63 protein-coding genes (1 of these 63 only partly in view) are annotated in these 56661 nt (G+C 33.1%); 30 read left to right on the plus strand and 33 right to left on the minus strand.

Annotated elements, in window-relative coordinates; genetic code table 11:
• Positions 1-11 precede the first annotated feature (11 nt).
• The 5 genes from ACJJV4_RS04060 to secDF all read left to right on the plus strand — a co-directional run bounded on the left by ACJJV4_RS04060 (position 12) and on the right by secDF (position 8777).
• Positions 12-926, plus strand: a complete 915-nt coding sequence (locus tag ACJJV4_RS04060) for a FecR family protein (RefSeq protein WP_405292189.1) — start codon at positions 12-14, stop codon at positions 924-926.
• Entirely contained in the window at positions 913-3459 is a 2547-nt protein-coding gene (locus ACJJV4_RS04065; RefSeq protein ID WP_405292190.1) for a TonB-dependent receptor domain-containing protein, read from the plus strand. The genes ACJJV4_RS04060 and ACJJV4_RS04065 overlap by 14 nt, the downstream gene beginning before the upstream one ends.
• Before the next feature lie 541 nt (positions 3460-4000).
• The gene (locus tag ACJJV4_RS04070; RefSeq protein WP_405292191.1) at positions 4001-4927 is read left to right on the plus strand and encodes a malate dehydrogenase; all 927 of its coding nucleotides are present in this window, start codon (positions 4001-4003) and stop codon (positions 4925-4927) included.
• Between the two features lie 72 nt (positions 4928-4999).
• On the plus strand, positions 5000-5608 hold the full coding sequence (locus tag ACJJV4_RS04075; RefSeq protein WP_405292192.1) for a hypothetical protein: 609 nt from the start codon (positions 5000-5002) through the stop codon (positions 5606-5608).
• 172 nt (positions 5609-5780) lie between these two features.
• On the plus strand, positions 5781-8777 hold the full coding sequence (gene secDF, locus ACJJV4_RS04080) for a protein translocase subunit SecDF (protein ID WP_405292193.1): 2997 nt from the start codon (positions 5781-5783) through the stop codon (positions 8775-8777).
• Positions 8778-9001: 224 nt separating this feature from the next.
• On the opposite strand, the gene ACJJV4_RS04085 is transcribed toward secDF, so the two are convergent.
• Genes ACJJV4_RS04085 through ACJJV4_RS04110 form a run of 6 tightly spaced genes read right to left on the minus strand, consistent with a single transcriptional unit; the run spans position 9002 to position 12150 of the window.
• Entirely contained in the window at positions 9002-9709 is a 708-nt protein-coding gene (locus ACJJV4_RS04085) for an aromatic aminobenezylarsenical efflux permease ArsG family transporter (protein ID WP_405292194.1), read from the minus strand.
• On the minus strand, positions 9710-10147 hold the full coding sequence (locus ACJJV4_RS04090; protein WP_405292195.1) for a nitrophenyl compound nitroreductase subunit ArsF family protein: 438 nt from the start codon (positions 10145-10147) through the stop codon (positions 9710-9712).
• 19 nt (positions 10148-10166) lie between these two features.
• Positions 10167-11144 (minus strand): permease, encoded by a 978-nt coding sequence (locus ACJJV4_RS04095; RefSeq protein ID WP_405292196.1) that lies wholly within the window; start codon positions 11142-11144, stop codon positions 10167-10169.
• Positions 11137-11544, minus strand: coding sequence for an OsmC family protein (locus ACJJV4_RS04100; protein WP_405292197.1), 408 nt, complete (start codon positions 11542-11544; stop codon positions 11137-11139). The genes ACJJV4_RS04095 and ACJJV4_RS04100 overlap by 8 nt, the downstream gene beginning before the upstream one ends.
• Before the next feature lie 12 nt (positions 11545-11556).
• Positions 11557-11793, minus strand: coding sequence for a thioredoxin family protein (locus ACJJV4_RS04105; protein ID WP_405292198.1), 237 nt, complete (start codon positions 11791-11793; stop codon positions 11557-11559).
• Between the two features lie 51 nt (positions 11794-11844).
• A complete protein-coding gene (locus tag ACJJV4_RS04110; protein ID WP_405292199.1) occupies positions 11845-12150 on the minus strand; it encodes an ArsR/SmtB family transcription factor in 306 nt (101 codons plus the stop codon).
• A 212-nt stretch (positions 12151-12362) separates the two neighbouring features.
• On the opposite strand from ACJJV4_RS04110, the gene ACJJV4_RS04115 reads away from it, so the two are divergent.
• Both ACJJV4_RS04115 and ACJJV4_RS04120 read left to right on the plus strand, forming a co-directional pair.
• Positions 12363-13667, plus strand: a complete 1305-nt coding sequence (locus tag ACJJV4_RS04115) for a voltage-gated chloride channel family protein (protein WP_405292200.1) — start codon at positions 12363-12365, stop codon at positions 13665-13667.
• Positions 13664-14005, plus strand: coding sequence for a DUF190 domain-containing protein (locus ACJJV4_RS04120; protein ID WP_405292201.1), 342 nt, complete (start codon positions 13664-13666; stop codon positions 14003-14005). The genes ACJJV4_RS04115 and ACJJV4_RS04120 overlap by 4 nt, the downstream gene beginning before the upstream one ends.
• A 41-nt stretch (positions 14006-14046) precedes the next feature.
• Here ACJJV4_RS04120 and ACJJV4_RS04125 read toward each other — a convergent pair whose 3' ends face one another.
• The 7 genes from ACJJV4_RS04125 to ACJJV4_RS04155 form a co-directional block, all read right to left on the minus strand.
• Positions 14047-15006 (minus strand): tRNA dihydrouridine synthase, encoded by a 960-nt coding sequence (locus tag ACJJV4_RS04125; RefSeq protein WP_405292202.1) that lies wholly within the window; start codon positions 15004-15006, stop codon positions 14047-14049.
• Positions 15007-15184: 178 nt separating this feature from the next.
• Positions 15185-15850 carry a DsbA family oxidoreductase gene (locus ACJJV4_RS04130; RefSeq protein WP_405292203.1) on the minus strand — a complete coding sequence of 222 codons (666 nt, stop codon included), beginning with the start codon at positions 15848-15850 and terminating at the stop codon, positions 15185-15187.
• Positions 15851-15906: 56 nt separating this feature from the next.
• Positions 15907-16596 carry a haloacid dehalogenase type II gene (locus tag ACJJV4_RS04135; RefSeq protein WP_405292204.1) on the minus strand — a complete coding sequence of 230 codons (690 nt, stop codon included), beginning with the start codon at positions 16594-16596 and terminating at the stop codon, positions 15907-15909.
• 49 nt (positions 16597-16645) lie between these two features.
• Entirely contained in the window at positions 16646-17311 is a 666-nt protein-coding gene (locus tag ACJJV4_RS04140) for a peroxiredoxin-like family protein (RefSeq protein WP_405292205.1), read from the minus strand.
• 50 nt (positions 17312-17361) lie between these two features.
• Entirely contained in the window at positions 17362-17670 is a 309-nt protein-coding gene (locus ACJJV4_RS04145) for an EthD family reductase (RefSeq protein ID WP_405292206.1), read from the minus strand.
• An 82-nt stretch (positions 17671-17752) separates the two neighbouring features.
• The gene (locus ACJJV4_RS04150) at positions 17753-18301 is read right to left on the minus strand and encodes a carboxymuconolactone decarboxylase family protein (protein WP_405292207.1); all 549 of its coding nucleotides are present in this window, start codon (positions 18299-18301) and stop codon (positions 17753-17755) included.
• A gap of 69 nt (positions 18302-18370) precedes the next feature.
• Positions 18371-18934, minus strand: a complete 564-nt coding sequence (locus ACJJV4_RS04155) for a TetR/AcrR family transcriptional regulator (RefSeq protein ID WP_405292208.1) — start codon at positions 18932-18934, stop codon at positions 18371-18373.
• 236 nt (positions 18935-19170) lie between these two features.
• Between ACJJV4_RS04155 and ACJJV4_RS04160 the strand changes: the two genes are divergently transcribed.
• Positions 19171-19536, plus strand: a complete 366-nt coding sequence (locus ACJJV4_RS04160) for a hypothetical protein (protein ID WP_405292209.1) — start codon at positions 19171-19173, stop codon at positions 19534-19536.
• Positions 19537-19642: 106 nt separating this feature from the next.
• On the plus strand, positions 19643-21538 hold the full coding sequence (locus ACJJV4_RS04165) for a SulP family inorganic anion transporter (RefSeq protein WP_405292211.1): 1896 nt from the start codon (positions 19643-19645) through the stop codon (positions 21536-21538).
• A 111-nt stretch (positions 21539-21649) separates the two neighbouring features.
• Here the strand turns inward: ACJJV4_RS04165 and ACJJV4_RS04170 are convergent, their stop codons facing one another.
• The 3 genes from ACJJV4_RS04170 to ACJJV4_RS04180 all read right to left on the minus strand — a co-directional run bounded on the left by ACJJV4_RS04170 (position 21650) and on the right by ACJJV4_RS04180 (position 24755).
• Positions 21650-23176 (minus strand): phospholipase D family protein, encoded by a 1527-nt coding sequence (locus ACJJV4_RS04170; protein ID WP_405292212.1) that lies wholly within the window; start codon positions 23174-23176, stop codon positions 21650-21652.
• 23 nt (positions 23177-23199) lie between these two features.
• Entirely contained in the window at positions 23200-23655 is a 456-nt protein-coding gene (gene coaD / locus ACJJV4_RS04175) for a pantetheine-phosphate adenylyltransferase (protein ID WP_405292213.1), read from the minus strand.
• A gap of 125 nt (positions 23656-23780) precedes the next feature.
• Entirely contained in the window at positions 23781-24755 is a 975-nt protein-coding gene (locus ACJJV4_RS04180) for a D-alanine--D-alanine ligase (protein WP_405292214.1), read from the minus strand.
• A gap of 170 nt (positions 24756-24925) precedes the next feature.
• Here ACJJV4_RS04180 and ACJJV4_RS04185 point away from each other — a divergent pair, with 170 nt between their 5' ends.
• On the plus strand, positions 24926-25480 hold the full coding sequence (locus ACJJV4_RS04185) for a PASTA domain-containing protein (protein WP_405292215.1): 555 nt from the start codon (positions 24926-24928) through the stop codon (positions 25478-25480).
• Positions 25481-25482: 2 nt separating this feature from the next.
• The gene (locus ACJJV4_RS04190; protein ID WP_405292216.1) at positions 25483-26517 is read left to right on the plus strand and encodes an RluA family pseudouridine synthase; all 1035 of its coding nucleotides are present in this window, start codon (positions 25483-25485) and stop codon (positions 26515-26517) included.
• Positions 26518-26707: 190 nt separating this feature from the next.
• Here the strand turns inward: ACJJV4_RS04190 and ACJJV4_RS04195 are convergent, their stop codons facing one another.
• The 9 genes from ACJJV4_RS04195 to ACJJV4_RS04235 all read right to left on the minus strand — a co-directional run bounded on the left by ACJJV4_RS04195 (position 26708) and on the right by ACJJV4_RS04235 (position 33386).
• Positions 26708-27550, minus strand: coding sequence for a zinc metalloprotease (locus ACJJV4_RS04195; RefSeq protein ID WP_405292217.1), 843 nt, complete (start codon positions 27548-27550; stop codon positions 26708-26710).
• A gap of 126 nt (positions 27551-27676) precedes the next feature.
• Complete coding sequence (locus ACJJV4_RS04200; RefSeq protein WP_405292218.1) at positions 27677-27955, minus strand: putative quinol monooxygenase; 279 nt, start codon at positions 27953-27955, stop codon at positions 27677-27679.
• 77 nt (positions 27956-28032) lie between these two features.
• The gene (locus ACJJV4_RS04205; RefSeq protein WP_405292290.1) at positions 28033-28752 is read right to left on the minus strand and encodes a 3-ketoacyl-ACP reductase; all 720 of its coding nucleotides are present in this window, start codon (positions 28750-28752) and stop codon (positions 28033-28035) included.
• Between the two features lie 160 nt (positions 28753-28912).
• Positions 28913-29962, minus strand: a complete 1050-nt coding sequence (arsB, locus tag ACJJV4_RS04210) for an ACR3 family arsenite efflux transporter (RefSeq protein WP_405292219.1) — start codon at positions 29960-29962, stop codon at positions 28913-28915.
• 3 nt (positions 29963-29965) lie between these two features.
• Entirely contained in the window at positions 29966-30583 is a 618-nt protein-coding gene (locus tag ACJJV4_RS04215; RefSeq protein ID WP_405292220.1) for a low molecular weight phosphatase family protein, read from the minus strand.
• A 21-nt stretch (positions 30584-30604) separates the two neighbouring features.
• The gene (locus tag ACJJV4_RS04220) at positions 30605-31072 is read right to left on the minus strand and encodes a DUF6428 family protein (protein ID WP_405292221.1); all 468 of its coding nucleotides are present in this window, start codon (positions 31070-31072) and stop codon (positions 30605-30607) included.
• A gap of 36 nt (positions 31073-31108) precedes the next feature.
• Positions 31109-31438: an ArsR/SmtB family transcription factor gene (locus tag ACJJV4_RS04225; protein WP_405292291.1), complete on the minus strand. Its 330-nt coding sequence runs from the start codon at positions 31436-31438 to the stop codon at positions 31109-31111.
• Between the two features lie 120 nt (positions 31439-31558).
• A complete protein-coding gene (locus ACJJV4_RS04230; RefSeq protein ID WP_405292222.1) occupies positions 31559-32173 on the minus strand; it encodes a hypothetical protein in 615 nt (204 codons plus the stop codon).
• Between the two features lie 79 nt (positions 32174-32252).
• The gene (locus ACJJV4_RS04235; RefSeq protein ID WP_405292223.1) at positions 32253-33386 is read right to left on the minus strand and encodes a histidine decarboxylase; all 1134 of its coding nucleotides are present in this window, start codon (positions 33384-33386) and stop codon (positions 32253-32255) included.
• A 176-nt stretch (positions 33387-33562) separates the two neighbouring features.
• On the opposite strand from ACJJV4_RS04235, the gene ACJJV4_RS04240 reads away from it, so the two are divergent.
• The 4 genes from ACJJV4_RS04240 (at position 33563) to ACJJV4_RS04255 (ending at position 36425) form a co-directional block, all read left to right on the plus strand.
• Positions 33563-34015: an Lrp/AsnC family transcriptional regulator gene (locus tag ACJJV4_RS04240; RefSeq protein ID WP_405292224.1), complete on the plus strand. Its 453-nt coding sequence runs from the start codon at positions 33563-33565 to the stop codon at positions 34013-34015.
• Positions 34016-34129: 114 nt separating this feature from the next.
• Positions 34130-34780 carry a VOC family protein gene (locus ACJJV4_RS04245; protein ID WP_405292225.1) on the plus strand — a complete coding sequence of 217 codons (651 nt, stop codon included), beginning with the start codon at positions 34130-34132 and terminating at the stop codon, positions 34778-34780.
• A gap of 81 nt (positions 34781-34861) precedes the next feature.
• Positions 34862-35620, plus strand: a complete 759-nt coding sequence (yaaA, locus tag ACJJV4_RS04250) for a peroxide stress protein YaaA (RefSeq protein ID WP_405292226.1) — start codon at positions 34862-34864, stop codon at positions 35618-35620.
• A 202-nt stretch (positions 35621-35822) separates the two neighbouring features.
• Positions 35823-36425 carry a hypothetical protein gene (locus ACJJV4_RS04255; RefSeq protein ID WP_405292227.1) on the plus strand — a complete coding sequence of 201 codons (603 nt, stop codon included), beginning with the start codon at positions 35823-35825 and terminating at the stop codon, positions 36423-36425.
• Between the two features lie 3 nt (positions 36426-36428).
• Here the strand turns inward: ACJJV4_RS04255 and ACJJV4_RS04260 are convergent, their stop codons facing one another.
• Positions 36429-36563 (minus strand): 30S ribosomal protein THX, encoded by a 135-nt coding sequence (locus tag ACJJV4_RS04260; RefSeq protein WP_405292228.1) that lies wholly within the window; start codon positions 36561-36563, stop codon positions 36429-36431.
• 65 nt (positions 36564-36628) lie between these two features.
• Here ACJJV4_RS04260 and ACJJV4_RS04265 point away from each other — a divergent pair, with 65 nt between their 5' ends.
• Both ACJJV4_RS04265 and ACJJV4_RS04270 read left to right on the plus strand, forming a co-directional pair.
• Complete coding sequence (locus ACJJV4_RS04265) at positions 36629-37291, plus strand: uracil-DNA glycosylase family protein (protein WP_405292229.1); 663 nt, start codon at positions 36629-36631, stop codon at positions 37289-37291.
• 22 nt (positions 37292-37313) lie between these two features.
• Positions 37314-37907, plus strand: a complete 594-nt coding sequence (locus ACJJV4_RS04270; protein ID WP_405292230.1) for a pseudouridine synthase — start codon at positions 37314-37316, stop codon at positions 37905-37907.
• Positions 37908-38001: 94 nt separating this feature from the next.
• Here ACJJV4_RS04270 and ACJJV4_RS04275 read toward each other — a convergent pair whose 3' ends face one another.
• The 4 genes from ACJJV4_RS04275 to htpG all read right to left on the minus strand — a co-directional run bounded on the left by ACJJV4_RS04275 (position 38002) and on the right by htpG (position 41902).
• On the minus strand, positions 38002-38637 hold the full coding sequence (locus ACJJV4_RS04275; RefSeq protein ID WP_405292231.1) for a hypothetical protein: 636 nt from the start codon (positions 38635-38637) through the stop codon (positions 38002-38004).
• A 4-nt stretch (positions 38638-38641) separates the two neighbouring features.
• Positions 38642-39136 (minus strand): RNA polymerase sigma factor, encoded by a 495-nt coding sequence (locus tag ACJJV4_RS04280; RefSeq protein WP_405292232.1) that lies wholly within the window; start codon positions 39134-39136, stop codon positions 38642-38644.
• Between the two features lie 216 nt (positions 39137-39352).
• Positions 39353-39820 carry an FKBP-type peptidyl-prolyl cis-trans isomerase gene (locus tag ACJJV4_RS04285; RefSeq protein ID WP_405292233.1) on the minus strand — a complete coding sequence of 156 codons (468 nt, stop codon included), beginning with the start codon at positions 39818-39820 and terminating at the stop codon, positions 39353-39355.
• Between the two features lie 165 nt (positions 39821-39985).
• Entirely contained in the window at positions 39986-41902 is a 1917-nt protein-coding gene (gene htpG, locus ACJJV4_RS04290; protein ID WP_405292234.1) for a molecular chaperone HtpG, read from the minus strand.
• Between the two features lie 221 nt (positions 41903-42123).
• On the opposite strand from htpG, the gene ACJJV4_RS04295 reads away from it, so the two are divergent.
• Together ACJJV4_RS04295 and ACJJV4_RS04300 are read left to right on the plus strand one after the other, a co-directional pair.
• Positions 42124-43128 carry a 3-oxoacyl-ACP synthase III family protein gene (locus ACJJV4_RS04295; protein WP_405292235.1) on the plus strand — a complete coding sequence of 335 codons (1005 nt, stop codon included), beginning with the start codon at positions 42124-42126 and terminating at the stop codon, positions 43126-43128.
• Positions 43129-43784: 656 nt separating this feature from the next.
• Positions 43785-44147, plus strand: a complete 363-nt coding sequence (locus ACJJV4_RS04300) for a CoA-binding protein (protein ID WP_405292236.1) — start codon at positions 43785-43787, stop codon at positions 44145-44147.
• Here ACJJV4_RS04300 and ACJJV4_RS04305 read toward each other — a convergent pair.
• Positions 44144-45610, minus strand: coding sequence for a sodium:solute symporter (locus ACJJV4_RS04305; protein WP_405292237.1), 1467 nt, complete (start codon positions 45608-45610; stop codon positions 44144-44146). The two genes, ACJJV4_RS04300 and ACJJV4_RS04305, sit on opposite strands and share 4 nt — an antisense overlap.
• Before the next feature lie 124 nt (positions 45611-45734).
• Here ACJJV4_RS04305 and recR point away from each other — a divergent pair, with 124 nt between their 5' ends.
• The 3 genes from recR to ACJJV4_RS04320 all read left to right on the plus strand — a co-directional run bounded on the left by recR (position 45735) and on the right by ACJJV4_RS04320 (position 48861).
• On the plus strand, positions 45735-46352 hold the full coding sequence (gene recR / locus ACJJV4_RS04310; protein WP_405292238.1) for a recombination mediator RecR: 618 nt from the start codon (positions 45735-45737) through the stop codon (positions 46350-46352).
• 10 nt (positions 46353-46362) lie between these two features.
• On the plus strand, positions 46363-47454 hold the full coding sequence (locus ACJJV4_RS04315; RefSeq protein ID WP_405292239.1) for a glycosyltransferase family 2 protein: 1092 nt from the start codon (positions 46363-46365) through the stop codon (positions 47452-47454).
• A gap of 87 nt (positions 47455-47541) precedes the next feature.
• Complete coding sequence (locus tag ACJJV4_RS04320) at positions 47542-48861, plus strand: dihydrolipoamide acetyltransferase family protein (RefSeq protein WP_405292240.1); 1320 nt, start codon at positions 47542-47544, stop codon at positions 48859-48861.
• 4 nt (positions 48862-48865) lie between these two features.
• On the opposite strand, the gene ACJJV4_RS04325 is transcribed toward ACJJV4_RS04320, so the two are convergent.
• Positions 48866-49516, minus strand: coding sequence for a glutaredoxin family protein (locus tag ACJJV4_RS04325; RefSeq protein ID WP_405292241.1), 651 nt, complete (start codon positions 49514-49516; stop codon positions 48866-48868).
• A 57-nt stretch (positions 49517-49573) separates the two neighbouring features.
• Here ACJJV4_RS04325 and ACJJV4_RS04330 point away from each other — a divergent pair, with 57 nt between their 5' ends.
• The 8 genes from ACJJV4_RS04330 to ftsY all read left to right on the plus strand — a co-directional run bounded on the left by ACJJV4_RS04330 (position 49574) and on the right by ftsY (position 54774).
• Positions 49574-50347 carry an exonuclease domain-containing protein gene (locus ACJJV4_RS04330; protein WP_405292242.1) on the plus strand — a complete coding sequence of 258 codons (774 nt, stop codon included), beginning with the start codon at positions 49574-49576 and terminating at the stop codon, positions 50345-50347.
• A 256-nt stretch (positions 50348-50603) separates the two neighbouring features.
• Positions 50604-51215, plus strand: coding sequence for a fumarylacetoacetate hydrolase family protein (locus ACJJV4_RS04335; protein WP_405292243.1), 612 nt, complete (start codon positions 50604-50606; stop codon positions 51213-51215).
• Complete coding sequence (locus ACJJV4_RS04340; RefSeq protein ID WP_405292244.1) at positions 51216-51557, plus strand: Hpt domain-containing protein; 342 nt, start codon at positions 51216-51218, stop codon at positions 51555-51557.
• A 4-nt stretch (positions 51558-51561) separates the two neighbouring features.
• Entirely contained in the window at positions 51562-52815 is a 1254-nt protein-coding gene (locus ACJJV4_RS04345) for a CinA family nicotinamide mononucleotide deamidase-related protein (protein WP_405292245.1), read from the plus strand.
• 76 nt (positions 52816-52891) lie between these two features.
• Positions 52892-53131 (plus strand): 50S ribosomal protein L28, encoded by a 240-nt coding sequence (gene rpmB, locus ACJJV4_RS04350; protein WP_042500017.1) that lies wholly within the window; start codon positions 52892-52894, stop codon positions 53129-53131.
• A 25-nt stretch (positions 53132-53156) separates the two neighbouring features.
• Positions 53157-53339: a 50S ribosomal protein L33 gene (gene rpmG, locus ACJJV4_RS04355; RefSeq protein WP_042500020.1), complete on the plus strand. Its 183-nt coding sequence runs from the start codon at positions 53157-53159 to the stop codon at positions 53337-53339.
• 49 nt (positions 53340-53388) lie between these two features.
• Complete coding sequence (locus ACJJV4_RS04360; protein WP_158844456.1) at positions 53389-53541, plus strand: DUF4295 domain-containing protein; 153 nt, start codon at positions 53389-53391, stop codon at positions 53539-53541.
• Between the two features lie 258 nt (positions 53542-53799).
• The gene (gene ftsY / locus ACJJV4_RS04365; protein ID WP_405292246.1) at positions 53800-54774 is read left to right on the plus strand and encodes a signal recognition particle-docking protein FtsY; all 975 of its coding nucleotides are present in this window, start codon (positions 53800-53802) and stop codon (positions 54772-54774) included.
• A gap of 3 nt (positions 54775-54777) precedes the next feature.
• On the opposite strand, the gene ACJJV4_RS04370 is transcribed toward ftsY, so the two are convergent.
• Positions 54778-56661: the 3' portion of a T9SS type B sorting domain-containing protein gene (locus ACJJV4_RS04370; protein ID WP_405292247.1), read on the minus strand. It continues 303 nt past the right edge of the window; only the last 1884 of its 2187 coding nucleotides appear in the window; its start codon lies off the right edge, out of view; the stop codon is at positions 54778-54780.

Raw genomic sequence — 56661 nt, forward strand, 5'->3', positions numbered from 1 at the left:
TAGCGTAAAAGATGAATAAAGAAAACGACATATTAAAATGGTTTGAAGGTGAAATGTCTTTGGAAGATATTAAGAACAAATATCCTTCGGAAGATTTTTCGACTCTAGAAAAAATGGGCTTCTATTCTAAGCAGATTGAAGTGCCAAAAATAGATGCAGAACAAGCTCTGGCAGATTTTAAGAAAAGATCATTTAAAAAAGAAGAGACCAAGGTTTTTCCTTTAAACTTTAAAACGTTTATGAAGGTTGCTGCTGTATTGGTTGTGCTATTAACATCCTCTTACTTTTTGTTTTTTAATAATACCGCATCTTATTCAACTGAAATTGCTCAAACCGAAACCCTGCAATTACCCGATAATTCTGAAGTGATACTGAATGCGCAATCGGAGTTAGCCTTCAATAAAAAAGAATGGAAACAAAATAGAAGTTTAACCTTAAAAGGTGAGGCTTTTTTTAAAGTAACAAAAGGAGAAAAATTTACTGTAAATACCTATGCTGGAAGTATTCAGGTTTTAGGAACGCAATTTAATGTTAAGGAACGCGATAATTATTTTGAAGTACAATGCTACGAAGGTTCTGTAAGTGTTACACATAAAAATAATAAAACAATTTTAACTCCAGGAAAATCTGTGAGGATTGTTAATGGAAAACTTATAGAGGTTAAGCCTTTTAATACTGAAAATCCATCATGGTTGGCTAAAGAATCTAGTTTTAGTGAGGTGCCGTTGTGGCAAGTAATAAACGAGCTAGAAGTTCAGTATGATATTGTTATCGATGCGGGTAAAATTGATACAGAACAAATGTTTTCTGGAACTTTTACTCATAACGATAAAAACATAGCGCTGCAATCTGTAACTATTCCACTTAAATTAAGCTATAACATAACGGGGAAAAACGTTGAGTTTTATAACTATGAATCTAACTAAAGTTTGTGTCGTTTTAATTTTATTCAGTGGTTTCTTTTCATTCGGGTTTCAATCTGAAGATAAGAAGCCGTTAATAGATGTTATTACTGAAATTGAAACCAAATTTGATGTTAAGTTTTCGTATTCGGTAACAGATGTGGATCAGGTTTTTGTTGAAGCTGTTAAGGATTCAGAATCTCTTCAATTTATAATAGACAGGTTAAATGCAAACACAAATTTAAATTTCAAATTACTTAGTGAGCGGTATATTACCATTTCTACCATCGAGAAAACTATTGCGATTTGTGGTATTTTAATAGATAACGTAGAGCAGTTGCCTTTGCTTGGAGCTTCCGTGGTAATTAATAATAGATCCAGAGGTGTTATTACGGATATAGAAGGTCGATTTCAGTTAAATAATATTCCCATTAAAGAAACTATAGAAATTCGTTTTTTAGGGTTTAAATCTCTAACATTTAAAGCTAGTGAGTTGAGATCTATAGATGGTTTTTGTAAAACCATAATTATGGAAGAAGAAAATCAAGCGCTTAATAAAATATTAATATCTAAGTTTTTAACAACAGGCTTGCAGAAACGTATTGATGGAAGTACGGTTTTAAATACGGCTAAATTTGGAGTTTTACCAGGATTAACAGATCCCGATGTGTTGCAATCTATACAGGCTTTACCCGGTGTAGAAAGCGTAAATGAAAGTATCGCTAATATTAATGTGCGTGGTGGTACAAACGACCAGAACTTAATACTTTGGGATGGTATTAAAATGTATCATTCAGGACACTTTTTTGGTTTAATATCTGCTTACAACCCGTATTTAACAAACCAAGTCGTGGTTACTAAAAATGGAACGCCAAGTGAGTTTAGTGATGGCGTTTCTAGTACTATTAATATGTCTACTAAAAATGAAATAAACAATACGTTTTCTGGAGGTTTTGGTGCTAATTTAATGCATGCCGATGTATTTTTAGAAATACCTATTAGTGAAAAGTTGGCTTTTCATGTTTCTGGTAGACGCTCGTTTACTGATGTTTTTAATTCACCAACTTATGATAATTATTTTGAACGTAGTTTTCAGGATAGTGAATTAACAACTAATAGTGATAACATAAGTGAAGGTAACCGAAGTTCAGATTTTTTCTTTTACGATTATACGGCAAAATTATTGTTCGATTTAAATGAAAATCATCAGTTTCGTGTAAACGTAATTGGTATTAATAATAATTTAGATTATACAGAGGTATATACAGATAATGACGATAATGTAAATTCTAAAACCAGTAATTTACAGCAAGATAATATTGGTTTTGGTGGAAGTTGGAATGCTACGTGGAATGATAGGTTCTCAACAGAAACTTCTGCTTTTTATTCAAACTACAATGTAGATGCTACTGATAATAGAATTGAAACCAACCAGCAACTAACCCAAGCAAACGAAGTATTAGAAACCGGTTTTAAACTGAATACAAAGTATAGGGTTAGTGAATATTTGAATTTTTTAAACGGTTATCAATTTAGTGAAATTGGTATTTTGAATGAAACCACGGTAAGTGCGCCATCTTACGAGAAAACGAAAAAAGATGTTCTTCTAAATCATGCCTTGTTCAGTGAAATTGAATTTTATAAAAATAAGACGTATTTACGAGTAGGTGCAAGAGGAAATTATTTTCAGAAATTTAATAAACTCATTATTGAGCCGCGATTAAATTTTAGGCAAAAACTATCACAACAAATAGCATTTAAACTACAAGGCGAATTTAAAAATCAATCGGCAAATCAAATTATTGATTTTCAGGACGATTTTTTAGGTGTTGAAAATAGAAGATGGATTCTGGCAAACGAAAATGATATCCCAATATCGAAAAGTAAACAAGTGTCTTTAGGTTTCGAGTTTAATAAAAATAACTGGTTAATGGATGTTGAAGGCTTCTATAAACAGGTTGATGGTATTACGGCTTCAAACCAAGGGTTTTATAATAATTTTCAGTTTGTTAATGCCACCGGAAACTATACGGCAAAAGGTGCTGAGTTTTTAATTAATAAAACAGCTAATAAGTATAGTGCGTGGCTTAGCTATACTTACAGTCAAAATAATTATAAATTTCAAAGTTTCAGTCCATCTGTTTTTCCTAACAATGTAGATATACGGCATTCGGTATCACTAGCTGTAAATTATAATGTTTTAGAGCGGTTAGAACTATCTGTTGGAGGGGTTTGGCGTTCAGGTCAACCTTATACTAAGCCTATTGAGAATAATGAGACAACACGGGATGGAAATGATGTTTTGGTGAATTATAGTGATCCAAACAGTTCTAATCTAGATGATTTTATGCGATTAGATGCTTCTGTAAATTATGCATTCCGAGTTACAGAAACCGTGCATGGCGCTTTAAGAGTAGGTGTGTTTAATATTATAGGCACGCAGAATGTTATAAATAGGTATTATGAAGTTAACCCAGAAGACTCTAATAGTGCTATTCAAATTGACAATAAATCCCTTGATTTAACTCCTAATTTAAGTCTTAGATTCAGTTTTTAATCTGATAAAAAGCATTAAATATTCGATTAAATACATTTTTTACCGCTAAAATGTTGTGTAATGTAAAAATAAGTGTATCTTTGCTTTGGCTAAGACAGTGATTATAAAAACTTTAGCGTCAAAATGTGTTATTCTTGCAAAAAGGAATAAAATTTTGAGTTTAAATGAATTTTAGTAGTCATAATTTAAAGAATATTTATCCTTTCATTTTTAGCCTCAAAAAGTAAATTTCAATTAAGCCGTTTTTTGGTTTAATTTTAAAAATAATATTACTCATTTACAGATCCTTTTAAAAGGTTTTAAATTGAGTTTTTTGAAAAAAAAAGTTTAGTTAAAAGTTTAGTTTTATTTAGTTTAGTTTAGTTAGTTGTTAAAAAAGTGCAGAAATCATTCTGCACTTTTTTTATTTCAAAAAGTAGGGTATTTATATGCGTTCTTGTTAAAGAAATAGAAGATAAATTCGTAAATTTGCTTGACACCAATTCTGTTTTTTAAGGGTTTTGTCGACTAAATATTAAATAATTTTATTAAAATTAAACTTATGAAAGTAACTGTAGTAGGAGCAGGAGCAGTAGGCGCAAGTTGCGCAGAATATATTGCAATTAAAAATTTCGCATCAGAAGTTGTTTTGTTGGACATTAAAGAAGGTTATGCTGAAGGTAAAGCCATGGATTTAATGCAAACCGCATCATTAAACGGTTTTGATACAAAAATCACTGGTGTAACTAACGATTATAGCCAAACAGCAGGTAGTGATATTTGTGTAATTACTTCTGGAATTCCTCGTAAACCAGGAATGACTCGTGAAGAATTAATTGGTATAAACGCTGGGATTGTAAAAGCCGTATCAACAAGTTTATTGGAGCATTCTCCAAATATGATTCTTATCGTTGTAAGTAACCCTATGGATACTATGACGTATTTAGCACATAAATCTCTGGATATACCAAGAAACAGAATTATTGGTATGGGAGGCGCTTTAGATTCAGCTCGTTTTAAATATAGATTAGCAGAAGCTTTAGAATCACCTATTAGCGATGTTGATGGTATGGTTATAGGCGGACATAGTGATACCGGTATGGTGCCATTAACGTCTCATGCAACAAGAAACTCTATTAAAGTTTCAGAATTTTTAAGCGAAGAGCGTTTAGAGCAAGTTGCTGCAGATACTAAAGTAGGTGGAGCAACATTAACTAAATTATTAGGAACTTCTGCTTGGTACGCACCAGGAGCTGCAGTAAGCGGTTTAGTTCAAGCTATTGCTTGTGATCAAAAGAAAATGTTCCCTTGTTCAACTTATTTAGAAGGTGAATACGGGTTAAAAGATATTTGTATTGGTGTACCTGTAATTTTAGGTAAAAACGGTATCGAGCAAATTGTTGATATTCCTTTAAGTGATGCTGAAAAAGCACATATGAAAGCCAGTGCAGAAGGTGTAGCAAAAACTAATGGTTTATTAGAATTATAATCTTAAACCATTAAATAACATAAATATATAGAGGCTGTAGCAATACAGCCTTTATTTTTTTATATTTGCCGCATGCAATTAAAAAAGTACATAGGTGCTATAATTTTTATTTTGAGTTTCTTGGCTGTTATTTCTCAGCAGGAATTCAATATGCCTAATCAGGAAATTGTATTAGAATTTAACCATGTTGAGGTTACTTCAAGCGAAGCTAAAACAGCGGTAGCACACGTAAAGAAGCAATTACAAGCTCTTGGTGCTAATCAAATAAAAGTACAACAAACGGCTCAGGGAAAATTAAAAATCACCTACTACAGTGATGCCGATGTTGCTAGTATTAAAAAAACTTTTGCTAAAGATTTAGATGATAAAACCTTTAGTGAAAGCAGAAAAAAAAGAGAATTACCTACCGAAATACCAACCATTGCTTATAATCTCGATGTTTTCGAAATTCAGAATGCAAATACATCTGGTTGGGATTTAGACGGTAAGTGTGTTTTAACTACCGATACCAAAAGTGATCGTTTTTCAGATCCTAATGTTTTCTTCTTTATTGAAGTTATAAATGTTTCCATTGAAAATAATACGATTAAAACGGCTTATAAAGTGCGTAGAAATATCTCAATTTCTACAGAAAATAATCTTCATAAAATACCCGAAGGCAGGGCAGGACCAACTTGCTAGAATAATGATGTTGTTAAGCTTAAAATTCTTTAGAAAAGACATATGGCTTTAACTTAACTTTCATTAAATAATTTTAAACACAATCAATTTCAAACTAAAAATTGTCAAATATCGGCGGTAAATAATATATTTGCGCGTCGAAAAAATTTTGACACACACTAAAATAACAACAATGCAAAATAAAGGATTAGTAAAATTATTTGCGCTTTTGTTTGGTTTGGTAAGTATCTACCAATTATCATTCACATTTAAAGCGAAACAAATTGAAAACGCAGCAGAAGAGATTGCGATTAACAAAATTGCCGATACGGAAGAGGGGTACCGTGCAAAGCGCAGCGCTGAAGAGACTGCTTATTTAGAGTCTATCGCTACAGATACCGTATTTAATATGGGTATTGCAAAATTCACTTACAATGAAGTGAAACAAAAAGCCATGAATTTAGGTTTAGATTTAAAAGGTGGTATTAGTGCTACACTTCAAATATCTATTAGAGATATCTTGAAAGGATTAGCTAACCATACTAAAGATCCTATTTTTAATAAAGCTTTAGATGATGCTGCTGAAATTCAAAAAAACAGTCAGAACACATACTTAGAAGATTTCTTTATCGCTTTCGATAAAATTAAAGGCGATACTAAATTAGCTTCACCAGATATTTTTTACACTAAAGCATTAGATGGTGAAATTAGTGGTAACATGACGGATGATGAGGTTAAAACAATTATCTCAACTAAAATTGACGAATCTGTAGTTTCAGCATTCGAGGTTTTACGTAAGCGTATCGATGAGTTTGGTGTAACACAACCAACTATACAACGTATTGGAACTTCTGGGCGTATTTTAGTAGAGTTACCTGGTGTAAAAGATAAAGAGCGTGCCATTAAATTATTACAAAGTACAGCACAACTAGAATTTTGGGATGCTTATAAAGGTGAGCAGTTTTTCCCGTTTTTAGCGCAAGCTAACGAAGTATTAAAAGATGTTGTTTCTCCAAAAACTGAAACAGCAGAGCAAGAGCCACAAGATACTGAAGATGCACAAGACTCTGCAATTGATGACCTTTTAGGTGAAGCTGAAACAGATTCTACAGCAGTAGCTTCAACGGTTAACCCAATATTCGATTTAATTAGAGGCCAAGGTTACCAAGGCGGACCGATTATAGCTCAATTTGAAGCAAAAGATAAAGAAACTATCGAGAACTACTTAAGTATGGCTCAAGTACGTGCTTTACTTCCTGCAGAGCAACGTTACGCAAAATTTGTATTCGGAAAACCTAAAAAAGGAAGTGAGTTATTAGACTTATATGCTTTAAAAGGAAACAGAGAAAACGAACCAGAATTAAGTGGAGCTGTAGTTACAGATGCTAGAAACCAATTTGGAGCAACAGGTAAATCTGAGGTTTCAATGCAAATGAATGCTAAAGGTGCTAAAATCTGGGAAGAAATGACTGGTAACGCATACACGCAAGGGAGTCAAATTGCAATTGTTTTAGATAACGTTGTGTATTCTGCTCCAGGTGTAACAACCGGACCAATTGCAGGTGGTAGCTCTTCAATCTCTGGAGATTTTAGCTTAAATGAAGCAATCGATTTAGCAAACGTATTACGTGCTGGTAAATTACCTGCTTCTGCAGATATTATTCAAAGTGAAGTTGTTGGACCATCTTTAGGTCAAGAAGCTATTGATAGCGGTAAAATGTCGTTCATGATTGCTTTAGCATTAGTATTAATCTGGATGGTGTTTTACTATGGTAAAGCTGGTGCATTTGCAGATGTTGCAATGGCATTAAACATCCTTTTAATCTTCGGTATCCTTTCAGGATTGGGCGCGGTATTAACATTACCTGGTATTGCCGGTATTGTTTTAACAATTGGTATGTCGGTGGATGCAAACGTACTGGTCTTTGAGCGTATTCGAGAAGAACTTGCCAAAGGTAAAGGTCAAAAAGAAGCGATTCAAGATGGATTTAGCAATGCTTTATCTTCAATCTTAGATGCCAATATTACTACAGGTTTAACAGCATTAATCCTATTCATATTTGGTACAGGGCCAATTAAAGGTTTCGCAACTACTTTAATTATTGGTATTGGTACATCATTATTTACTGCAATTTTCATCACACGTTTACTAATAGACTGGTATTCTAACCGTGGCGGAAACTTAGCGTTCTCAACGGGAATGACTAAAAATTTATTCCGTGATATCCGTATCGATTTCTTATCTAAACGCAAAATTGCATATATAATTTCTGGTGTTTTTATTGTAGTAAGTTTAGGATCTTTATTTACAAACAGTTTAGATCAAGGTGTTGATTTTGTTGGAGGTAGAACGTACCAAGTGCGTTTTAACCACGATGTTAGTGCTTCAGAAATTACAGGTGTACTTTCTAGCCCAGATGTATTTGGTAGTGCAAACGCTAAAATATTTGGAGATGCTAACCAGGTTAAGATTACTACAAAATACTTAGTAGAAGAAACAGGATCTGAAGTAGATGAGCAAATTCGTAAAACCCTTTATACAGCTTTACAACCATATTTCGAAGGTCTTACTTACGAGGAGTTTATTAGCGATGCCGATACGAAAACGGTAGGTTTATTAAAAACAGATAAAGTAAGTCCAACTATTGCCGATGATATCAAACAAGAATCATTCTGGGCAGTTTTAGGATCATTAATTGTAGTATTCCTTTATATCTTAATCAGATTTAAAAAATGGCAATATTCTCTTGGTGCAGTAGCAGCCGTATTCCACGATGTCTTAATCGTATTAGGTGTATTCTCTTTAACGTACAAATTCATGCCATTCTCAATGGAAATCGATCAAGCGTTTATAGCAGCCATATTAACCGTAATTGGATATTCATTAAATGATACCGTGGTTGTATTCGATAGAGTTCGTGAGTTTTTCAACGAGCATACGGGATGGAAATTCGATCGCGTTGTAAATGCATCATTAAGCAGTACATTAAGTCGTACATTAAATACCTCTTTAACAACATTAGTAGTGTTATTAGCAATCTTTATCTTCGGTGGAGATTCTATTAGAGGTTTTATGTTTGCATTAATTGTTGGTGTATTAGTAGGTACATACTCATCGTTATTTATAGCGACACCAGTAATGTATGATACTATAAACAGATTAGAAGGAAAAAAGAAAGAAGAAGACTAACTCAACCTTTTTTTAAGAAAAGCCCGTCAGCGCAAGTTGGCGGGCTTTTTATATTTATATATTGTTGGCGTTACCCGAAAAGGGTCGGGCTTTCACTACTCGCTTTTTTGTGTTGCATAGGTGCAACCACACAAAAAGAGCTCAAACATACCGTTCAATCCCTAACGCGCTAGTTTGCTAAAGGTTTTAATAGGTCTAAAGTTTTGGGTTTATCTGGTTTCTTACTAAATCAAACCTGTAAAAATCGCTATATAATACAAACCGGTTAATATAAAAACACCACCAGCAACCGTGCGCATTACCTTTTCTATTTTAGAAATACTATTATAAAATAAGCCAACTTTTCCGGCCGTAAAGGCTAATAAATAGGTAAATAAAACTACTGGTAAACCGGTTCCTAAAGCGAATATTATGGGTAAATAAAGTCCATCTGCTGATGCAATAGTCATTGGTATTAGCATTCCAAAAAATAAGGCACCGCTATATGGGCAAAAGGCTAAAGCAAAAACAGCACCAATTAAAAAAGGACCAAGTAAACCTTTGTCTTTAAATTTTTCAGATAGTTTTTCTTCAAAATTAGACTTTCCTAAAAAATTAAGTTTAATAATATTCAGCATTATTAAGCCTATTATAACGAGTAAAGGACCTAAATATTTCTCACCATTCTGGTTAAAAAATTTTGCAATATGGAATTTACTTGCTCCAAAATAAAGTATCAATCCAATAGCGGTATAACTAAAACCTCTTCCTAAAGAATAAAGTAAACCACTTAGAAACACTTTCTGTTTACTCGAAATATTTTTAGAAATAAAAGCAGTAGCTGTTATATTGGTTGCTAGAGGGCACGGACTTATAGCCGTCATTAAGCCCAAAATAAAAGCGGATAGAATTGGGATATTATAATTTTCTAAAAGTGATTTTAAAAAATCCATTTAAAGCGTTTCTAGTTCCGTATCTAATTTTGCTTTCAATGCTTTAGAAAATTCAGCTTGGTCATTGCCATTCATAAAAGCAAATTCGGTTAAATCTATTTTACTTTCTTTTCCATCTTTAATAACATTTAAAATTAAAGCTGTTCCAGAGGCTTCAAATTTTTCAGCAATTATCTCGTTCTCTTTTTCATCGACGTTAATCACCTGAAACGTAATTTTATCTGTATTTAATTCCTCTGGAAAATAATTATCCAAAGTATATTTTGTATTGGCTTCAATAGCATTACATGTCATGCATCTATGGGTAGAATGAAAATCGTAAACCTCAATTCTAGAAACCTGTTGATTTACAGTTTGTGCTTTGCTTTTCGTTTGCCCGTTGCAAGCCATTAGTATTAAAACAATGGTTGTAGTGGCTAAAAATTTTATTGTTTTCATTGGTAAAAGATTTAAGTGTTTATAATATTATATTAAATACGTATCCTGATATAATGATACATAGCGTTACCACTCCAAAAAATATTCCTATAAGTTTTAAAGACATAACTTTTTTTAATAGCATAGCTTCTGGTAGTGATAAACCCACAACGCCCATCATGAAAGCGATTGCTGTTCCTAAGGGAATTCCTTTAGCAACTAAAACCTGAGCAACAGGTAATATACCTGATGCGTTAGAATACATGGGCACGGCCAAAATTGTAGCTATAGGTACAGCAAATAGATTATCTTTTGCCATATATTTTTCAAAGAAACCTTCGGGAATATAACCGTGCATTAAACCTCCAATGGCAATCCCTATAATTACGTACGGAATAATACCTTTTAAAATATTTAGTACCTCTGCCCAAATAACAGGAAGTCTTTGTTTTAGTGTTTGTTTTTCTGCAATAAAAGTATCTTGTTCTTTTTGTGCGTTGGCCAAGATATCTTTAACCCATGGTGTTAAATATGATTCTAATTTTAATTTTTGTAAAATAACTCCAGAAATTGTACCAAGTAAAATTCCGCTCACTATATAAATTATCGTAGTTTTAAGTCCAAATAACCCCACAAAAAGCCCAATAGCAACCTCGTTAACTAAAGGTGATGTAATTAAAAATGCAAAAGTGACACCTAAAGGAATTCCGCCTCTAACAAAACCTATAAATAAAGGTACAGAAGAGCATGAACAAAACGGTGTGACTACGCCAAAAAGGCTTGCCATTAAATATTCTAGCCCATATAGTTTATTTCTAGATAAATAGTTTTTAACCTTATCTATAGGAAAATAACTATTTACTACGCCCATAAAAAAAATAATTACAAAAAGGAGTAATAATATTTTTATAGTATCGTAAATGAAGAAGTTTAGCGCTTCTGCCAAATGCTGTTCTTTGTTTAAGTTTACAACATCATAAACAAACCAATCTGCTATACTTTGTATCCAATCAAACATGGTCAATAGTTTTAATGGTACCACTTATATTACAAGATAATTTTACCGTATTGTAAATGGTGCCAAATTTTTCAATGTTCTTTTTTAGTAAGGCAGTATTAAGCTTTTTGTCTTTACTATAAATATTTAAATTGTAAGTGATGTTCTCCATTCTCGGAGGGTTTTCGAGACGTGTAGCGTTAACTTCTAATGTGGTTTTTGAATACGTAAACTTCATCATTTCTGAGAATCGCTCTACGTTTTTAAGCATACAAGCCGCAAAGGAGCCCAAGAATAATTCTGCTGGATTCGGCAAGGTTTTGGCCGTTTTTGCTGTTGTGCCAAAATCTATATTCGAGTTTTTTATATGAATAACAGCATCTTCATTTGAAAGTGAAGATGCTTGAACTTGATAATTCATAATATGAAGAGTTTAATTTAAAAGCGACAATACTTCATCTTTTGAAGGTATTCTACCTTTTACTGTTATAACATCGTCTATTACTAATGCAGGCGTACTCATTACGCTATATTTCATAATTTCTTCGATGTCTTCAATTTTCTCAATGGTTGCATCAATATTGTTTTCTGATACAACATCTTTAACAACGCCTGTCATGGTTTGACATTTTGGGCAACCTGTTCCTAAAATTTTGATTACTTTACTCATAATATTTATATTTGTTTATCGCAAATAAGCGATAGGTTTGTTAAAAAAATATCAATCAAAAAATTGAAGAAATAAAGTTTTTGCCTCCTTCCATTTTTTTTGATTAATACAGTATTTTATTTTTGGTGGTTTTAACTCTCCTTGAATTAATCCCGCAGTTTTTAATTCTTTAAGATGCTGAGATATTGTAGATTGAGCCAAAGGAAAAACCTCTACCAAATCGCCAGTAAAACAACAAGATTGATTTTCAAGATGTTTTAAAATGGCTATGCGCGTTGGATGAGCCAAAGCTTTAGCAAATTTAGCTAGTGCTTCGGTATCCTCTTTATATTCAATATGTTCTAAATTTCTCTTCATATTTATTATCGTAAATTTACGATTGATTATTTTATATAAAACTGATATTTATCATGTTATATTTTTTTACTAGTAATATATGAGCTTTATAGGAGGTGAAAAGGCATGAGCCTTTTTTATTTATATTTGCATTCTGAATTCGATTATGAGATTAACTTATAACATCTCTTTTTTTAGAACTTATATCTTGGCAGAATTATTTATTTAACCACATGGAAAAAAGAAAAATTAAAGATTTTTTATTCTCATTCGAACAAATCCCTTCTTTATTATACCTTTTTAAATGGATTATAATCTGTTTAGTATTAGGTGTTTTGGTAGGTGGCGTTTCAGCTTTTTTTCTATTAAGTTTGGAGTGGGCTACAAATTGGCGGGAATCTCATTTATGGGTTATATGGCTGTTACCTGTTGGTGGTTTTATAATTGGTTTATCATACCATTTATATGGAAACAGTGTTGTAAAGGGAAACAATTTATTACTGGAAGAATTTCATTCTCCTAAAAAAATAATTCCATTCAGGATGGTTCCACTTGTTCTGTTTGGTACTATTTTAACACATTTTTTTGGAGGTTCCGCTGGACGTGAAGGCACGGCAGTTCAAATAGGTGGCGCTATTGCTGATAGGTTTACCAAAGTTTTTAAATTAAAAAAGCGAGATCGAAAAATATTATTAATTGCGGGTATTAGTGCAGGTTTTGCTTCTGTTTTTGGGACGCCATTAGCAGGAGGTATTTTTGCATTGGAAGTTCTGGTATTAGGCCGATTGCGTTTAGATGCTATTATACCTAGTTTTATGGCTGCAGTTTTTGCCAATTATTTTTGTGAAATTTGGAATGTATCACACACCCATTATCATATTAATACGGTGGCAGAAATGACGCCTGTAAATTTATTATGGTGCTTATTAGCAGGTATTATTTTTGGACTTGTAGCCATGCTGTTTTCTAAATCGACTCATTTTTGGAGTGATCTATTTGGTAAACACATAAAATATCCTCCGCTCAGACCAGTAATAGGTGGTATTGTATTAGCCATAACTGTTTATTTAATGGGAACAACAAAGTATATAGGTCTTGGTATTCCTACCATTGTGGAGGCTTTTGATGTTAACCTAAATTCTTACGATTTTCTATTAAAGCTTTTATTTACCTCTTTTACACTTGGAGCTGGTTTTAAAGGTGGCGAGGTCACCCCTTTGTTTTTCATAGGAGCAGCCTTAGGAAATGTGCTAATCTGGTTTATTCCGTTACCTATGGCTTTACTTGCTGGTATGGGATTTGTTGCTGTTTTTGCAGGAGCAACCAACACACCAATTGCCTGTACTATTATGGGAATTGAACTTTTTGGAATAGAATCTGGTGTTTTTATTGGCTTGGCTTGTTCTACCGCATATTTGTTCTCGGGGCATTCAGGAGTGTATGCTTCTCAAATTATTGGTAGCCCGAAACACAAATTGTTCAAAGGTGAAAAAGGACTTTCTTTATCTGAAATAAATAAAAAACGAACTAAGAAATGACAGATGTAATTACGGTACGTATCTATTTTGAGTATGGGCAGAAAATAAACAATCAGTCGTTTTGGAAAAAAATATATACCTCCGATTTTTCAACAGAACTTATAAAACGAGCCAAAGCTTTCGATTTAGAACAAGTATTACACCTTAATGTAAGCAAGGGCTATTTAAATAACCAAAAAGTAAATTGGGGAATAAGTGAAATTCGCCATAGTAAACATCCGCACCTTATTGAAATAGTAGATTCTGAAATTAAAATAAATCAATTTCTAGATGAGCAAAAAGCATTTCTTCAAGATGCTAAAGTTGTTATGGTTAAGAATGAAGTGTTAATTAAATAATTCCCTTCATAGTAAAACTTCAAAGTAAACGTTGATATTATTTAAATTTTTAACTTACGTTCATTAGCTAAAATCATACTAACAGCTTGTTTGTATTTAAAAGGATTGGTAGCTTTCTTTATAGCTTTATATGTTTTCTGAGGGTTTGAGCAAGATTGCGAAAAGAATTCCCAAAAGCCTAACATTTTCATTTTAATAGGTGTTGGTCCAGAAAGATATTCATCGTACTGACTATAAATGGTATTGTGGAATTCTTCAAAAATATCCCAACGATCTTTAGGATATTCAGTTGTATCACTTTTTATCATTTGTGGTAAAAACGGATCGGCAATTAAGCCACGACCAATCATAAAATGATCTAAACTAGGGAAACGGGTTTGTATACTTTTAAAAGCTTCAACACTAGTAATATCACCATTGTAATAGAGTTTATGTTTGGTGCTTGTAATACAGCGTTCAAAGGCATCTAAATCTACAGGACCTTTATAGAGTTGCTTTCCAATACGTGCATGAATAGCTATGTTTTTAAGGGGGTATTGATCTAAAATAGGAAATACATCTAGTATTTCTTCAGCATTGTCGTAACCCATACGCATTTTCATAGATACTAAAATATCGGTTTCTTTGTGTGCGCGTTCTAAAATATTATCAATTTTCTCAGGATTGCAAATTAAACCAGAACCCATACCAGATTTAGCAACCATAGGGTATGGGCAACCTAAATTCCAATTCAATTCTTTGTAACCTAAGCTTTGTACATATTTGGCAACAAATAAAAACTCTTCGGCATCGTTGCTTATAATTTGCGGAATTACTTCTAAGGTGTCATTGTTCTCTAGAAGCAAATCGTTTTGATAAGAGCTTTTAATTTTAAACTTACCATTTAACCTAATGTATGGTGAATAAAACGTATCGATACCTCCAAAATAATGATGGAAAGCATTACGAAATCTAAAGTCTGTAAACCCCTGTAATGGAGAGGAAAGTAAAGTAAAAGCCATTTGTGTTTTATGAAGCGCAAATATAGTTATATCTTTTATGGCTTGGTAGAAAGATTTTTAATGATTTTGATTCAAATATCACAAATAAAAAACGCGTTCGTAAACCATGATTTATGTAAAACCATAGGGTACAAACGCGTTAGGATTTAATGTTTTATTTTGATAATTAAAAAAGAACCTATTCGGAAATAGGTGCGTTTTGAGCTTGTAATAATTCGGTTAATACTTGTTTAAAAGTATCTACAGGTTGTGCACCAGTTACGGCACTTTTTCTGTTGAAAACAACAGTAGGAACAGAGCTTACGCCCAATTGTTGCCAATAACCTTCTTTAGTTTTAACTTCAGAACGAATATCTTTATTATCTAATTTTGATAAACCTTCTTCAGCATCTAAACCAACATCTAATAAAGCTTGTTTTAAAACATCGCGTTTAGAAACATCTTTATGGTCAGTAAAAAAGGCTTTAGTAAGCGTCATTTTTAATTCGGTTTGTTTACCGAAATATTTTGCATATTCTAATAAAATATGAGCTTCAAAGGTATTAACCATGCGCATGCCTTCAAAATAATCGAAAGTAAAACCAAGCTCTTCTCCAGCTTCTACCATACGCTGCTTCGATTCGTTTTGTTGTTCGTCTGTAGAACCATATTTTTCGGCAATATGCTCATGTAAGTCTTGACCTTCGGCTGGCATGTTTGGATTTAATTCAAAAGGCTGCCACTCAATATCTATTTGATCTTCAACCCCTAATTCTTTTATTGCTTTTTCTAAACGTTTATATCCAACGGTACACCACGGGCATACAACATCTGATACGATATCTATCTTAAGTTTTTCTTTCATTTTACTATTTCATTTTTTGGTTTATTATTACCAATGTTTAGTTGGTTTTTTTAAACCTATTTATAGGTAACAAGAATATCTGCTACTTGTTTTAAATCGGGTAATTCAATTTCAGATTTTGGAGCTAGCGGAAATGTTTGTTGTCCTGGTCTGCTTACAAACGCAGCGCGCCATCCGGCCCAAAGAGCACCAGCAACATCCCAGCCATGGGCTGCAATTAGCATGCAGTCTTCAGGTTTTACGTTCAGTTGGTTTGCTGCCCAAGCATAAGTATCTGTAAAGGGTTTATATTTACCAGCACCTTCAATACTTAATTGTGTATCGAAATAACTTGTTAATCCGGCGCTTTCAAATTGCTTAGCCAGGCCTTCTTCCGAAGAATTTGTTAAAGCAACTAAAGTATAGCCGGTTTGTTTTAAGGCTAATAAAGCATCTTTTACTTCTGGATGAGCAGGTAAATTTCGCAAGCCAGATACAATAACTTTACGAGCTTCATCTTCAGAAATTTCAATATCATGATTGGCTGCTACCATTTGCAAAGCGGCAGCACCAATGTGTCCAAAAGGTTTGTATTGACCGCTAGCCGAAACAACTAACGAATATTGTAACATGGTGGTAAACCATAAGGGTAATAAGCCTTGATTTCCACCTAAAGCCTCTCCAACTAACTGTTTCATTTTAGTAAGATCTAAAAGTGTTTCGTTAACGTCAAAAAATAATACTTTAGGTTTTTGCTTGGTTTCCATTATGCTATGTTTTTATTTAAAAATAAAACTAACAGTTTTTAGCGAAGTTTTACTTTAAATTGTTTAATGCAGATATTATTTCTTTCGATTCAGCTCTTTCTTTATAATCTGCATCTAAAAATGCATATTGAATTATTCCTTTTTTGTCAATAACATAAGTCGCAGCAAGAGGTAATTCATTACTATTGTCTCCATTTTTTTCATTTAAACCAAATCCGTCTTGGTAGATAGAAGCAACTTCTTTAGTAAGTTCGAATACAACCCCGTATGTTTTTCCAACGGTGTTACTAATATCACTTAAAACGGTAAATTCTAAATTGTTTTTTTCTGAAGTGTTTAACGAGTTATCTGGCAATTCGGGGGTTAAAGCTAAAAGTGTTGCGCCAGCTTTTTTAAACTCGGGTAAGTGTTCTTGTAAATGATGTAGCGTGATATTACAATAAGGACACCAACCACCGCGGTACCAAGTTAAAACTACAGGACCATTTTCTAATGTTTTGTATAGGGAAACAAGTTGGTTTAAGGCGTTATTTAATGCGAAATTTGGCGCTTTATCTCCAACGTTTAATGCTTTGTCTAGTATGCCAGTGTTTACTACACTAGTAATGCCATCGGCATAAATTTGATTTTTTTCTTTAGTGAATTTTGCGATACCTGCTTTACGTTGCACGTCTAATAAGGTATCTAATTCTCCTTTGTTTTTATTTGTTTCCATTTCTATACGTATTAAGTCTGTTAGTGTAACTTCTTATTTATTAAGAAAAATTAAACCACTTGACTAATTTGAACTTGTGGTTTTACATTTGTAAAATTAGGAAGATCTGCCAAAATCGCTTCTGCATTAGCGCCGAAAGATTGTTGAAATGTTTCCATAGATTTAAATACTAAATTTGCAATAACCACATAAGGAGCGGGGTGGTCTGGAGTTGCTCCGGCTAGTCCAAAATTGATATCGGAAGATATGATAGCATCACCTAATAAATCGATTAATAATTGACTGTGGTTTTTAGTGTAATACTGCTTGTCGAATTTTAAATCGGCATTATTGGGGTACATAACTGTTAATTTAATCATGTCTTATGTTTATTAATAAACCTTCCTCACAATTGGAGGAAGGCTTGTAGCTATTAACTTGTTGTTTTGAGAGATTACTTTTTTATTTTTTCCAAGCGAAACTTTTAAAAGCATCATCAACAGGTGTGTTTGCGATGTGATTTGTATAGTTGCTAATTACTTTTTGAGACAGGCCTAAAATAATATCTAACACTTGTTGCTCACCGTATCCAGCAGCGTAAAAAGTATCTAAATCTGCTTGAGATACATTACCACGGTTACGAACTATAGATAATGTCATAGTACGAAGTGCTTCTAATTTAGAATCTGCAAGAGGTGTTTCGTTACGTAACGCTTCAGTAATAGAATCGTCAACTTTCATCATTTTCGCAATTCCTGTGTGTGCTGGTACGCAATAATGGCATGCATGCTCTACGTTAATAGTTTGCCATACTACAGTTAATTCATTCTCGTTGAAAGAAGAGTTTACAAATAACTCATGTAATTGTTGGTATGCTTTTAATAATTGAGGTGAAGCGGCTAGAACACCGTGTAATCCGGGGATCATTCCGTAAGCTTTTTGCGAATTTTCTAATAAAGGTTTGCTTTCTGTTGGAGCAGTTTCAATGTTGTGAACTTTTAAAGTTGTCATAATTTTTCTTTTTTTATTAATGTTAATTTTTCTAAACGTTCGTTTAGTTATTTGTTAAAAAAAATGGTTTTAAATATTACTGAAAATTAATTCTATATAATCTTCAATTTCCTTTTGGCTATTTACACGCGTTGCGGCTGCCAAACCATGTTTAGCTAAAACTAAAAAGTTAGCTTGTTTTAATATGGTTTCTTCATCTTTATTAGGATCTAATCTTAATTTTTCAATAAATAAATCTTTAAGATTATCCATAAAAGCAGTCATTTGCTCATTAATTAAGTCGTTTTCCTTAGATGAAAATTCATTATAAGTATTAGTTAATAAACAGCCTTTTTCATTATCTTTTTGAAGACCTATAGCTACAGAATCGTAAAAGAATTTTTTAATATCCTCAACGCCGTTTGATGCATTTTTAAAAGTTTCAAACATGGTTTTTGTTTTGTTCTTATAGCTTTTTAAGCTTTCTAAAAAAACACCGTGTTTATTGCCAAAACTAGAGTATATAGAAAATTTGTTAATGCCCATTTCTTTTTCAAGCATTTGCATAGATGTATTTTCATAACCATTGCGCCAAAACAAATGCATGGCTTTGTCTATGACATCTTCTTCTATATATTGTTTTTTTCTAGCCATTCTTTTTAAATACATTACAAAACTAAACAATCGGTTAGAAATAAAAAAATGTTTAACAAATTTTTATATATTTAATAATAGTGGTGTTTTTATTTCAATATCATAAAACGTGCTAGGTTATTGTGATATGAAATAAAGCGAAACAAAAAAAATATTATATTACAAAGGCAAATAATCCCTAACAGTTAGACGAGCTCTCCCTAAGATGTTCTTTAGCACTTGCACTTTATTATAGAATGAAAGTTTATAAATTATCATTTGGTAGCGTAATTATCATTAATCCAAACTTGGCAGAAGTTATTATTAATGAAGGAGAGGTTATCGATGCGTTAAAAGTTGATGAATATCACGATTTTTTACTTTCTAATTTAAAGGCTCCATTTTCATTACTAATTAATAAAAAATACTCGTATACATATACCTTTGAAGCTCAAAAAATTATTGGAGGCTTAAACGAAATAGAAACTATGGCGGTTGTACCATCGTCAACGGGAGGTTTAATGTCTACCGAAATGCTTCTACACATGAATGCGAATCTTGAAGGTGCTGTTAAAATTTTTATTACAAGAGATGAAGCTTTAGCGTATTTAAAAAAGGAATAATATTTAATATTTTTCAAACGTTTTAGTTATGAGTCTTTTAAATAATAAGACTTCTACTTGTCTGTCCGTATATAAAACGTAAATTTGCACCTTCAAAAAATAAACCATGACAGAATTTATAAGGAAAATCATCCCTAACGCTAAAGATGATGTTTTAGCAGGTATTACGACATCTTTGGCTATGATTCCCGAAGTTGTTGCCTTTGCTTTTGTGGCTCAAATTAGCCCAATTGTGGCTCTATTTGGAGCATTTGTAATTGGTATCGTTTCTGCTGTATTTGGAGGTAGGCCAGGTCTAATTTCAGGAGCTGCCGGTGCCGTTGCTGTCATTTTTGTACACATGATTCAGGAAGGGCATGCTAAAGGCCTTTTATTTGATCAACCGGTAGAAAATATGGGCTATTTTTATTTATTAGCGGCTGTTGTTTTAATGGGTGTTATTCAAATTTTAGCAGGTGTTTTTAAGCTTGGTAAATTTGTACGATTAATTCCGCACCCTGTTATGCTTGGGTTTGTAAACGGTTTGGCTATTGTTATTTTTATGGCACAGCTTGGTATGTTTACAGAAAATACTAAAGATATTTTTGGTCAAAATATGCGTAAAACTGAATCGAAAGAATTGGTTTATAACGTAAACAATAATGCGGTTACAGATTTAGTTTCAAATATAGAATTGTTTTCAATAAAAGATAAATCGGTTGTAAACATCAACACTGGTGAGGAGGTTTATATCATGTCCGATAATCAGGTTTTTGATGCCAAAACCAAAAAAGTAATTTTTAATATAAAAGATAACGGGTTTTATTCTGTAAAAGATAGTGGTGTTGTAAAATCTAGATTACAAGGTAGTACGCTCTATATCATGATTGGACTGGTTTTATTAACCATGCTAATTGTTTGGGGTTTACCAAAGTTAACCACTAAAGTTCCTGCGGCTTTAACAGCCATATTGATAGTGACTTTAATAGCTGTTTTTGGAGGTATTGAATCTATTAACGTAGGAGAGTTTATTAGAGATGGTGGTGGTGCAGGATTAAATGGTTTTGATGAATTATCTAAAAACCTAAATTTAGTTGAGCTATGGAGTAACTTACCCTTTAATTTAGATACTTTAAAATTTATTGCTCCATATGCCTTTTTAGCTGCTTCTGTAGGGTTGATTGAAACCTTAATGACTATGAATTTAGTTGATGAATTAACAGAATCTAGAGGTGATGGAAATAAAGAATGTGTAGCACAAGGTACAGGAAACATTCTTAGTGGTTTGTTTGGAGGAACTGGTGGTTGCGGTATGATTGGTCAAACCGTGATAAACGTTAATGCAGGTGGTCGAGGGCGTTTGTCGGGTATCATGATGGCGTTAACCTTATTAACTTTTATCTTATTTGCAGATAAATATATAGAGCAAGTGCCAATTGCAGCTTTGGTTGGTGTGATGTTCATGATGGTGATTGAAACCTTTGCATGGTCTAGTTTTAGAATCATGAAAAAAATACCAAAGTCTGATGCTTTTGTATTAGTGATTGTTTCGGCAGTAACGGTATTTTTCGATTTAGCGATAGCTGTTTTTGTTGGTGTTATTATCTCTGCTTTAGTTTTTGCTTGGGAAAATGCTAAGAAAATTAGAGCAAGAAAGCGTATTTCTGAAGATGGAAAAGTTAAAACATACGAAATTTGGGGGCCATTGTTTTTTGGTTCTATACAAGCCTTTAATGATAAGTTTGATGTTAAAACAGATCCAGAACAGGTTGAAATTGATTTTATAGAATCTCGTGTTAGTGATCATTCGGCAATAGAAGCTATTTTTAATTTAGTTGAAAAATATAAAGCTGAAGGAAAATCTATTAAACTGAAGCATTTAAGTGACGATTGTAAACTACTTTTATACAAATCGAATCCTAAATTTAGAGAGGTTATAGTTGAAGATATAGATGATCCTCGATACCATTTAGCCGCTAATCCTGAAGCTTTTCCAAAAGGACTTTCAGAATATAAATTTTAAACAAAGTATTTTTAAATAAGCAGTTTTTAGTTTTCTATATTCCAACCGTTGTGGTATGTCTATAGAAAATTAGAAGCTGTTTTTTTACGCCAAGTTTTTCAATATCAACACTTATAAAATAGCCTTTGGAAGAATCTTTCTTGTCCAAGTTTTTAAGCGCTTGTAGTTACTAACTTCGGAATCAGGGTTAAAATCTAAAGTAGTTTCCCATGAGTTTTCGGGTTTAAATTCGATTTCTATACCTTTTAAAACACCTTCAGATATTTTTTTAGAATCTACAACTACAATACATTCTGTGTTTAAATTCGCACTTCTCGGGTCTAAGTTAAAGGTGCCAATAACCGTGGTTTTATTGTCAATAACCATAGACTTAGCATGGAGCCCGAAGGTTGGTTTGTAGTCTAGTTTTTCTTGTAATTCCCCAGTCATTATGTTCGACCGTTCTTCTGCATCTGGACGAAACTCAAAAATACGAACGCCTGTTTCAAGTAATTTTTCACGATCGGTTTGGTAACTACTAAAAGCTTCAACATTATCGGTAGAGGCGAGGCTATTGGTTAGAATACGAATGCTAACACCACGGTCTACGGCTTTTTTAAACAAATTCCGACTAAGATCGGAAGTGATTAAATACGGTGTTTGAATATCTATAGAGGTTTCTGCTTTTTTTACTAAATCTATTAAGGCGTCAGTGGAACGTCCTCCGGCAGATAAGTTGTAAGCATCATCGTTTTTACCTGGTAAATCGGAAATAAAATGCACGTTGTCTAGCCAAACAAAATCGTTAGAACTTTTAATCTCGTTAAATGTTTCTGGTAGATTTTCAATACGTTTTCGTACTTGCGGCCAAAAGTTCTCAGGATTACAAGCATACGCATGAAGCTTATCAAAAGTGGTTTCTGAGTATAATTTTTCAATATCACTTTTAATCACTTCGGTTACGTCTTGGCTTAGTTCACTATCCCAAAACATTTCAAAAGACGATTTTACATTTTTAGTCTCTTTTCCTAATAAGAGAATATCTCGATCTCTAAAATTGTATTCGTGATCGTAATCAAAATATTCATTGGCTATGTTTCTACCTCCTGTAATAACAACTTTGTTGTCCACTATAAAGGTTTTGTTATGCATACGTTGGTTAGCACCTTTAAAATCGGTGGATAGTTTTTCTATTTTCTGAAAAATGTTTTTACCTAAATTAATTCCTGGATTATAAATTCTAACCGAAATGTTCTCGTGAGAATTGAAGGTTAAAATATCTTCAATATCTGCATCGACCATAATATCGTCTACTAAAATGCGCACTTTTACGCCACGGTCTGCAGCACGTACCAAATAGTCACAAGCAATAAGGCCAATATTATCTGTAGAGAATATAAAGTATTGTATATCTATGGTTTTTTCGGCATACTCAGTTAGCCATGCTCTGGCTACCATAGAGCCACTCCCATCTTCTAAAACATAAACACCCGTTTTATTGGCCATTAAAGGTGCTACATCTTCAAGGGCTGTAGATAGTGTAAAACTATCGTCACGATGTATATTTGAACAAAAATCTGTGATAATAGTTGCTGTGTTATGGTCTTTACAAGACGTGAGTGTGAGACATATTAAAATACAATAAATTCGAAATTTCAAAGAAAACGGAGGTTTATAAGGTGTTATTTAATACGTACGGTATCGGGAACTAATTTGGTGTAATCACCATTGTTTCTAATAACATCCCGCACTATTGAAGACGCTATGTACGATGTTTTTGCTGCTGTTAATAGAAAAACAGTTTCTATAGCAGCGAGATCTCTGTTGGTATGTGCAATAGCTTTTTCAAATTCAAAATCGGCTGGGTTTCTAAGTCCACGTAAAATAAACTCAACACCAATTTGTTCACAGAAATGAACTGTAAGCCCTTCATAAGTCACTACTTTTACCTTAGGTTCGTCAGCAAAAGTATTTTCAATAAATGCTTTTCTTTCTTCTAAAGTAAACATATATTTTTTGTCGGCATTAACACCAATGGCCACAATAATTTCATCAAAAAGTGTAACCCCACGTTTTATAATATCGTAATGCCCTAATGTTATCGGATCGAATGATCCTGGAAAAATAGCTCGTTTCATTAAGTTGGTTTTATTCCTAAGAAATTTAGGAAATGTTTATCGGTTAGTAAAGATACAAATCTAAAATTCAAGTTGTAATTGGACTTTTAGTTTATGTGGTGCTAAAAGCCCAATAATATTGATTGTTATTTTAAAGCTTCTTCAATTGCGCTATCAAACAAATCACTTAAACTAATTCCTGCTGCTGCTGCTTGTTGTGGCAAAATACTTTCTCGTGTTAAGCCCGGAATGGTATTCATTTCTAATAAATGGGGTTCACCATCTTTAAAAATATACTCGCTACGGCTAAAACCTTTCATCTTTAAAACCTGATAAACCTTTTTTGCAAGCGCATTTACTTGGTTTTCTTGCTCTTTTGTTAGTCTGGCAGGCGTTATTTCTTGAGATTTTCCTAAATACTTTGCTTCATAATCAAAAAAATCATTTTCGCTTACAATTTCCGTAATCGGCAATACTTTTATTTCGCCCTTGTATGTAATTACGCCAACAGATACTTCCGTGCCATCTAAAAAAGATTCTATAATAATTTCATCATCCTCTTTAAAAGCAGTATCGATTGATGGCTGTAAATCGGCTTTAGTATGGGCTTTAGAAACACCAAAACTACTACCAGCCTTATTGGCTTTTACAAAGCAAGGTAAACCTACTTTTGCTATAATATCATCTTCATTTATAATGTCTCCTTTATTCACAAAATAAGATTCTGCAGTTTTAATTCCGTAAGGTTTTAGTACGCTTAAACAATCACGTTTATTAAATGTAACGCCTGCTTGGTACATATTGCAACTGGTTTGCGGCATATTTAGCAACTCAAAATAACCTTGCATTAAACCATCTTCTCCGGGTGAGCCATGTATGGCATTAAATACGCAATCGAAGGTTGTTTTACTTCCGTTTACGGTTATCGAAAAATCATTTTTATCAACAGGAAATTCTTCATTATTAGTATCTACATAAACCCATTTATCTTTAAATATATGAATTCTAAAGGCGTTATATTTTGTGCTGTCTAGAGATTCAAAAACCACATTTCCGCTGGTTAAAGAAATTTTATACTCGCTAGAGTAGCCTCCCATAATAATGGCAATATTTTTTTTCATTTGTATGTGTTTATGCTTTCCGCGAAAGCGAAAAAATCTTTATTCCGTCTAAAACCAATAATAAAACGTAATTATTGATAGTTATTATTAGTAAAGCTAAAATATCATATAAATTGCAAAAGAAAAAACAGTTCTGTTTTTATATCTTTGCCTAATCATAAAAATTATACATGAGCATTATTAAATTCCTTGTTAGCAAAACTTTTTTTAAGCAATTAGCATTAGCTATCGTTGCAATTGCGGTACTTTGTTTCATTATGTTGAAATGGTTAAACGTATCTACAAACCATGGTGAATTTGAAACCGTACCTGATTTAAAAGGAAAGTCTATTAATGTGGCCGAAATTGAGTTGAGTGAGAATAATTTAGTGATGCAAATTCAAGATTCTGCAAACTTCAACCCGAACTATCCTAAGTTTTCGGTAATTGAGCAAGAGCCACAATCGGGAACACAAGTAAAAGAGAATAGAAAAATATATTTAACATTAAACCCATCGGGATACCGTAAAATAGAGGTTCCAGATTTAAAAGAACGCACATACCGCCAAGCCAAACCAACTTTAGAAGCCTTAGGTTTTAAAGTTGGAAAACTAACTTACGAAGACAATATTGCTGAAGATATGGTTTTACGAATGAGTTACAAAGGCAAAACCCTCGAGCCTAGCGATAAGTTAGAAAAAACTTCGGTTATCGATTTGGTTTTAGGTAACGGCAACAGACCTTAATTATGGACGCATACACACCCCAATTACCCGACGAAGATAATCTTTACGAGCACCATTCATTTACCGTAGATAAAGGGCAAACACCTCTTAGAATCGATAAGTATTTAATGAATTTTGTTGAGAATGCGACTAGAAATAAAATTCAGGCGGCAGCAAAAAACGGTAGTATTTATGTTAATGATGAACCTGTAAAATCGAATTATAAGGTAAAACCTTTCGATGCTATTCGTGTGCTTTTTGCGCACCCACCATTCGAGAATTTGTTGGTAGGAGAAGATATTGATATTGATGTGGTTTATGAAGATGACGATTTATTAGTTGTTAATAAAGCTCCAGGTATGGTTGTGCACCCAGGTCACGGCAATTACTCGGGGACTTTAATAAATGCATTAATACATAGGTTCGATAATTTACCAAATAACTCCAGTGAACGTCCCGGTTTGGTACATCGTATTGATAAAGATACAAGTGGGCTTTTGGTAGTTGCCAAAACCGAAGAAGCTATGGCGCATTTATCACTTCAATTTGCCAATAAAACCAGTGAGCGCGAGTACGTTGCTATTGTTTGGGGTAATGTAAAAGACGAAAACGGAACCGTGGAAGGCAACATTGGTCGCCATCCTAAAAACCGTTTACAGAACACCGTTTTCTTTGGTGACGATGAGGATAAAGGTAAACCAGCCGTAACGCATTATAGTGTTTTAGAACGTTTAGGTTATGTAACGTTGGTGTCTTGCAAACTAGAAACAGGACGTACACACCAAATACGTGTGCATATGAAACATATAGGGCATACCTTGTTTAATGATGAGCGTTATGGTGGCGAAAAAGTACTAAAAGGAACCACTTTTACAAAATACAAACAATTTGTAGATAATTGTTTTAAAGTGTTACCAAGACAAGCATTACATGCAAAAACATTAGGTTTTGTGCACCCTAGAACCGGAGAGTTCATGAGGTTTGATACTGAAATTCCAGATGATATGCAGCAATGTATCGAAAAATGGAAAACCTATTCTAAACATCAAGAAATATAATTTTTTTGCGTTACCACAAGGGTCGGGCTTTCCGCTATATCTTTTTACAAAGTATAGATACACTTTTGGAGTAACCACATAATAAAAAAAGCCTAGACCAACCATAGTCTAGGCTTTTTTGTTTTTGTAAAAAGGATGCCGCATCAATCCCTAACGCATTATCCGCTAGGGTTTAGCTCCAACTCAGTGTTTACACATTTGCAGAGTTAAGTAATCCCGTTCTATACATCATTATTTGTTCTTTAATTCGAGTTTCTTGGGCTAAGGTCAACTCGTCCATCCAATCATCATCCACATAATTCATATAGTTATGGATAGGAGCATAGTCGTCTTGGCTACATGCATTATGCGGTTGGCCATCTTCAGGTTTTCCGTAGTTTGGACTACTGTGTGCAGGTGTATCGTTTACATGATCGCCAATGCCATCACAACCTCCTTGAAAGGTGTGGTATAAGCCTAGCCAATGGCCAACCTCGTGTACAGCCGTCATCCCTAAATTGTATGGAGCAGCGGTTCCTCCTGGTAAAGATTCATCAAGCATAACAACACCATCTAAAACGGGGTCTCCAGCCAAATCGAACGGAAATGTCGCCCAACCTAATAAGCCTGAAACTAAACCGCCGGTATAAAAATTGAGGTATTCGTGCGGATCTGCACCAAGGGATGTTTTGGCTTGTCGCTCACTAGCCGATCCGTGGCCCATATTATACCAGTTTACATTATCAATAAACTTTACGTCTTGTTCAGAGTATGTAAATGTTAAGGCAGCATTAGCATAAGCCTTATTTAAAAGCTCAATCTGTTGTTCTCTTTGAGTTTTTGTTATCAAGCCACGAGAACCATAAGTAATATGATGAAAACGTACTTCAATGGTTAAGTCAGAAAATAATTGACGCCTCGTTTTGTTGGCTGTAATTTCTTCATCAACTCGCAAAATATCAATTGGAGTCGGGATTTTTGTAGCACAACCACGTCCGTATCTTATAAATTCTTCTTGATTTTCAAACTCTTTATTATTAATGAAGAAAGCCATAGTAATTACGTGTTATATGTTTGTTATTTTTTAAAAGAAAAGAGCCTAAAAAGGCTCTAATTTGATGATACTAAGTTAGCCGAAATTTATTACAAAGTCAAGCTTTTATTTTATCATATTTTCAGTTTAAAAAACTTCAATAATGGGTTCTTTGGCTAAAAGTGGCGTGATGTTTTTTACGAAATCTAAAAAATGCTCGGATGCATTATGGATTTCAATAGCTTCTGCATTCACGTATTTTTCATGAAATAGGAATTCTGTTTCGTTATCCACTTCGTTTAGTAAGCGGTATTGTAAGCAGCCAGCCTCAGCATTACTTTGGGCTACCATAGTTTTCGCTAATTTTAAAAAAGCTTCCGTTTTTGTTGCTTGCACACTTATTTGCGCTATAATTACTTTTTCCAATGTATGAGTTTTTAAGATTTGATGTAAAAAAAAGCGGAAATTTCAACTGAAAATTCCGCTATATATGTATCTTTTATCTATGGATTTGTAGACCATAAAGCAGCACCTTTAAGCATAGCGCGCCTTGGTAGTTTTAAGCCAGCAACAATTAATTCTGCAAAATCTTCTGGTTGTAGAACGCTGTCTTCAGAATCTTTAGTGGCAATACCTAAATCTATAGACATGTCGGAGGCTATGGTGCTCGGTGTTAATGTGCAAACACGAATATTATTTTTTCGTACCTCTTTCATTAAAGATTCCGACATACCAATTACAGCAAATTTTGAAGCTGAATATGCCGATGTACTTGCGTTTCCGCTTAAACCAGCAGTGGATGATACATTAATAATATCGCCTTCATTTTTATCGATTAAGTATGGTAAAACCTCTTTGGTTACGTAATACATACCCATTACATTGGTTTGCATAATTTGACTCCATTGGCTTACTTCCATATCGTTAAACGTTCCGAAAGCGGCAATTCCTGCATTATTGACTAAAATATCTACTGTGCCAAGGGTGTCAATAATTGTTCTAATGGCGGTTTTTACTTCTTCGTAATTTCCAACATCAAAAACAGAGTATATGGCTTTAACACCATAGGTTTCTAGCTCGGCAACAGTTTCTTTTAAAACAGCTTCATTTCTACCTGTAATAGCGACATCTATGCCTTCTTTTGCAAATGCAATTGCTGTTGCTTTACCTAATCCACGGCTTCCACCAGTGATGATTGCTTTTTTGTTTTTCATAGTTTTTATGTTTGTGTAGCTTCTAAAATAGATGAATTACTCTTTTAAATAAAAGTAATTAAAATTTTAAAAAGCATGTAAATAGTTATATTAAATAAAGGTAACCAATACACGATTGATTACCTTTTTTCTATGTTGAATTATATTTTTTTTAACTATTCTGAAAACACTATGCAGGGACTTTATCGTAGTACTTTTTCTTCAACCAAAAAGAAACGCGAACTAATAGTATTAATGCTGGAACTTCTACTAACGGACCAATAACTCCAGTAAATGCTTGGCCTGAGTTTAAACCGAAAACGGCAATGGCAACAGCTATGGCAAGTTCAAAATTATTTCCAGCTGCAGTAAAGGCAACTGCTGCTGTTTTATCGTAAGTGGTTCCTGTTGCTTTGGTTACAAAAAAGCCAATAATAAACATAACTGTAAAGTAGATAAGTAATGGCACTGCAATAATTAAAACATCCAGTGGTATCTCTACAATAAGCTCGCCTTTTAGAGAAAACATAACAACAATAGTAAATAATAGGGCGATTAAGGTTAGCGGTGAAACAGTTGGAATAAAAGTGTTTGTATACCAATGTTCTCCTTTTAATTTCACTAAAATTAATCGACTTAAAATACCTAATAGAAATGGAAGTCCTAAGTATATGGCAACACTTTCTGCAATGGTTGCAATAGAAATATCTACAATGGCACCTTCAAAACCAAAATAGGGAGGAAGAACTGTTATAAAAAGCCAAGCATAAAAGCTGTATGCAAATACTTGAAAAATACTGTTTAAGGCAACTAAGCCTGCTCCGTACTCACTGCTTCCGTCGGCAAGATCGTTCCATACTAAAACCATGGCTATACATCTTGCAAGGCCAATTAAAATAAGGCCAACCATGTATTCCGGATAATCGTGTAGAAATGTTATAGCTAAAATAAACATTAAAACAGGGCCAATAATCCAGTTTAATAACAAGGATATAGACAATAGTTTTGTGTTTTTGAAAACCATTGGTAATAACTTGTAATTTACTTTTGCAAGTGGTGGATACATCATTAAAATTAAACCAATAGCAATAGGTATATTTGTTGTGCCACTGCTCATGCTATTTATAACATTTGGGAAAGTAGGGACAAAATAACCTATACTGACACCAATAGCCATGGCAACAAAAATCCATAGGGTTAGATTTTTATCTAGAAAACTTAGTTTTTTAGTAGATTTCATGGTCTATGATACTATTTGAGAAAATACATAAAATAATTCGGTGGCAATTTGTAAACTGCGCTCTTCATATTTTTCTGCTTGTTGCGGAGTATTATCAAAAGCTTTAGGGTCTTCAAAAGTTATAGGAATTCGTTTTTCAGCACCAGCAATAAACGGACAACCATTATCGGCTTGAGAGCACGTCATTACCGCTGCAAATAGCGCTTTTGGATTAAAATCGCTATCTAACTTTTTAGAAAACCCAATAACAGGATGTGAGTTGTCGGAATACTTTATACTATAAATGGGGTTATTCGTTTCGGCTATTTTATTTATTTTGAACCCAGATTTTTTTAAAGTTTCAGCAATCATAGGAAAAAGTGCTGTGGCTTCTGTTCCTCCGGAATAACAAAATACATTTTTAACGTTGAAATAATGTGCCATGGTTTGTGCCCAAGTTTGCGACAAATGACTGCGTCTAGAGTTGTGTGTGCAAATAAAATTAATTCGAATATCTTGTTTAATGTTTACTTTGAGTTGAATAAAATCAACAAGAGGTTTTAGCTCTTTTTTTCGCGAATCTGGTATGGTTTCAACACTTAAAGTTGAAATTACTCTATCTATATCATTGTATACTGTCATAATTTTTGTTTGTTTTAAAGATTAGCAACAACCACTTCCTGGTGCGCAAGAATTGCCTGTTTGAATATCTGAGAATTGTAGTTTTGGTTTTTCGGCAGGAATACCACATTGATCTTTAGCTAAACAATCGGTTTGCTTAGTTGTTAATACAAAGTTAGTACCGTCGAAATCTAAGCCAAATTTACCAATGGTTTCTGCTTGGTATTCTACTTCAATTTCTAAATCTGCAATATTTAGGGTTTTTTCGGAAAGCTCAATAATGTTTAATAGTTTTTCTGGGTGTAACCTATGGTCGTAATCATTTGCATTCCAAAGCTGAAAATTTACAACAGTTTCGTTTCTTTCCGTTCCTCCGCAATCTATAAAGTGTTTTGTTATTTTTCCAACTTCCGTTACGTGAAAATGATTTGGTACCAATTCGCCGTTGGGTAATTTAAAAGCAATTTTACTCAATCGTCTTAACTCGTTTTTAATTTCTGATAGTTTCATAATTCAAAAGTTTTGTATTAATATTTTCAATTGTGGTTAACAACAATCTGTTTTAGGTAAATCTTGATTTAGGAAAGTATTCATTACGGCTTTCATTTTTGTCCAATTTTCCGAATCGATACAATAGCAAACGCTTGTGCCTTCAACATTTCCTTTAATTAAACCTAAAAGTTTAAGTTCTTTTAAATGTTGAGAAATGGTGGGTTGTGCTAAACCTATTTCATTTACCAAATCGCCGCAAACGCAAGTGTTTGTTCTGAATAAATATTCTAAAATAGCTACACGTGCCGGATGTCCAAATGCTTTAGCAAATAAGGCAATCTCGTTTTGTGAGTCTGTAAATATTTCTGTTTTAGCTAATCCCATTTTACTTAATTGTTTCATTGCAATATTACGATTAATAAGCGAAACAACAAATTAGTGAGCGTTAATTTTTTAGCTAGGACGCTTCTATATAATAAAGAGAGTATTAATGAGGTGTATCAACTAGCCTAAATTTACAGGCCTTGTTTCTGCTGTAAACTGTGTTCCATCATCAAGTGTAATAGAGAATTTAAGCGTCATGCCTTCAACTTCAACTCTTTCGTTTTTATCGGCAAATTCTATGTAAGACTTTCTAAAAGGTTTAAAGAAGTTTTTGTCTTCACTTCCTGCGTTTAGTAGATTTATCCAATTTTTAATGGAGTATCTAGTATTCATCATATCATCTCTTTCTGTATAATTTCCAGAGAGTAATAAGTTACATTGATATATATTGAAGTTTTCTAAGTCTATAGGTTCACCTGGAGCTGTGTTAAATAATTTTACATTAGAAGTTATTGAAAAATCGGAAACAGGAGTGTGTAATTTATCAAAAGATAAAACACATGCATTTGGTTTTCCATTTGGATTTGGTTTCGTGTCAGGTTCTGGAAACTCTAGTATAGCTCTGTATTCAAAACTCTCCACAGTAGCTTGGGTGTTATCTAGAGGTTCCAAATAAGCTGCATTTGTTAATTTTAAACTTGTAATGCCTAAGAGACAGATACCTGAATCGTCTTTACAGCCAACAAAAGGTAATTGTAGTAAGATTACAGCTAAAAGGATAACGTATTTTCTCATCGATTTCGTTTCAGTTAATTAACGGAAATAGGTTTTCTATATGTTTAGAAAGCCTATTAAACGAAGTTATCAATTTTTTTTAAAACACAGCAACTTCTTCTTTTGAGTTTTTTTCTAAAACAATATCTTCAATAAATTCGTCAATTTGATTTTTAGTTACGTTTGGCATACATATTATATGCGTGATATCATCATCGGTGGCCAGTTGCCATTTAGCTTTTATGGTATCTGATACTTTTGGAAAAGCGACAGTAATAGAACCTGGATTGGTCCAAGCTTTTAGACCTTGTTTTATAAGTTCATTTTTGCAGTATTCCGCGGTTTCTAAACTATGGTGATACCGTTTTGCTAAACCTTCAATCCCCATTTTTTTGATGGCGTACCATAAAAATAGTGGGCTATGGCCGTTTCTTGAACCTGTAATGGTTGTGTCTAGAGAGCCAATGTACGATATACCTCGAGCAATTCTATCGCGTAAAGAACGCTTAGTAATTATAACGCCAGAAGGAAAAGGAGAACCAATAAATTTGTGGCCACTTATAGAGATGCTATCTGCGCCATCCTTAAAGTCGAAAGGTATTCGGGGCTCTATAAAGGCTCCATAAGATCCCGATAATGCTGCATCGCAATGTATGTAATGATCTTGAATAGCTAATTTTTTTAATATTTTTTTTACTTTAGAAACATCATCTTTCGCTTCCGTCATCGTGGTGCCAAAAGTGGTTAGTATAATGGCTGGTTTATGGCGATTAAACTGCAAGGTATTTTCAAGATCGTCATAATCGATTTCTCCATTTTCTTGCGATCTAATGGTAATACTTGGTATATTTAATAAATGGATGTTTTTCTTTACGCTGTAGTGGGTAGATTCAGAAAAATACACCATCGCTTTAGGGTATAATTCTCTTGCAAGATATAAACCGTATAAGTTACTTTCCGATCCGCCGTTGGTAACATATCCCCAATGATTTTTAGGATCTGCTCTAAAAAGTTCTGCAAAAAACTCTACAACTTCACATTCCATCTCATGAGTTTGTACCTTATATGTGTTTTCTTCAAATGGATCACCTACATTATTAATTGGGTATTTTAAAAATTCGTTTAAAGGTGAATAGTCAAAATCTTTAGCTACTGGATATCCCAATACTTTTTCTCTGTCCTTAATAAGTTGTGTTAAAAGTGAATCTATTATATTGTCTGGATTTGTGCTCATTATTAGTGTTAAATATTAAAAAAAATGATTGGTTACGTTCTGTAAAATTATTATTTATAATTCGTTTTTATTATTAAATATAAAATATTAGATAATTAAACTTTAAAAACTTAAATAACAGTTTAAAATAACTATTTTAGAGGTTTTGAGTTTAACAAGTAGAAAAATAATCTAGTATGGATGATATTGATAGACGTATTTTGATGCAACTTCAAGAAAATGCAAAACAAAATACTAAGGAAATAGCGAGTAAAGTAGGCTTGAGTGTTACACCAACTTACGAAAGAATTAAAAAACTAGAGCAACAAGAGGTCGTGAAATCTTACGTCGCTTTGTTGGATAGAGAAAAAATAGGGAAGTCGCTTATTGCATTTTGCCAAGTTACTTTATCAAAACACCAAAAGTCCCTGGCCGATAATTTTAATAACGCCATGCTTATATTACCGGAAATTATGGAATGCCATCGGGTTTCTGGTAATTTCGATTATTTGCTAAAAGTTGTAGTTGAAGATATTACTGAGTTTCATGAATTTATAAACGAAAAATTATCAACTGTTGAAGGTATTTCTACAATACATAGTTCATTTTTATTGAACTCGGTAAAAGACAAAACCGCATACAATCTGTAAGTATAGTTTTTAATTATGATGTTTGTGTTTTTTAATAGTATTTTGTTATTTTGAGATAGATTTTATCATTTTTGTTTGCTGTGAAATAATAGAATACTCGATTATCTTTGAATTATGAAAATTCAGGAAATAACATTGTTTACCAATCAAATAAAAAAGCAAAAGCACTTTTATCAAAATGTTTTGGAGTTCGATTTAGTTTATAATTCTGAAAAAAAAATAACATTTAAAACAGGAAGTAGTCTTTTAAGTTTTCGATTTAAGAGCGATACAAAACCTGCTCATTTTGCTTTTAATATTCCTTTAAATAAAATAGAAGAGGCTTTAAGTTGGTTACAAAAGCGTGTTGCTATTTTGCCTGATCATGAAAATGAAATTTCCAATTTAAAAAGTTGGCATGCTAAAGCTATTTACTTTTATGATGCTGATAAAAATATTGTAGAATTTATATCTAGACAAGATTTAAGGATAGAATCTTCGGAGGTGTTTTCGTCAAAAAGTGTTATTTCAATAAGCGAAATTGCATTGGTTACAGCCAAAATTTCTAAGCTTTTTAAAACAATTTATACTTTAAAACCGATTGATATTTTTCATGGAAATTTTAATAGGTTTTGTGCATTAGGAAATCACGAGGGCTTGTTTATTTTATTAGATAAAACCGTTAAAACTTGGCATCCAACCTCAGAAGCGGCGCATACTGCAGATTTTATAATTAAAGGTGATTATAATTTTAACTTTATAGATGGCGAAGTCTCCTTGGTTTAAGAAAAACTTAAAGAAATATTGTAAATTAGATGCTTTAATAAATAATAAAAATATACCCGAAAAGGGTTCAAAAACATAGACATGAAATTAGTAATATCACCAGCAAAATCGTTGGATCTTGAAACAGCATTGCCAACGCAAAAACATACAGAAGGTCAGTTTTTAAAACAAGCCGACCGCCTAAATAAAGTGCTTAAAAAGAAATCGGCCAAAAGTTTATCTGAGCTTATGAGTATCTCTGCAAATCTTGGCCAATTAAATTATGAGCGCAACCAAGAATGGGAATTGCCTTTTACAGCAGAGAATGCGCGTCCGGCGGTGTATGCTTTTAATGGTGATGTATATCGTGGTTTGGACGCTTACAATCTACCCAAAGAAAAACTAGATAACATGCAAAATACAGTGCGTATACTTTCTGGATTGTACGGCGTTTTAAAACCGTTAGATTTGGTACAGCCTTATCGGTTAGAAATGGGGACGAAGTTACCTATTGGTACACATAAAAATCTGTACGAATTTTGGAAAAAAGATATTGTAAAAGCTTTAAATGAAGAGTTGGAAGACGATGAGTTATTTTTAAATTTGGCGAGTAATGAGTATTTTAAGGCGATAGATAAAAAAGCTTTAAAAGTACCTGTAATTACAGCTAATTTTAAAGAGTTTAAAAATGGTGCTTATAAAATTATTTCTTTTTATGCCAAAGAAGCGCGTGGGCTTATGGCGCGTTATGCTATAGATATCAACGCACAGACTATAGAAGATTTGAAAGGTTTTAATTATGGTGGTTATGGGTATAGTGAAGAGCTATCTAAAGGGAATGATTTAATTTTTACTAGATAAAAGCACATGGTTTTTTTGGGTATATTATCAAAAATAGAAACACTAAATTTGAATACTTAATTTTATGATAAAAATATAAATGTATTACTATCTCATTGTTGCTTTTCAAGTGTATTGTATATATCATATGTACAAAAAAGGGAATTCTTTTTATTGGGTGTTCCTTATCTTTTTTGTACCGGTAATTGACTGTGTTATCTATTTGCTTACACAAGTTTATAATAAGCGTGATGCCGAGAAAATAACGAGTGAAATAACACATATTATAAACCCAACTAAGAAAATTAAGGATTTAGAAAAACAATTGGAGTTTTCTGAATCTTACCAGAATAGGGTGAATTTAGCCGATGCTCATTTGGCCAATAAAGATTACAAAAGTGCTTTACCACTTTATTTAAGAGCATTACAAGATGGTTCTGAAAATGATTTTTATGTAAATAGTAAATTGGTAGAAACTTATTTTTTAGCTGAAAATTATAGTGAAACTGTTCTGCATGCAGAGAAGATTAAAGATAAGCTGGAATATAAGAAATCTAAAACCCAATTTATTTGTGGTTTAGCCCATGAAAAGCTGGGTGATTTCGAATTAGCCGAACATAATTTAAGACAAATAGATATTCGTTACTCTTTTTATGATGAACGCTTAATCTTAGCCGAATTCTTAATGAGTAGAAATAAAAAGGAAGATGCTAAAACTATTTTAGAAGATATTAAGAACGAATCGCAGCATATCACGAGAACCAACCAAAAATTGTATCGTGGCACAGTGGCTCAAGTAGAAAAACTGCTAGCACAACTTGATTAGAGATTATTTAATCTTAGGTTTATTGGTGACATCTATTTTAGTTTCGATAGATGGTTTCTTTTTAATACGTGGTCTGCGAGAGCCAAAAGTACCTCTGTTTATTTTTCCTCGTTTTGTTTTTTTATCTCCTTTTCCCATGTAAAATATATATTTAGTATTATTGAATTAATATACTCATTTTTAGCCTAAAAATCAAGTAAAACGTGTTTAAACACAAGCATCCATATCAACCTTTTATTCATAGTGATACTACAAAGTTGATAGTGGGCACATTACCACCACCAAGGTTTTCTACAGGAGAGCTTTTGGAGAAAGATGTAGATTTTTGTTATGGCAGTTATTATAATTCACTTTGGTTGTATCTCGATAAAATTTATAGTTTAGGTTTACGTTTCGATAATTCGGAAGCGGCTATTTTGGAAAGAAAGCAATTTTTAATTTCTCATAAAATTGGTGTTTGTGATATTGTAGATAGTTGTGAGCGGGATAAGGTTGATGCATCGGATTTAGGAATGGAAAACATAATTTTACGAGATGTTATTGGCTATTTAAAAGCATTCCCAAGTATTGGCACTTTGTTGTTTACTGGTGGAAATAGTAAAAATGGGCCTGAATATTTTTTTAGAAAACATATAAAATACTATAGTTTAAAGTTAGAATTAGTCTCTAATGAAGTTCCTAGAATCCATGAATTTGAAATGCCTGATGATAAAAATCGTATAATTAAAACGGTATCTTTAACGTCATCTTCGGGTTCTGCAAATCGTGCTATTGGGAGTATGCCTTTGTATAAGCAGTTAAAGCAACGTAATCCAGAATTTAATACGTTTGATTTTAGGGTGATGCAATACAAAGAGTTTTTTTAGAAACCACAAGTTGAAGTAAAGAATGATTGAAGATAATAGCGAACATAAGCACTATGCCATTTATAAACCTTATAAGTTTCTAAGTCAGTTTTACAGCAATTCTACACAGCAGAAGCGTAAACGGTTTTTAGGTGAGTTGGCTGATTTTCCTAAAGGAATTATGGCTATTGGACGTTTGGATGAAAAATCGGAAGGTTTATTGTTGTTAACTACCGATGGTAAAATGAGCGATTTTGTAAATAGCCAAAAAGTTGAAAAGGAATATTATGCCTTAGTAGATGGTGATATTACAGAAGCTGCTATTGATAAATTGCGTGCTGGTGTCGAAATTGGTTTTGATGGTAAAAAATATCAAACAAAACCTTGTAAGGCTTTTAAGTTGGAATCGAGTCCAAAAGTGCCGGATGCCCAGCAAAAAATTCGAGATGATAGGCATGGACCAACATCTTGGGTTTCTATTACTTTAAATGAAGGGAAATTTAGACAGGTTAGAAAAATGACTTCGGCCGTAGGGTTTCCTACGTTGCGATTGGTTCGTGTTCGGGTAGGTAACCTCAGTTTACATGATATGCAAATTGGTGAGGTTATTGAACATAGCACATTTGCATTGCGTTAGGGATTGCAGTGAAAAACCCACAGCAAGACCAATGAAAATTGGCCTTGCGAGGATTTGTAACGTAAAGCCCGACCCTTGGGTAACGCCCAAATATTTAGATTTCTAGTTTTTTAATTTCGTTGTAATTTTTATTTAATCGCTTTAATAACAGGCCATAAATAAGTTTGTAAAATAACCAAATAACGAGCATGAATAAACATGTAAATAGAAGTAGAACAGCGGTTACGAGAAGCATTTTTTTATTTCCAAAAGCTGCTAAATCGCTAGATATTTTAGGGTCGTTGTGTACGGCAAAGTAAAACCCTGCCATGATTGAGCCGCCTGCCATAATAAGGTTGTAAAGCACGTAGTATTTAATTATTTTACGTGTTTTTATAATGTTTTCCATAAGCTTTTTTGCACTATCGGTTATGGAAATGGATTTGTACGATTTGTATAGTAAAAAAATAAATAGCACGATCATGGCGTAACTAAAAATAGAAATAATCATGGGTATCACATCGTTCGAGAATATGGCTTCTAGTTTTGCATTATATTCGTCTGAGCAAAATAAAGGAATGGTGTTTATTATGATCCAAAACACGAGTTCGGCTATACTGATGTAAAAAAGCGTCTTTACAATGGAAGACGATTTTTTATGTAACATCGGGTAAATATCATTTACCGTTAGTTTTTTATGGTCAGGTTTGGTGGTGTTCCAATCCTTTTTTAAGATATCTAATTCATCCATAGGGTTACGGATTTAGTATGGTTTTAAGTTTGGTTTTAATTCTATTCATTTTCACTCTGGCATTGACCTCACTTATTCCTAATGTGGTACTTATTTCTCTATAATCTTTGTCTTCTAAATACAAGAAAACTAACGCTTTTTCAATGTCGTTTAATTGGTGCACGGCCTTGTATAGCACTTTTAATTGTTGTTCTTCGGTATCGTCGTAATCTTCGGCTTTTATTTTAAATGCTACACCTTCAAAATCTTGTGTGTTTATAGTACGTTTAGATTTTCGGTATATGGTAATAGCTGTGTTTAGCGCTACGCGATACATCCATGTGCTAAATTTTGCATCACCCCGAAATTTGGGGTATGCCTTCCATAACTGGATGGTTATTTCCTGAAATAGATCGTTATGAGCATCATAGTTATTGGTGTACAAACGACAAATTTTGTGCGCAATATTCTGATGCTTTTCGAGCAATTCTACAAAACTATGTTCTAGTTCTTTATTCAAAGTTGTGGGTTAGTTATTTTATAAGTAGTTTGAAATTTAAATTTGTTACAGAAAATTTAAAATATTTTTTATCAATTAATATTTTGTGAGTGTAATGTGTTGGTGGTTATAGTTTTGTTGCGATTTTTTGTTAGCCGAAATATAATGTTTTAAAATAAAAACGGCTGTCTAAAATATGTTTTAGACAGCCGTTAAGGTTTGTTTTATGTGTTTTGCTTAGTTTACCGAAATAAGGGTAACATCAAAAATTAATACAGAGCCTGCAGGAATACCGTTATAATTAAAACTTCCGTAACCTAGGTGGGAAGGTATTAATAGTATGCCGCTGCCACCTTCGTTAAAATAGGTGATGCCTTCTGTCCAACCAGGAATTACTTGGTTTAGGTTGAAAGAAATCCCGTCTTCATCGCTAGCATCGAAAACAGTTCCGTTTGTAAAATAGCCTTTGTAGGCTACAGTTACATTGTCTGATGATGTTGGTTGCACTCCTGTACCTTGATTGTCTATAACGTAGTAAAGACCAGAATCGGTTTTTTGTGCCGATAATTCGTTTTCTGCAATGTAAGCTAAAATTTCAGCATCATTTTCTTCAGTGTAATCTTTGAAGGTGTTATTGCTCGTGTCATCGTTTCCACAAGATGTAAAAAGAATTAATGCAAATGCAATTAAGAATGTGTTTTTCATTTTTCTGATTTTTTTTAGTAGCAAATATAACGAGAATTATATTGTGTTTGAAAACGAAGTTATGAGCTATTTTAATGCTGTATGCTAAAAATAAAAAGCCACTTTGCGAAAACAAAGTGGCTTTTAGTGTTGTTATGTTTCCGCGAAAGCGAAAAACAATATAGCTTACTTAATCATTTCGTAGCTACGTTTAATAAAGTTTGTTAATTCTTCACCTTTTAGTAAACCTTGAGAAAGGCGCGCTAAATCTAAACTTTGCGTAATTAAACGCTCTTGAGTTTCTTTTACTTCGGTTGCTAAAATGTCGCTAACTAAATCGGAATTTGTGTTAACAATAAGGTTATACATTTCTGGCATATTACCAAACATTTGCATTCCCCCGCCACCTGTAGCTTGCATTTCTTTCATTCTACGCATAAATTCTGGTTGCGTAATAGTGAATGGAGATTCACTGCTATCCATAGATTCTAATTGAACTGTGAATTTTTCTTGAGGAATAACTTCTTTTAATAAAGCATCTAATGTTTTTGTTTGATCTTCGTCTAATTTAGAAATAGTTGTTTCGTCTTTCTTAATTAAATTATTGATATGATCTCCATCTACACGCGCAAATGTAATGTTCTCTTTGCTGCTTTCTAATTTTTGTATTAAGTGAGATACAATTGGCGAATCTAACAATAGAACTTCGTAACCTTTTGCTTTTGCCGATTCGATATAGCTGTGTTGCGCATCTTTATTAGAAGCATAAAGCACTACTAATTTACCGTCTTTATCAGTTTGATTCGCTTTAATTTTATTGAATAATTCTTCGTAAGTATAGTGAACACCATCTACAGTTGGGTATAATGCAAAGGCATCTGCTTTTTCAAAGAATTTATCTTCAGAAAGCATGCCGTATTCAATAACAATTTTAATATCTGCCCATTTTGCTTCAAAATCTTCACGATTTGAGTTAAAAAGTGATTTTAATTTATCGGCTACTTTTCTAGTGATATAAGACGAGATTTTCTTTACTGCACCATCGGCTTGTAAGTAAGAACGTGATACGTTTAATGGAATATCTGGAGAATCAATAACACCGCGTAGCATAGTTAAAAATTCTGGTACAATACCTTCTACATTATCAGTAACGTAAACTTGGTTTTGATACAATTGAATTTTATCCTTCTGCATTTGCATGCTATCGCTCGACATTTTCGGGAAGTATAAAATTCCTGTTAAGTTGAACGGATAATCTACATTTAAGTGAATGTTGAATAATGGATCTTCAAATTGAGATGGGTATAACTCACTGTAGAAACTTTTGTAATCCTCTTCTTCTAAATCAGCTGGTTGTTTTGTCCAGGCTGGAGTAGGGTTATTTATAATGTTATCAACTGTAATTTTTTTGTGAGGTTCGGTAGTTTCTTTACCGTCTTCATCTTTAGTTGTTGCTGGAGTAAACTCCGGATCGTTTATTTCTTTAGTTCCAAATTTAATTGGCACAGGCATAAACTTGTTATACTTAGATAGTAATTCGCTTATTCTGTTTTCTTCTAAAAATTCAGTTGAATCTTCAGCAATATGAAGAATAATTTCTGTTCCACGCTCTGTTTTGTCCGATGCTTCAAGAGTAAACTCAGGAGAACCATCACAAGTCCAATGTGCGGCAGGATCTTCTTCTCTGTGAGATTTTGTGATAATTTCAACCTTTTCGGCTACCATAAAAGCAGAGTAAAACCCTAAACCAAAATGACCGATAATTCCAGAATCTTTAGCAGAATCTTTATATTTATCTAAAAACTCTTCAGCTCCAGAAAAAGCCACTTGGTTAATGTATTTTTCAACCTCCTCGGCACTCATACCTAAACCTTGATCGATAATATGAAGTTTTTTGCCTTCTTTATCAATTTTAACCTCAATTTTAGGGTTCCCGTATTCTGCCTTAGATTCGCCAATACTTGTTAAGTGTTTTAATTTTAAAGTGGCGTCGGTACCGTTACTAATAAGCTCACGTAAAAATATTTCGTGATCGCTATATAAGAATTTTTTAATAAGCGGAAAGATATTCTCTACCGATACATTAATGCTTCCTTTTGTCATGATATATTAAGTTTTATAATTGTAAATGTTATGTGTAGCTATTAGTCAACAAAAATGCCAATTGAAAGAATATGACAAAGTGACACGCTTTATTTGGAAATTCATAATTCGTAATTTTAAAGTGTCAAAACAGTCTCCTTTTAAATTATTGAAAAAAATAAATTGGAAATTTGAGGAATTAACAGACTTATTGTACTTTGCCTTTCTAATCTGCCAATAACATGTACAATTCAAAAATAATAGGTTTAGGGAAGTACCTGCCTGAAAATGTGGTGACAAACGACGATTTGTCAAAAATAATGGATACCAATGATGCTTGGATTCAGGAACGAACAGGTATCCAAGAACGTCGATGGATAAAGGAAGGAACCGAAGATACCTCGGCAGTTATGGGGGCTAAAGCAGCAAAAATTGCTATAGAGCGTTCTGGTCTCACTAAAGACGATATCGATTTTATAGTATTCGCTACACTAAGTCCCGATTTTTATTTTCCGGGTTGTGGTGTACAAATACAAGATATGCTAGACATGCCAACCATTGGCGCACTCGATGTGCGTAATCAATGCTCAGGCTTTGTTTATGCTATTTCTGTAGCCGATCAATTTATAAAAACAGGTATGTATAAAAACATACTAGTTATTGGTGCCGAATATCATAGTAATGGACTCGATAAAACAACGCGAGGTCGTGGAGTAAGTGTAATTTTTGGAGATGGAGCAGGAGCCTGCGTATTATCTCGTGAGGAAGATAATAATAAAGGTATTCTATCTACACATCTGCACAGTCAAGGTAAATATGCCGATAAACTTATTGTAGAGTCCCCAAGTATAGCGCATTGGGTTCCGGAGCTAAAAGAAGCCGGAAACGATGATACCTCGTATTTTCCATACATGGACGGTCAATTCGTTTTCAAAAATGCAGTAGTGCGTTTCAGTGAGGTTATTATGGAAGGTTTGGCTAAAAATAATATGCAGAAAGAAGATATTGATATGTTAATTCCGCATCAAGCCAATTTACGTATTGCACAATTTATTCAGAAAAAATTTGGTTTAAGTGACGATCGAGTCTTTAATAATATTCAAAAATACGGTAATACAACAGCTGCGTCTGTAATAATTGCTCTAACCGAGGCTTGGGAAGAAGAAAAAATAAAAGAAGGCGATAACATTGTTTTAGCTGCTTTTGGTAGTGGTTTTACATGGGCAAGTGCCATAATAAAATGGTAAAGGCTTCTGGTTTAAAAATTTGGGCGTTACCCTTCGGGGCAGGCTTTCCATTGCAAGTCCTCGCACCTCCTTTGTCGGGCTGTGGGCTTTTCATTTCAATCCTTAACGCGTAGTCTGCTAGATTAAGTGTCAACCCGAAAAATAAGTATACTCGGGTTAGTTATCTATTTAAAAAAAACGAAAACCCCAAAACATAAAGTTTTGGGGTTTTCTAGCTATTAATCAACTTCCACTAACACATAAGTGAAGAATCTTAATTGCTTAGACGTAAAAAAGTCGATAATATTGCACGAGGTATTAAAATTTAACAAACTTTAACGTATTGATTATAAGTGACTAAAGCTCGAGCATAAACCCGAGCTTTTCTTTGTAAAACAACCAAATTGTTACGATTTTTGTAATGTGAAGACGACTAACTCTAAATAATTCTATTTCGTATTTGGTTGTCTATCTGTAATATAACGAATTTGAAGAAGTTTTATTTTACATATTTATGTTTTTTTTCAAAGAAAACAGTACTTTTTTGTTTGGATGAATTATTTTTTGTTTTCTTTTTAATAGGAGGGCTTAATTAATTGCAAACAATAAGGTGTGTTTTTTAAGAAAGGAAGTTCTAAAAATAACGTCTAAAGTGTATTACAATAAAACAAAAAAAAATGAGTAAAAAAACATTATTAGTAGGCGCATCTTTAAAGCCAACACGTTATTCCAATATGGCAATTAATAAATTGGTAGCCCATAAAAACGAAGTTGTAGCTATTGGGTTAAGAACAGGTGTTGTTGCAGGTATAACTATAGATACTGAATTAATGCCGTATGAGTTTATAGATACCGTGACGTTATATTTAAACCCAAGTAGGCAAGAAGCCTATTTCGATTATATTCTCGGTTTAAACCCAAAGCGCGTTATTTTTAACCCAGGAACAGAAAACCCAAAGTTTTACGAGCTTCTAAATCAAAACAATATTAATGTAGAAGTTGCTTGTACTTTAGTACTCTTATCTACAAAACAATATTAAATAGTATGCTTTTTAGAAATAAGGAATAACCCAATAAAAGTTAATAAGCCGTTTATTATCAAAAGCTCGTAACCAATAACATAACCTCCAATATTTTCGGCAGGAATATTTCCTATAATAAAAGATAGAGCCAAAGCAACTAAAGCAACTATCCAGACCAGTTTATCTTGAATAGTACGTTTAGTAAAAATCCCGAAAGCAAATAAACCTAAAAGTGGTCCGTATGTATATCCAGCAACTTTCAGTAAGTTATCTATTACGTTGCTGTCTAGTACGTATTTAAAAATTACTATCACTATTATAAGCAAAACGCTCATTAATATATGTATTCGTTTTCTTAGTTTTTTTTGGGTGTGTACTTCTCGTTTTTCAATACCTAAAAAATCAACGCAAAAAGATGTTGTTAACGAGGTTAATGCAGAATCGGCACTGCTGTAAGCTGCTGCAATTAAACCAAGCAAAAAGAAAATAGCTAGGCTTATACTTAACCCACCATTAAGTGCTATTTCAGGAAAAAGTAAATCCGTTTTTAATTTACCATCTAGCATAGGTGTAGCAATGTTATGTTTTTCGGCATAAATGAATAATAGTGCGCCAAGTAAAAGGAAAACAAAATTTACTACAATTAGTACTGAAGCAAAAGAGAGCATGTTTTTTTGAGCGTCTTTAAGGGTTTTACAACTCAGGTTTTTTTGCATCATATCTTGGTCTAAACCAGTCATACAAATGGCAATAAACATACCTCCTAAAAATGATTTTATAAAATGATTTTTAGCTAAAATAGAGTCGGTAATCATAATTTTATTGTACTTCGTTAATTCTTCCGAAGCCAAAAAATCTGTAAAACTCCAATTTAACTCGTCGGTAATTAAATAAACAGCCACAACTAAGGCCGTAAGCATAAAGAGTGTTTGTAAAGTATCTGTCCAAATAATGGTTTTTATACCACCTTTAAAAGTGTAAAGCCAAATGAGTAAAATGGAAATACTTACTGTTACTACAAACGGAATACCGTAAGCATCAAAAACAAATTTTTGTAAAACAATGGCAATTAAATATAATCGAAAAGCAGCTCCTAAAACTCGAGAAATAAAGAAGAAAAAAGCTCCTGTTTTATAACTCACTGTGCCAAACCGACTTTCTAAATATTGATAAATAGAAGTTACGTTGAGTTTGTAATATATCGGCATAAGTACAAATGCAATAACCAAATAACCAACTAGGTAGCCAAAAACAACTTGCATATAGCTAAATTGAGAACCAGCAACCCAGCCAGGAACCGAAATAAAAGTTACCCCAGAGAGGGATGCGCCAATCATTCCGAATGCTACTAAGTACCATGGAGCCGATTTGTTAGCCTTAAAAAAAGCCTCATTACTATCTTCTTTTCCTGTAAAATAAGATATTAAAATTAATACACCAAAGTAAGCGGCGATTAGTAAAAGTATTTGCGTAGCTGTCATTAAAAATTAAATTTCAAGTTTCAAAATACGAATATTAAACATCAAAAAACAAGTGTAAAAGATCTTATTTAAAAGTGTCTAGGAAAATTAGCGAAATTCCATGCTAAATAGTAAATTCGCAGCCATGGAATTTTCTTCAAAATTATTAGAACGTGCTGTAAATGAGATGTCTCAGTTGCCTGGTATTGGTAAGCGTACAGCGTTGCGTTTGGTTTTACATATGTTAAGGCAGCCTAAAGAACAAACTATTGGTTTAGCAGAGGCTTTAAAAACAATGCGAAATGATATAAAATTTTGTAAATCCTGCAATAATATTAGCGACGTAGCGTTGTGTGAGATATGTTCTAATCCTGGACGTAACGAATCTATCATTTGTGTGGTTGAAGATGTAAGAGATGTTATGGCTATTGAAAACACAAGTTCATATAAAGGTTTGTATCATGTATTGGGTGGGAAAATTTCTCCAATGGATGGTATTGGTCCGCACGATTTAAATATAGAATCTTTGGTTAATAAGGTTAAAGAAGGAAAAGCTAAAGAACTAATTTTTGCGCTAAGCTCAACCATGGAAGGTGACACTACAAATTTTTATATTTATAAACAAATTCAGGATTACGATGTAATTACATCTACTATTGCAAGGGGGATTTCGGTTGGTGATGAATTAGAATATGCCGATGAAATTACGCTTGGACGTAGTATTGTAAATAGAATACCATTTGAATCATCTTTAAAACTGTAAAACTTATTATTTGAAGCTCTCAATAGTTATTTTAAATTATAATGTACGGTACTTTTTAGAGTTAGCTCTAAAAAGCGTGGAAGCAGCAATTTGTGATATTGATGCAGAAATTATTGTAGTGGATAATAACTCTAGTGATAATAGTTGCCAAATGGTGAGAGCTTTATTTCCCAAAGTTAAACTTATTGAGAATAAGGATAATTTTGGTTTCTCAAAAGGAAATAATATAGGAGTAGCTATAGCAAAGGGTGAATATATATGTATTTTAAATCCAGATACGGTTGTTGCAGAAGATACGTTTACAAAACTTTTAGCGTTTTCAGAAACTAAACCTGAACTTGGTATTGTTGGTTGTAGGTTAGTCAATGGAAATGGTAAGTTTTTACCAGAAAGTAAACGGAACATCCCAACGGTAAAGGTTTCTTTAAAAAAAATACTAGGAAGCTCTCGTGAGTATTATGCTAATCATTTATCTCAAGAGGATCAAGGAGCGGTAAATATATTGGTAGGCGCTTTTATGTTAATTAAAAAAAGTGTTTATAATGCAGTTGGAGGGTTTGATGAGGATTACTTTATGTATGGAGAGGACATCGATTTATCATACAAAGTGCTAAAGGCTAATTATAAAAATTACTACTATGGCGAAACAACCGTTATTCACTTTAAAGGTGAAAGTACTTTAAAGGATAGTAATTATGCACGCCGATTCTTCGGAGCGATGCAAATTTTTTACGAAAAGCACTTTAAACAAAATTTAGTGTTCGATTTGGCCGTTTGGTTTGGGATTAAATTGGCTTTTATTTTTAGAAGAAGAAGGAGTAAGGTGTATAAAAATGTCACAGAATATGTTTTTATCTCAAAAGAAATAAATAAAGCTTTGGAAGCAAATTTACCTTCAAAATTAAGGTTGGATTCTCAATTAACTTCGGTAAAAGTTAATGCTGAGGTTATTTTCGACGCCAACAGCATGAGCTATAAAGATATTATTGCGAGTATTACAAACACTGATAAAGAGTTAACTTATAAAATATTACCAAACAAGTCTAATTTTATTTTAGGGAGTAATGATGGATTTAGTCAAGGAAAAGTTATAATTTTATAATAGTTTTATGAGGTTTGTTTAAGGAAATCGCTGATTTTTCATTAATTTTGCACTCTAAATTTAAAAAACAAGTATTTTATTATTAATATGGCAAAGTTTGAACTAAAGTTACCTAAAATGGGAGAAAGCGTTGCTGAGGCAACAATTACCTCTTGGTTAAAAGAAGTTGGAGATACTATCGAATTAGATGAAGCGGTTCTTGAGATTGCTACCGATAAAGTGGATAGCGAAGTCCCGAGTGAATTTGACGGTGTTTTAGTAGAAAAATTTTTCAATGTTGATGATGTTGTGCAGGTTGGCGAAGTTTTAGCTATAATTGAAACTGACGGTGATGTTGAAACGGTAAATGAAACAGCTATTACAGAAGTAGAAGAGATAGATTTAGAAGCGGCAGAACAAATTGAGCAAACCATAAGTATAGCTAAAGATACTGTGGCTCCAATAGTTTCGAACGAAACACGTTTTTATTCCCCGTTAGTAAAGAATATTGCTAAAGCAGAAGGGATATCACAACAGGATTTAGACGCTATTGTTGGTACAGGTAAAGATAATCGAGTAACAAAAACAGATATATTAAGTTATCTTGATAATAAAGTAGCGAATCCTGTTGCAAATAATACCCAAGCAAATACTCCTGTAGCTGCAAAAACTGAAGCAGTAAAACCAATAGAAGCTACCAAACCAGTAATTTCTAGAGGAGAGGATGAGATTATAGAAATGTCTAGAATGGGCAAGTTAGTTGCGCATCATATGCAAGAGTCTATTCAAACTTCAGCACATGTACAAAGTTTTATAGAAACCGATGTTACTAATGTGTGGAATTGGAGAAAGAAAGTTAAAGATGGGTTTATGAAGCGTGAAGGTGAAAACTTAACGTTTACACCTATTTTTATGGAAGCTATCGCGAAAGCTCTTCGTGATTACCCAATGATGAATATTTCGTTACAAGGTGATACGATTATAAAAAAGAAAAACATAAACCTTGGTATGGCAGCTGCTTTACCAGATGGGAATTTAATTGTACCTGTTATTAAAAATGCCGATCAGCTTAATTTAGTTGGTATGACAAAGCAGGTGAACGATTTAGCAAATAGAGCACGATTAAATAAGCTTAAACCAGATGACATTCAGGGAGGCACATACACAGTAACTAATGTGGGGACCTTTGGTAGTATTATGGGGACTCCTATAATTAACCAACCACAAGTAGGTATTTTAGCTTTAGGCGCCATTAGAAAAGTGCCTGCGGTTATTGAAACTCCTGAAGGTGATTTTATTGGTATTCGTTATAAAATGTTTTTATCTCACTCCTACGATCATCGTGTTGTTAATGGCGCTTTGGGAGGTATGTTTGTAAAAGCTGTTAGCGATTACTTAGAAGCTTGGGATATAAATAGAGAAATATAAGTGTCTACTTATTATAGTTGTTTATAGTATCTATAAGCGCGGTTTTTGTAGTTATATTGGTGTAAATAGACTCCTTTATTTTAAGTATAAAAACCGCGTTATTAATATTGTAATCTGCTTGGCCTACTTTTTTTAAGAGTTTTTCTAGTTTTTGCTGATCTTCTGTAATGTTTTTAGTTTTAAATGCTATTTGGTAAGCGTTAAATAAACTTTTGGCTTCGTTACATAACTCGCAATTTTCAGATTCAAAAATAGTGATGTCTTCGTTTTTTAAAGCCTCGTCTATATTGATTTGGATATCATCAAAATCTTTACGGAAATTTAAGCTTTGGCTAATTTTATTTACAATAAACTGCTCTTTATAGTCACCTGGCTTATCGCTAAGTTTTATAAGGGTAATTAAGTGGCGCTCGCTGTTGGCAGGAATAACCTGTAGTACAGGCCTGTTACTGCTTCTTCTGTAGTCTTGGGTTTCTATCCGTAAAAAAACGGAATAGCTTACAGAGTCGTTGTTTTTAGCAAAAAACTCTAAGCGCTTACCGTTTTGTTTTTTAACAAGTTCTACGTTTTCATGCGTTGTTTGTTGAGCAAAACTGAATAAAGAAATAAAAAGGAATAGAAGAAAAGAATATGCTGTTTTGTGATTTGAATTCATAGTACCAACAAATTTAAACAAATTTAAAAAGTATATTTGTAAAAACATTTAAATAAAATGAAGTTAAACCTTACAAAACCCATTTGTTTTTTCGATTTAGAAACTACAGGCATCAATATATCTAAAGACCGCGTGGTCGAAATTTCTATTCTTAAAGTATATCCTAACGGAAATAAAGAAAGCAGAACTTGGTTAGTGAATCCAGAAATGACCATACCACAGGAGGTTATCGAAATTCATGGTATTAGTAATGAAAAAGTTGCTAATGAACCTACATTTAAAGAGTTGGCAAAAGACATATATAATATGATTAAGGATTCTGATCTTGGAGGTTTTAACTCCAATAGATTTGACATTCCTTTATTAGCTGAAGAATTGTTGCGTGCAGATATTGATTTTGATATGAAAAGCAGCTTGGCTGTAGATGTGCAAACTATTTTTCATAAAATGGAACAACGTACCTTAAGTGCTGCTTACAAATTTTATTGTAATGAAGATTTGGAAGGTGCACATAGTGCTGAGGCAGATACAAATGCTACGTATGAAATTTTAAAAGCACAGTTAGATCGATATGATGAGTTAGAAAATAGCACCAAGTTTTTAGCAGAATTTAGCTCTAGAAATAAATTTGCGGATTTCGCAGGTTTTATAAATTATAATAAGGACGGTGTAGAGTGTTTTTCTTTCGGAAAGCATAAAGGCAAATTAGTAACCGATGTTTTAGAGCAAGAGCCAGGTTACTTTGGTTGGTTATTAAATGCAGATTTTCCGTTGTACACTAAAAAAGTACTTACCGGAATTAAGTTGCGTAGTTTGAATACAAAGCTTTAAAAGGGATAAAGTATATGGTATTTAGTACCTAAAAGAGATAATAGAAGTTTTAAGCATAGTTTAATAATGTATTACAATAAAACTGAAAATTATTTTGCTTAATCAAACTCACTGAGTACCGCTACTGAAAACCATTTTACTGGATATTGCGTTAGGGATTGCAGAGAAAAGCCCACAGCCCGACGAAGGAGGTGCGAGGACTTGTAACGTAAAGCCCGACCCGCTAGGGTAACGCCTAAATAAAAATTTATTAAATATGAAACTTATTTGTATTGGTCGTAATTATACCGAGCACATTGAGGAGTTAAATAACGAAAAACCGGAGGAACCGGTGGTGTTTTTAAAGCCTGATACTGCTATTTTATTAAAAAAACAGCCGTTTTTTATTCCAGATTTTTCTGATGATGTGCATTATGAGGTGGAAGTCTTGGTTAAAATTAATCGTGTTGGCAAACATATTGATAGAAAATTTGCGCATAAATACTATGAAGAAATTGGTTTAGGTATAGATTTTACGGCAAGGGATTTACAGGCAAAGTTAAAATCTAAAGGCTTGCCCTGGGAGAAAGCAAAAAGCTTTGATGGTGCTGCTGTAGTTGGTGATTGGATGCCGGTTGGAGACATAGAAAATGTAGACGATATAAATTTTTCTTTAAAAAAGAACGATTTTATTGTACAAAATGGAAATACTAGCCACATGTTATGGAAAATTGATGAATTAATAGAATATGTTTCCAAATATTTTACTTTAAAGATAGGAGATATTATATTTACGGGAACTCCATCTGGTGTAGGAAAAGTAATTGCAAACGATAAATTAAAAGGATTTATAGAAAATAAAGAACTATTTTCAATAACAGTAAAATAAATGGAACAAAACTACAAGTTATTTAGAGTAAGAGAGTTAGCAGATAATGATGAAACCTTTATCGCAGCGCTTGCGGAAGCATTTTTGGAAGAAGTACCAGAAGATGCAGAACGTTTAAAGAAGGCGGTTGCTGAAAAAGATTATCATGAGGCTTATCAGGCCGCTCACAAGATGAAACCAACAATCGATTTATTTGAATTAGGAGTACTAGATACCTTAATTGAAGTTCAAGATTGGGGGAAATTCACAAAGAAAGAATTGGATGTTACTGAGCAATTAGCTGTTGTTATTAATGCCGTAGATAATGCCGTAGCTGAAATTAAGGAAGACTTTAATTTATAGAATTATGTTAGCAGAAATTATTACCATTGGAGACGAGCTACTTATTGGGCAAGTTATAGATACTAATTCTGCTTATATTGGCAAGCAACTTAATAAAATTGGAGTTTCGGTATATCAAATCACCTCTATTCAAGATGATAAAGAACATATTCTTCAAGCTTTTAAAGATGCCGAAAACCGTGTAGATATCATAATAATTACAGGTGGTTTAGGCCCGACAAAAGATGATATTACAAAAAAAACCATTGCAGAATACTTTAATGACACTTTAGTTAGAGACGTTTCGGTAGAAAAAAACATACAAGATCTTTGGACTAAATATGTTCGCCAAACTTTATTACAAGTTAATTTAGATCAGGCATTAGTGCCATCTAAATCTACTGTTTTAATGAATACATTAGGCACAGCTCCTGGAATGTGGATGGAAAGAAATAATAAGGTTTTTGTATCCTTGCCTGGTGTACCTTTTGAAATGGAAGGTTTAATAGACCGCGAAGTGGTACCAAGAATTAGAGATAAGTTTGATTGCCCTTATATTTTACATCGTACACTTTTAATTTTTGGCTTAGGCGAAAGTACATTAGCAGCCAGAATAGAAGATTGGGAAGATGCTTTACCAACAGAAATAAGATTAGCATATTTACCAAGTTTAGGGAATATGCGTTTACGTTTATCTTCTAAAGGTTTTGATAAAGATAAAGTAATAAGTAATGTACAGAAACAAATCGATACACTTATTCCTTTAATAAAAGAAGAGTTTGTTGGTTTTGAGGAAGATGATGCTTCTATAGAATCCATTATTGGAAAACAGCTTACCAAATTGGGTAAAACGGTAGCTACAGCAGAAAGTTGTACTGGTGGAAAAATAGCTGAACGTTTTACAGCCAATTCTGGTGCATCGGCATATTTTAAGGGTAGTGTAGTAAGTTACGCTACTGAGTCTAAAATTAATATTTTAGGAGTTAGTAAAGAAGCGATTGATGCCGATTCTGTAGTAAGTGCTAAGGTGGCCGAATCTATGGCAAAGCATGTTTTAGAATTATTTAATACCGATTTTGCAATTGCTACAACAGGGAATGCCGGACCAACAAAAGGTGATTCTGATGTTGAAGTTGGAACAGTTTTTATTGCCATAGCAACAAAAACGGCTGTTTATTCAGAAAAATTTATGTTAGGAGATCTTAGATTAAAAGTAATAAATAAAGGGGCTAACAAGGCTTTTGAAATGTTATTGAAAGAAATTTTTAAAAATAGATAAAAAATTGATTGTCATACCGTAAAGATTTTATATATTTGCACCTCGATTTTAAGCAACAAAATTAAAGTTATATAGAATGTCAAGAGTTTGTGAACTTACAGGAAAGAAGGCGATGGTTGGAAACAACGTGTCTCATGCATTAAACAGAACTAAACGCAAATTCAATGCGAATTTAGTAAAGAAACGTTTTTACCTTCCAGAAGAAGACAGCTGGATAACTTTAAAGGTTTCAACATCTGCTTTAAAAACAATTAATAAAATAGGTATTTCTGCAGCAATTAAAGATGCAAAATCTAAAGGATTTTTAACGAAGTAATTCGCTGTATTTAAAATAAAAAGAAATGGCAAAAAGAGGCAACAGAATACAAGTAATTTTAGAATGTACAGAACATAAAGAATCTGGTCAAGCAGGAACTTCACGTTACATTACTACAAAGAATAAAAAGAACACGCCAGATAGAATGGAGATTAAGAAATTTAATCCAATTCTTAAGCGTATGACAGTTCATAAAGAAATTAAATAATTAGGAATTTTATTTTTAAAATTTCAAATACCTTAAAAATATATAGGTCATGGCAAAGAAATCCGTAGCATCATTACAAACAGGATCTAAAAGATTAACAAAAGCAATAAAAATGGTAAAGTCTCCTAAAACTGGAGCTTACATGTTTGTTGAATCTATTATGAATCCAGAACAAGTAACTGACTTTTTAGCTAAAAAGTAATTTACACTGTTACACAATATTAAAAGCTGCTTTCGTTTTCGAAAGCAGCTTTTTTATTTTTATATTTGAAGATGTTAATCTAACTGACATATTAGCAGTAAAAAAATGTGGTAGGGATTTTGACTATACTAATTATAGGCAAGTTGCTAAAGTGATGCTTTTATTAAAAGTAATGGTGTTTAACTTTGCAGAATGAACTTGTATCGAAATAAGAACAAAAGGAGACTAACCACTCTTTAACTAACAACCAGCAAGAAAATGAGCTTTTTTAAAAAAATATTTTCGTCAGATAAAAAGGAAACCTTAGATAAAGGATTAGAAAAAACTAAATCTAGTTTTTTTGGAAAACTAAGCAAAGCGGTAGCCGGAAAATCTAAAGTAGACGATGAGGTTCTTGATAACCTTGAAGAAGTTTTAGTTTCTAGTGACGTTGGTGTAAATACTACGCTTAAAGTTATAGAACGTATTGAAGAGCGTGTTGCAAAAGATAAATATCTTGGTACCGACGAGCTTAATAAAATACTTCGTGAAGAAATTGCTGCTCTATTAAGCGAAACAAATTCTGGAGAAGATACTGATTACACAATTCCTACGTTACCAAAACAAGAAAACGGTGCAAAAACACCTTATGTTTTAATGGTGGTAGGGGTTAACGGTGTTGGTAAAACTACAACTATAGGTAAGTTAGCTTATCAGTTTAAAAAACAAGGTTTGAAGGTGGTTTTAGGTGCGGCAGATACGTTTCGTGCGGCAGCCATAGACCAATTACAAGTTTGGGCAGATCGTGTAGATGTACCAATGATTCGTCAGGAAATGGGAAGTGATCCTGCTTCTGTAGCGTTCGACGCATTAAAGTCTGGTGTTAATCAAGATGCCGATGTTATTATTATTGATACAGCTGGACGTCTACACAACAAAATAAACTTAATGAACGAGCTTACCAAGGTAAAGCGTGTTATGCAAAAAGTTGTTATAGATGCGCCTCATGATGTGCTTTTAGTATTAGATGGTTCTACAGGTCAAAATGCTTTTGAGCAAGCTAAGCAGTTTACAGCAGCTACAGAGGTAACATCTTTAGCGGTTACAAAGCTAGATGGAACGGCTAAAGGCGGTGTTGTTATTGGTATTTCCGATCAATTTAAAATTCCTGTAAAATATATTGGTGTTGGTGAAGGTATTGAAGATTTACAAGTGTTCAATAAATATGAATTTGTAGATTCTTTTTTCAAATAGAAATTATCTTTTTAGTGTAAAGTGTCCGGTGTAATTCTTGCCATCGGTACGTGTTACTACAAACCAATAATCTGAAGTTGGCATGTTTCTTCCATCATAACTTCCATCCCATGATGTGTTTTTATCTAAGGTTTTAAGTAGTTTTCCATATCTATCGTATATTTTTATGTCTAAAGTTTCTTCCGTTTCGGAATACTTAATAGACCATGTGTCATGAAATCCATCTCCATTTGGTGTAAAATACTTTGGAGCGTTTAATATGTAAACGTTTTCTGTAATAGTACCACAACCATTTTTATCTCTTACATAAATAGTGTATTCCCCTATAGGTAATTTTGTAAATACATTATCATCTTGGTAGTTGGTGTCATCTAAAGAGAATTCATAATCTCCAAGACTTAAGTTGGATAAATTAATAGTTATTGAATTGTTAGTGTCGGTCCAATCTTCAATTTCAATATTTTGAATAATGGCTTCGTTAGATAGTACGACTTCGAAATCTTTAGATGTAGAGCAAGTGTAGGTGGCGTAATCTTTAGTTACTGTTATGGAATAACTTCCAATATCTGCGGTTAAAATACTTATAGTTTGTGTTGTTTCTCCACTAGACCATAGGTAACTATCAAAGCCATTTCCTGCGTCTACCGTTATTTTATTATCGTCTTCACATATACCTATGAAATCAGGAATATCAATAATTGGCGTCGCTTGCAGCGAGATTGCTATTTCCGCTATTTGATAGCAATGATCTACGGAATCAATTCGAGCATAAATTACAGGATTATCTAAAGACCAATTATAACTAGTTGGCTCTAAAATATGTGTGTCTTCATAATAATTCTCCGCTCCCGATTGAGATGTGAAGAAATTGAAAATGCAATTACTACAGTTGGTTAACAGAAATTCGTAAGATGTAAAATCAATAACTTCTTCATTATCATTTAAATTATCACAGACGACAACTGATATATTATTTAAAGCGATTGTAGGTTCTACTATGGTTACTAATATGGCAAATCGATCATCACTTTCACAACCATTTATAGTTTCTTTTGCAGCGTAATAAGTAACTCCGTTGGTTAAACTTGTTTCCTCTGGTAAAATAATTCCTCCTATTTGTGCATCATACCAAGTAGCAGTTCCGCTAACTTCAATATTCGCTATAGTTGGGTTTTGTGTAGTACAAAATAACTGTTCGGCTTCACCGGTTAGGGCTTCTGGAGTTGCAATAATTTCTACTTCAAAATTATCTGAAGCAATTCTACAAAAAGCAGAGTTTATGTTACTGCCGTTGGCAACAGCTAATCTATATAGAAATAATCCAGAGGAGCTTGTGTCTGAAAATTGATAGTTTGGGGTGGTCTCTCCAACAATATCCGTCCAGGTATTACCAGTATCATTAGAAAACTGCCATTGATATTGTGGGTCGGTATATCCGGAAGAAACATTAGCTTGAAAAGTATAGTTTACACTTTCGTTTTGGCAAATAGATAAAGCTGTTGCAGCGTCGTTGTCAATAGAATTAATTATAGTTGGGCCACAAGGTCTAAAGCTAATATCATCTAATGCAATATCGTTACCAGGATGTGCGCTAGGCGCAGAGTTTAAAATACTAATAACAACTTCCGCGTCAGCTCCCGATGTAAAAAAGAAGCCATATTGTAACCATGTTGGTGAAGATGTTTGGTTAATATCTCCTGTGCTATAAAACCCTAAAATATTACCAGAAGTGTCACTAATTCTGAAGGTTACATTCGGGCTATATTGATCCGTAAGTCCTGCGTTGGGGTTCAATAAATTTATTAACCATGCTGAAAATTCATAAGTAGTATTCGGGCAAAGCCCTGAAACTGTTTTAGTATAAAATACACCTTCATTTGCTATTAC

The organism is Algibacter sp. Ld11 (genome assembly GCF_045066735.1).
GTDB lineage: Bacteria > Bacteroidota > Bacteroidia > Flavobacteriales > Flavobacteriaceae > Algibacter.

Excerpts from the sequence above, each read along its gene's own strand:
- ACJJV4_RS04060 (WP_405292189.1), top strand. The coding sequence starts at position 12 with ATGAATAAAGAAAACGACATATTAAAATGGTTTGAAGGTGAAATGTCT.
- ACJJV4_RS04065 (WP_405292190.1), top strand. The coding sequence starts at position 913 with ATGAATCTAACTAAAGTTTGTGTCGTTTTAATTTTATTCAGTGGTTTC.
- ACJJV4_RS04070 (WP_405292191.1), top strand. The coding sequence starts at position 4,001 with ATGAAAGTAACTGTAGTAGGAGCAGGAGCAGTAGGCGCAAGTTGCGCA.
- ACJJV4_RS04075 (WP_405292192.1), top strand. The coding sequence starts at position 5,000 with ATGCAATTAAAAAAGTACATAGGTGCTATAATTTTTATTTTGAGTTTC.
- secDF (WP_405292193.1), top strand. The coding sequence starts at position 5,781 with ATGCAAAATAAAGGATTAGTAAAATTATTTGCGCTTTTGTTTGGTTTG.
- ACJJV4_RS04085 (WP_405292194.1), bottom strand. The coding sequence starts at position 9,709 with ATGGATTTTTTAAAATCACTTTTAGAAAATTATAATATCCCAATTCTA.
- ACJJV4_RS04090 (WP_405292195.1), bottom strand. The coding sequence starts at position 10,147 with ATGAAAACAATAAAATTTTTAGCCACTACAACCATTGTTTTAATACTA.
- ACJJV4_RS04095 (WP_405292196.1), bottom strand. The coding sequence starts at position 11,144 with ATGTTTGATTGGATACAAAGTATAGCAGATTGGTTTGTTTATGATGTT.
- ACJJV4_RS04100 (WP_405292197.1), bottom strand. The coding sequence starts at position 11,544 with ATGAATTATCAAGTTCAAGCATCTTCACTTTCAAATGAAGATGCTGTT.
- ACJJV4_RS04105 (WP_405292198.1), bottom strand. The coding sequence starts at position 11,793 with ATGAGTAAAGTAATCAAAATTTTAGGAACAGGTTGCCCAAAATGTCAA.
- ACJJV4_RS04110 (WP_405292199.1), bottom strand. The coding sequence starts at position 12,150 with ATGAAGAGAAATTTAGAACATATTGAATATAAAGAGGATACCGAAGCA.
- ACJJV4_RS04115 (WP_405292200.1), top strand. The coding sequence starts at position 12,363 with ATGGAAAAAAGAAAAATTAAAGATTTTTTATTCTCATTCGAACAAATC.
- ACJJV4_RS04120 (WP_405292201.1), top strand. The coding sequence starts at position 13,664 with ATGACAGATGTAATTACGGTACGTATCTATTTTGAGTATGGGCAGAAA.
- ACJJV4_RS04125 (WP_405292202.1), bottom strand. The coding sequence starts at position 15,006 with ATGGCTTTTACTTTACTTTCCTCTCCATTACAGGGGTTTACAGACTTT.
- ACJJV4_RS04130 (WP_405292203.1), bottom strand. The coding sequence starts at position 15,850 with ATGAAAGAAAAACTTAAGATAGATATCGTATCAGATGTTGTATGCCCG.
- ACJJV4_RS04135 (WP_405292204.1), bottom strand. The coding sequence starts at position 16,596 with ATGGAAACCAAGCAAAAACCTAAAGTATTATTTTTTGACGTTAACGAA.
- ACJJV4_RS04140 (WP_405292205.1), bottom strand. The coding sequence starts at position 17,311 with ATGGAAACAAATAAAAACAAAGGAGAATTAGATACCTTATTAGACGTG.
- ACJJV4_RS04145 (WP_405292206.1), bottom strand. The coding sequence starts at position 17,670 with ATGATTAAATTAACAGTTATGTACCCCAATAATGCCGATTTAAAATTC.
- ACJJV4_RS04150 (WP_405292207.1), bottom strand. The coding sequence starts at position 18,301 with ATGACAACTTTAAAAGTTCACAACATTGAAACTGCTCCAACAGAAAGC.
- ACJJV4_RS04155 (WP_405292208.1), bottom strand. The coding sequence starts at position 18,934 with ATGGCTAGAAAAAAACAATATATAGAAGAAGATGTCATAGACAAAGCC.
- ACJJV4_RS04160 (WP_405292209.1), top strand. The coding sequence starts at position 19,171 with ATGAAAGTTTATAAATTATCATTTGGTAGCGTAATTATCATTAATCCA.
- ACJJV4_RS04165 (WP_405292211.1), top strand. The coding sequence starts at position 19,643 with ATGACAGAATTTATAAGGAAAATCATCCCTAACGCTAAAGATGATGTT.
- coaD (WP_405292213.1), bottom strand. The coding sequence starts at position 23,655 with ATGAAACGAGCTATTTTTCCAGGATCATTCGATCCGATAACATTAGGG.
- ACJJV4_RS04180 (WP_405292214.1), bottom strand. The coding sequence starts at position 24,755 with ATGAAAAAAAATATTGCCATTATTATGGGAGGCTACTCTAGCGAGTAT.
- ACJJV4_RS04185 (WP_405292215.1), top strand. The coding sequence starts at position 24,926 with ATGAGCATTATTAAATTCCTTGTTAGCAAAACTTTTTTTAAGCAATTA.
- ACJJV4_RS04190 (WP_405292216.1), top strand. The coding sequence starts at position 25,483 with ATGGACGCATACACACCCCAATTACCCGACGAAGATAATCTTTACGAG.
- ACJJV4_RS04195 (WP_405292217.1), bottom strand. The coding sequence starts at position 27,550 with ATGGCTTTCTTCATTAATAATAAAGAGTTTGAAAATCAAGAAGAATTT.
- arsB (WP_405292219.1), bottom strand. The coding sequence starts at position 29,962 with ATGAAATCTACTAAAAAACTAAGTTTTCTAGATAAAAATCTAACCCTA.
- ACJJV4_RS04215 (WP_405292220.1), bottom strand. The coding sequence starts at position 30,583 with ATGACAGTATACAATGATATAGATAGAGTAATTTCAACTTTAAGTGTT.
- ACJJV4_RS04220 (WP_405292221.1), bottom strand. The coding sequence starts at position 31,072 with ATGAAACTATCAGAAATTAAAAACGAGTTAAGACGATTGAGTAAAATT.
- ACJJV4_RS04225 (WP_405292291.1), bottom strand. The coding sequence starts at position 31,438 with ATGGGATTAGCTAAAACAGAAATATTTACAGACTCACAAAACGAGATT.
- ACJJV4_RS04230 (WP_405292222.1), bottom strand. The coding sequence starts at position 32,173 with ATGAGAAAATACGTTATCCTTTTAGCTGTAATCTTACTACAATTACCT.
- ACJJV4_RS04235 (WP_405292223.1), bottom strand. The coding sequence starts at position 33,386 with ATGAGCACAAATCCAGACAATATAATAGATTCACTTTTAACACAACTT.
- ACJJV4_RS04240 (WP_405292224.1), top strand. The coding sequence starts at position 33,563 with ATGGATGATATTGATAGACGTATTTTGATGCAACTTCAAGAAAATGCA.
- ACJJV4_RS04245 (WP_405292225.1), top strand. The coding sequence starts at position 34,130 with ATGAAAATTCAGGAAATAACATTGTTTACCAATCAAATAAAAAAGCAA.
- yaaA (WP_405292226.1), top strand. The coding sequence starts at position 34,862 with ATGAAATTAGTAATATCACCAGCAAAATCGTTGGATCTTGAAACAGCA.
- ACJJV4_RS04260 (WP_405292228.1), bottom strand. The coding sequence starts at position 36,563 with ATGGGAAAAGGAGATAAAAAAACAAAACGAGGAAAAATAAACAGAGGT.
- ACJJV4_RS04270 (WP_405292230.1), top strand. The coding sequence starts at position 37,314 with ATGATTGAAGATAATAGCGAACATAAGCACTATGCCATTTATAAACCT.
- ACJJV4_RS04275 (WP_405292231.1), bottom strand. The coding sequence starts at position 38,637 with ATGGATGAATTAGATATCTTAAAAAAGGATTGGAACACCACCAAACCT.
- ACJJV4_RS04285 (WP_405292233.1), bottom strand. The coding sequence starts at position 39,820 with ATGAAAAACACATTCTTAATTGCATTTGCATTAATTCTTTTTACATCT.
- htpG (WP_405292234.1), bottom strand. The coding sequence starts at position 41,902 with ATGACAAAAGGAAGCATTAATGTATCGGTAGAGAATATCTTTCCGCTT.
- ACJJV4_RS04295 (WP_405292235.1), top strand. The coding sequence starts at position 42,124 with ATGTACAATTCAAAAATAATAGGTTTAGGGAAGTACCTGCCTGAAAAT.
- ACJJV4_RS04300 (WP_405292236.1), top strand. The coding sequence starts at position 43,785 with ATGAGTAAAAAAACATTATTAGTAGGCGCATCTTTAAAGCCAACACGT.
- ACJJV4_RS04305 (WP_405292237.1), bottom strand. The coding sequence starts at position 45,610 with ATGACAGCTACGCAAATACTTTTACTAATCGCCGCTTACTTTGGTGTA.
- recR (WP_405292238.1), top strand. The coding sequence starts at position 45,735 with ATGGAATTTTCTTCAAAATTATTAGAACGTGCTGTAAATGAGATGTCT.
- ACJJV4_RS04320 (WP_405292240.1), top strand. The coding sequence starts at position 47,542 with ATGGCAAAGTTTGAACTAAAGTTACCTAAAATGGGAGAAAGCGTTGCT.
- ACJJV4_RS04325 (WP_405292241.1), bottom strand. The coding sequence starts at position 49,516 with ATGAATTCAAATCACAAAACAGCATATTCTTTTCTTCTATTCCTTTTT.
- ACJJV4_RS04330 (WP_405292242.1), top strand. The coding sequence starts at position 49,574 with ATGAAGTTAAACCTTACAAAACCCATTTGTTTTTTCGATTTAGAAACT.
- ACJJV4_RS04335 (WP_405292243.1), top strand. The coding sequence starts at position 50,604 with ATGAAACTTATTTGTATTGGTCGTAATTATACCGAGCACATTGAGGAG.
- ACJJV4_RS04340 (WP_405292244.1), top strand. The coding sequence starts at position 51,216 with ATGGAACAAAACTACAAGTTATTTAGAGTAAGAGAGTTAGCAGATAAT.
- ACJJV4_RS04345 (WP_405292245.1), top strand. The coding sequence starts at position 51,562 with ATGTTAGCAGAAATTATTACCATTGGAGACGAGCTACTTATTGGGCAA.
- rpmB (WP_042500017.1), top strand. The coding sequence starts at position 52,892 with ATGTCAAGAGTTTGTGAACTTACAGGAAAGAAGGCGATGGTTGGAAAC.
- rpmG (WP_042500020.1), top strand. The coding sequence starts at position 53,157 with ATGGCAAAAAGAGGCAACAGAATACAAGTAATTTTAGAATGTACAGAA.
- ACJJV4_RS04360 (WP_158844456.1), top strand. The coding sequence starts at position 53,389 with ATGGCAAAGAAATCCGTAGCATCATTACAAACAGGATCTAAAAGATTA.
- ftsY (WP_405292246.1), top strand. The coding sequence starts at position 53,800 with ATGAGCTTTTTTAAAAAAATATTTTCGTCAGATAAAAAGGAAACCTTA.